At 73.8% G+C, this 46,148-nt stretch carries 40 protein-coding genes; 11 read left to right on the forward strand and 29 right to left on the reverse strand.

Going from position 1 to position 46,148, the window contains the following annotated elements; all coding sequences use genetic code 11:
• Positions 1-184: 184 nt before the first annotated feature.
• The 5 genes from AB0K25_RS30045 to AB0K25_RS30065 all read right to left on the reverse strand — a co-directional run bounded on the left by AB0K25_RS30045 (position 185) and on the right by AB0K25_RS30065 (position 6,052).
• Positions 185-496 carry a MazG-like family protein gene (locus tag AB0K25_RS30045; protein ID WP_219462314.1) on the reverse strand — a complete coding sequence of 104 codons (312 nt, stop codon included), beginning with the start codon at positions 494-496 and terminating at the stop codon, positions 185-187.
• A 210-nt stretch (positions 497-706) separates the two neighbouring features.
• Positions 707-1,339 carry a hypothetical protein gene (locus tag AB0K25_RS30050; protein ID WP_208570728.1) on the reverse strand — a complete coding sequence of 211 codons (633 nt, stop codon included), beginning with the start codon at positions 1,337-1,339 and terminating at the stop codon, positions 707-709.
• A 12-nt stretch (positions 1,340-1,351) separates the two neighbouring features.
• Positions 1,352-3,136, reverse strand: a complete 1,785-nt coding sequence (locus AB0K25_RS30055; RefSeq protein WP_357536681.1) for a DUF4012 domain-containing protein — start codon at positions 3,134-3,136, stop codon at positions 1,352-1,354.
• Between the two features lie 119 nt (positions 3,137-3,255).
• Positions 3,256-4,467, reverse strand: a complete 1,212-nt coding sequence (locus AB0K25_RS30060) for a glycosyltransferase family 4 protein (RefSeq protein WP_208570726.1) — start codon at positions 4,465-4,467, stop codon at positions 3,256-3,258.
• 127 nt (positions 4,468-4,594) lie between these two features.
• Positions 4,595-6,052: a polysaccharide biosynthesis tyrosine autokinase gene (locus tag AB0K25_RS30065; RefSeq protein ID WP_208570725.1), complete on the reverse strand. Its 1,458-nt coding sequence runs from the start codon at positions 6,050-6,052 to the stop codon at positions 4,595-4,597.
• 187 nt (positions 6,053-6,239) lie between these two features.
• Between AB0K25_RS30065 and AB0K25_RS30070 the strand changes: the two genes are divergently transcribed.
• Positions 6,240-8,117 (forward strand): nucleoside-diphosphate sugar epimerase/dehydratase, encoded by a 1,878-nt coding sequence (locus tag AB0K25_RS30070; protein WP_363823833.1) that lies wholly within the window; start codon positions 6,240-6,242, stop codon positions 8,115-8,117.
• Positions 8,118-8,177: 60 nt separating this feature from the next.
• On the opposite strand, the gene AB0K25_RS30075 is transcribed toward AB0K25_RS30070, so the two are convergent.
• From AB0K25_RS30075 to AB0K25_RS30120, 10 genes are all read right to left on the reverse strand, one after another.
• Positions 8,178-8,381: a hypothetical protein gene (locus tag AB0K25_RS30075; protein ID WP_357536685.1), complete on the reverse strand. Its 204-nt coding sequence runs from the start codon at positions 8,379-8,381 to the stop codon at positions 8,178-8,180.
• 104 nt (positions 8,382-8,485) lie between these two features.
• A complete protein-coding gene (locus AB0K25_RS30080) occupies positions 8,486-8,785 on the reverse strand; it encodes a hypothetical protein (RefSeq protein WP_363823835.1) in 300 nt (99 codons plus the stop codon).
• Positions 8,782-9,201, reverse strand: coding sequence for a DUF1622 domain-containing protein (locus tag AB0K25_RS30085; RefSeq protein WP_363823837.1), 420 nt, complete (start codon positions 9,199-9,201; stop codon positions 8,782-8,784). The genes AB0K25_RS30080 and AB0K25_RS30085 overlap by 4 nt, the downstream gene beginning before the upstream one ends.
• Before the next feature lie 57 nt (positions 9,202-9,258).
• Positions 9,259-9,846 carry a TMEM165/GDT1 family protein gene (locus AB0K25_RS30090; protein ID WP_208570720.1) on the reverse strand — a complete coding sequence of 196 codons (588 nt, stop codon included), beginning with the start codon at positions 9,844-9,846 and terminating at the stop codon, positions 9,259-9,261.
• 383 nt (positions 9,847-10,229) lie between these two features.
• Positions 10,230-11,201: an L-histidine N(alpha)-methyltransferase gene (gene egtD, locus AB0K25_RS30095; protein ID WP_363823839.1), complete on the reverse strand. Its 972-nt coding sequence runs from the start codon at positions 11,199-11,201 to the stop codon at positions 10,230-10,232.
• A 40-nt stretch (positions 11,202-11,241) separates the two neighbouring features.
• On the reverse strand, positions 11,242-12,012 hold the full coding sequence (gene egtC / locus AB0K25_RS30100) for an ergothioneine biosynthesis protein EgtC (protein WP_357536693.1): 771 nt from the start codon (positions 12,010-12,012) through the stop codon (positions 11,242-11,244).
• Positions 12,013-12,028: 16 nt separating this feature from the next.
• Positions 12,029-13,366 (reverse strand): ergothioneine biosynthesis protein EgtB, encoded by a 1,338-nt coding sequence (gene egtB / locus AB0K25_RS30105; protein ID WP_357536695.1) that lies wholly within the window; start codon positions 13,364-13,366, stop codon positions 12,029-12,031.
• On the reverse strand, positions 13,363-14,598 hold the full coding sequence (gene egtA / locus AB0K25_RS30110; protein WP_357536697.1) for an ergothioneine biosynthesis glutamate--cysteine ligase EgtA: 1,236 nt from the start codon (positions 14,596-14,598) through the stop codon (positions 13,363-13,365). The genes egtB and egtA overlap by 4 nt, the downstream gene beginning before the upstream one ends.
• Before the next feature lie 147 nt (positions 14,599-14,745).
• Positions 14,746-15,480: a hypothetical protein gene (locus AB0K25_RS30115; protein ID WP_208570715.1), complete on the reverse strand. Its 735-nt coding sequence runs from the start codon at positions 15,478-15,480 to the stop codon at positions 14,746-14,748.
• A gap of 16 nt (positions 15,481-15,496) precedes the next feature.
• Positions 15,497-16,120 (reverse strand): RNA polymerase sigma factor, encoded by a 624-nt coding sequence (locus AB0K25_RS30120; RefSeq protein WP_357536699.1) that lies wholly within the window; start codon positions 16,118-16,120, stop codon positions 15,497-15,499.
• 490 nt (positions 16,121-16,610) lie between these two features.
• On the opposite strand from AB0K25_RS30120, the gene AB0K25_RS30125 reads away from it, so the two are divergent.
• Both AB0K25_RS30125 and AB0K25_RS30130 read left to right on the forward strand, forming a co-directional pair.
• Positions 16,611-18,017 carry a protein kinase gene (locus tag AB0K25_RS30125; protein WP_357536702.1) on the forward strand — a complete coding sequence of 469 codons (1,407 nt, stop codon included), beginning with the start codon at positions 16,611-16,613 and terminating at the stop codon, positions 18,015-18,017.
• Positions 18,018-18,133: 116 nt separating this feature from the next.
• On the forward strand, positions 18,134-19,396 hold the full coding sequence (locus AB0K25_RS30130; RefSeq protein WP_219462351.1) for a nucleotide sugar dehydrogenase: 1,263 nt from the start codon (positions 18,134-18,136) through the stop codon (positions 19,394-19,396).
• A gap of 89 nt (positions 19,397-19,485) precedes the next feature.
• Here the strand turns inward: AB0K25_RS30130 and AB0K25_RS30135 are convergent, their stop codons facing one another.
• The 4 genes from AB0K25_RS30135 to AB0K25_RS30150 form a co-directional block, all read right to left on the reverse strand.
• The gene (locus tag AB0K25_RS30135; protein WP_357536817.1) at positions 19,486-21,963 is read right to left on the reverse strand and encodes an FtsX-like permease family protein; all 2,478 of its coding nucleotides are present in this window, start codon (positions 21,961-21,963) and stop codon (positions 19,486-19,488) included.
• Between the two features lie 306 nt (positions 21,964-22,269).
• On the reverse strand, positions 22,270-22,935 hold the full coding sequence (locus AB0K25_RS30140) for a response regulator transcription factor (protein ID WP_219462358.1): 666 nt from the start codon (positions 22,933-22,935) through the stop codon (positions 22,270-22,272).
• A complete protein-coding gene (locus AB0K25_RS30145) occupies positions 22,932-24,164 on the reverse strand; it encodes a sensor histidine kinase (protein WP_363823842.1) in 1,233 nt (410 codons plus the stop codon). Before AB0K25_RS30145 ends, AB0K25_RS30140 begins: the two co-directional genes overlap by 4 nt.
• Before the next feature lie 57 nt (positions 24,165-24,221).
• Positions 24,222-24,902, reverse strand: coding sequence for a DUF305 domain-containing protein (locus AB0K25_RS30150; protein ID WP_363823844.1), 681 nt, complete (start codon positions 24,900-24,902; stop codon positions 24,222-24,224).
• A 139-nt stretch (positions 24,903-25,041) separates the two neighbouring features.
• On the opposite strand from AB0K25_RS30150, the gene AB0K25_RS30155 reads away from it, so the two are divergent.
• Complete coding sequence (locus tag AB0K25_RS30155) at positions 25,042-26,496, forward strand: hypothetical protein (RefSeq protein WP_219462364.1); 1,455 nt, start codon at positions 25,042-25,044, stop codon at positions 26,494-26,496.
• Positions 26,497-26,590: 94 nt separating this feature from the next.
• On the opposite strand, the gene AB0K25_RS30160 is transcribed toward AB0K25_RS30155, so the two are convergent.
• Positions 26,591-27,625, reverse strand: a complete 1,035-nt coding sequence (locus tag AB0K25_RS30160) for a linear amide C-N hydrolase (protein WP_357536710.1) — start codon at positions 27,623-27,625, stop codon at positions 26,591-26,593.
• Between the two features lie 151 nt (positions 27,626-27,776).
• Here AB0K25_RS30160 and AB0K25_RS30165 point away from each other — a divergent pair, with 151 nt between their 5' ends.
• Positions 27,777-29,003 carry an SLC13 family permease gene (locus AB0K25_RS30165; protein WP_363823846.1) on the forward strand — a complete coding sequence of 409 codons (1,227 nt, stop codon included), beginning with the start codon at positions 27,777-27,779 and terminating at the stop codon, positions 29,001-29,003.
• Positions 29,004-29,043: 40 nt separating this feature from the next.
• Here the strand turns inward: AB0K25_RS30165 and AB0K25_RS30170 are convergent, their stop codons facing one another.
• From AB0K25_RS30170 to AB0K25_RS30180, 3 genes are all read right to left on the reverse strand, one after another.
• A complete protein-coding gene (locus AB0K25_RS30170; protein ID WP_363823848.1) occupies positions 29,044-30,000 on the reverse strand; it encodes a hypothetical protein in 957 nt (318 codons plus the stop codon).
• 211 nt (positions 30,001-30,211) lie between these two features.
• Positions 30,212-32,431 carry a glycoside hydrolase family 9 protein gene (locus tag AB0K25_RS30175; protein ID WP_363823849.1) on the reverse strand — a complete coding sequence of 740 codons (2,220 nt, stop codon included), beginning with the start codon at positions 32,429-32,431 and terminating at the stop codon, positions 30,212-30,214.
• A 115-nt stretch (positions 32,432-32,546) separates the two neighbouring features.
• Entirely contained in the window at positions 32,547-33,074 is a 528-nt protein-coding gene (locus AB0K25_RS30180; RefSeq protein ID WP_357536717.1) for a 2'-5' RNA ligase family protein, read from the reverse strand.
• 99 nt (positions 33,075-33,173) lie between these two features.
• On the opposite strand from AB0K25_RS30180, the gene AB0K25_RS30185 reads away from it, so the two are divergent.
• On the forward strand, positions 33,174-34,892 hold the full coding sequence (locus AB0K25_RS30185; RefSeq protein WP_219462374.1) for a DEAD/DEAH box helicase: 1,719 nt from the start codon (positions 33,174-33,176) through the stop codon (positions 34,890-34,892).
• A 57-nt stretch (positions 34,893-34,949) separates the two neighbouring features.
• On the opposite strand, the gene AB0K25_RS30190 is transcribed toward AB0K25_RS30185, so the two are convergent.
• Both AB0K25_RS30190 and lon read right to left on the reverse strand, forming a co-directional pair.
• Positions 34,950-35,321: a DoxX family protein gene (locus tag AB0K25_RS30190; RefSeq protein WP_208570701.1), complete on the reverse strand. Its 372-nt coding sequence runs from the start codon at positions 35,319-35,321 to the stop codon at positions 34,950-34,952.
• A gap of 129 nt (positions 35,322-35,450) precedes the next feature.
• Positions 35,451-37,787 carry an endopeptidase La gene (gene lon / locus AB0K25_RS30195; protein WP_363823851.1) on the reverse strand — a complete coding sequence of 779 codons (2,337 nt, stop codon included), beginning with the start codon at positions 37,785-37,787 and terminating at the stop codon, positions 35,451-35,453.
• Between the two features lie 243 nt (positions 37,788-38,030).
• Between lon and AB0K25_RS30200 the strand changes: the two genes are divergently transcribed.
• Positions 38,031-38,378, forward strand: a complete 348-nt coding sequence (locus tag AB0K25_RS30200) for an Lsr2 family protein (RefSeq protein WP_208570699.1) — start codon at positions 38,031-38,033, stop codon at positions 38,376-38,378.
• A 365-nt stretch (positions 38,379-38,743) separates the two neighbouring features.
• On the opposite strand, the gene AB0K25_RS30205 is transcribed toward AB0K25_RS30200, so the two are convergent.
• Both AB0K25_RS30205 and AB0K25_RS30210 read right to left on the reverse strand, forming a co-directional pair.
• On the reverse strand, positions 38,744-40,039 hold the full coding sequence (locus AB0K25_RS30205) for a hypothetical protein (RefSeq protein WP_363823853.1): 1,296 nt from the start codon (positions 40,037-40,039) through the stop codon (positions 38,744-38,746).
• A 306-nt stretch (positions 40,040-40,345) separates the two neighbouring features.
• On the reverse strand, positions 40,346-41,470 hold the full coding sequence (locus tag AB0K25_RS30210) for a hypothetical protein (protein ID WP_363823855.1): 1,125 nt from the start codon (positions 41,468-41,470) through the stop codon (positions 40,346-40,348).
• A gap of 3 nt (positions 41,471-41,473) precedes the next feature.
• On the opposite strand from AB0K25_RS30210, the gene AB0K25_RS30215 reads away from it, so the two are divergent.
• Both AB0K25_RS30215 and AB0K25_RS30220 read left to right on the forward strand, forming a co-directional pair.
• On the forward strand, positions 41,474-42,583 hold the full coding sequence (locus tag AB0K25_RS30215) for a DICT sensory domain-containing protein (RefSeq protein ID WP_357536723.1): 1,110 nt from the start codon (positions 41,474-41,476) through the stop codon (positions 42,581-42,583).
• Between the two features lie 17 nt (positions 42,584-42,600).
• Positions 42,601-43,317 carry a helical backbone metal receptor gene (locus AB0K25_RS30220; RefSeq protein ID WP_219462379.1) on the forward strand — a complete coding sequence of 239 codons (717 nt, stop codon included), beginning with the start codon at positions 42,601-42,603 and terminating at the stop codon, positions 43,315-43,317.
• Between the two features lie 32 nt (positions 43,318-43,349).
• On the opposite strand, the gene AB0K25_RS30225 is transcribed toward AB0K25_RS30220, so the two are convergent.
• Positions 43,350-44,039, reverse strand: a complete 690-nt coding sequence (locus AB0K25_RS30225) for a CBS domain-containing protein (protein WP_219462383.1) — start codon at positions 44,037-44,039, stop codon at positions 43,350-43,352.
• A 223-nt stretch (positions 44,040-44,262) separates the two neighbouring features.
• On the opposite strand from AB0K25_RS30225, the gene AB0K25_RS30230 reads away from it, so the two are divergent.
• Together AB0K25_RS30230 and AB0K25_RS30235 are read left to right on the forward strand one after the other, a co-directional pair.
• Positions 44,263-44,826 (forward strand): DoxX family membrane protein, encoded by a 564-nt coding sequence (locus AB0K25_RS30230; RefSeq protein ID WP_219462385.1) that lies wholly within the window; start codon positions 44,263-44,265, stop codon positions 44,824-44,826.
• 173 nt (positions 44,827-44,999) lie between these two features.
• Positions 45,000-45,383: an FKBP-type peptidyl-prolyl cis-trans isomerase gene (locus tag AB0K25_RS30235; protein WP_208570694.1), complete on the forward strand. Its 384-nt coding sequence runs from the start codon at positions 45,000-45,002 to the stop codon at positions 45,381-45,383.
• Positions 45,384-45,630: 247 nt separating this feature from the next.
• Here the strand turns inward: AB0K25_RS30235 and AB0K25_RS30240 are convergent, their stop codons facing one another.
• Positions 45,631-45,999: an STAS domain-containing protein gene (locus AB0K25_RS30240; RefSeq protein WP_208570693.1), complete on the reverse strand. Its 369-nt coding sequence runs from the start codon at positions 45,997-45,999 to the stop codon at positions 45,631-45,633.
• Positions 46,000-46,148 lie beyond the last annotated feature (149 nt).

The raw sequence follows: 46,148 nt of genomic DNA on the forward strand, positions 1-46,148 counted from the left end.
GGGGGGCGTCGGCCGGGCCGCCGGGGGGTGCTGCTGCGGTCGTACGCAGGGTGTAACGCCTGCGGGCCGGCCCGGATTCCGGCCCGGGGGTGCCGGCGGTCACCGTGGAGGAGAGCCGATGCAGACAAGGCGGACAATCGGCGCGTGCCCGCGACACCACACCACCCATCGGGGCCCGGAGGCGTCACGGGGTGATCCGCGACTCGACCTTCGCGGCGCAGGCGGTCACCACCGAACGGGCGTCCAGGCCCAGGCTCTCGATGGCGACCAGGGCGGTGAAGACCACGTCGGCGAGTTCGGCGGCCACCTCCGCGTGAGTGTGCGTGACTCCCTTGCGCGGGTTCTGGCCCAACGCCCCGATCCACGCCCCGGCCGCCTCACCTGCCTCCTCGGTGAGTTTGAGGATCCGGCAGGTCAGCTCCGTCTGGTCGGTGCCGTTCGCGGCGTCCAGCCAGGCGCGTGCGGACCGGGCCGCGTTCCAGATCGACTCGTCCATCCCGCCAGTGAACCGGACGGGGATGACGATCCGCGTCCGGGGGCGGTCGACACGCCCGACGTCGGTGGGCGGCGGCGGGCCACCCCGGCCGCCCGACGGCACACGCCCCGACGTCGGTGGGTGGCGGCGGGGCCACACCTGCCGCCCGACGGCAGGTGCCCGTCGGACCATGGGTCCGACGGGCACCTGTGCGTACCGGTGCGATCCGGGTCAGCGGGTCATACCGAACCGCTGGCGACGCCGCCAGCCGAACGCGGTGAGCATCAGCACCACACCGGCGCCGACCAGCCCGCCGCCGACCTTCAGGGGCGTGCTCAGGTTGTCACCGGTGACCGGCAGGTGCGGGTGCGGCTTCTTCTTCGGCAGCACGGTGATCGTCGTGCTGGCCGTACGGCCCGACGTACGCCCGGTCGCGGTGAAGGTGAGCCGACCCACGTCGCTCGGCCGGTAGCTCACGGTGAAGTTGCCATTCGCGTCGGTCTGCGCCGTGAAGTGCCGCGGCGCGGGCTGCGGCTGCGAATAGTCGACCTTCACCATCGCGACGGTGGTGCCGTCGCTGCGCCGGGCCGGCGCCTGCCCCGGAACGGCCGCGGCGAGGGGCGCCACGGTGACGTCGATGTCGACGATCTCGTTCGGCCCGAAGCCGGTGCCGGTGAGCACCACGGTCTCGCCGAGGAAGATGGTCGTCGGGTTGGCCGTCAGCGAGGGCGTGACGGGTGGGTACGGTGGCGGCTGCGGCGTGCTGTCGGCGGGTGGCTGCGGCTGAGCAGCCCCCGCGGCGGTCGGCACGGCCACGATGGCCAGACCGACCGTCAGCGCCATGAGAATGCGGGATAGCCGCATGATGGTCTCCTCCTACTGTTTGCAGCTAGGTGCGGGAACTACTTGGGTGGTCCATGGGGTGGCGGTCGGTGTGTGCCAGAGTTCGGGGGTGCCGGTGGTGTTCCTGCCGGTGAGCAGGTCCACGTCGAGGGTCCGGGTGGTGCCGGGGGCGACGTCGACGGTGGCGATGACCACCTGCCGGCGACGCTCGATCCCACTGCCCAGCGGGGTCGGTTTTCCGTCGACCCGGGCGCTGAGCACCGTGCCGCCCGCCGGGCTGTAGATGGAGATCAGGGTCCGGGCCGTGTACGGGTCGCCGGCCATGCCGAGGCCGAGCACCGACTTGGCGAGACCCGAGTCGGGGGCCGACGAGTGCAGGGTGAAGCGCAGCTTGAGCTGCCGCCGCCCCTCGTCGGCGCAGTCACCGGCGGTGAGGGTCGCCGTCGGCCGCAGGTAGTAGCCGAGCTTCGCGCCACTGCCGTCGTTGAGGAAGACCCCGACGGTCGGGGCGGCCTCCTGTTCGGGGAGGGCACCGGCGAGCCGGGTGTCGGCGAACGTCCGCTGTTCCGTGGATCGGGCACTCCAGAACAGTATCCGTCTTTCCGTGATGGAGCGGTCTAAAGCCGACAAAAGCACTCTTGGGTTGACCTTCTTCGTGAGGAAGGCGTCGAACACGGCGGACGCCGACGCGGCGAAGAAGGCATCCTGGCCGTTGTCGTCCCGCCCCTGGTAGGCGTCGCTGAGCAGGGTGCGCACCACCTGACTGCTGACCAGGGTCGCGTCGCCCGGCACCTGCACCGGCCCGGTGGCCTGGAGCAGGTAGGACAGCATCACCGGGTCGACGGTCAGGACCCCGTCGACGGTCACCCCGCTGTGCCGCCGGTACATCTCCCGGTAGAGCTTCGCCGCGGCAGGGAAGTTCGGGCTCAGGTTGACGTCCGCCGGATAGATGCCCGGCAGGTCGGTGTAGAGCCGGCGTACCTCGTCGTCCACCCGCAGCGCGGGGGTGAACCGGCCGAACTGGGCGCTGGTGCCCTGCTCGCGCATCCGGATCCGCCCGTCGTCGGCGTGGATCACCGCGTACGCGCCGAACATCCCGCCGGTGGCGCGCAGTTCGGCGAGATTCTGCGACAGCAGCAGGTAACTGCGGGGCCCGTCCGCGCCGAGCAGGGCGGGCAGCACCCGGGCGCCCCGATCGGCCGCACCGGTCAGTCCGGCCAGCCGGTCGATCTCCGTACGCAGCTCCGCCAACGCGGTGCCGAGCTGACTGACCAGATCCTCGGCGCGCACCGCGTCGAGGCCGGCCCGGGACCTGCGGACGGCGGCGTCCGCCGCGCTCAGGTCCGCCGAGGCGGCCCGCAGCCGGGCCAGGTCCAGCCGCCCCCCGGACGGCACCAACGTGGTCAGGTCGGTACGCAGCAACGCCGGGAAAGCCTGCCGGGCCAGGTCGTCGATGGCCACCGCGATGGTCCGTACGGCCGCCACGTCGTCGCCGGCGTAGGGGACGTGCCGGGCGAGCCACCACCCGGGGTCACCGGTGGCGGTCCGGGCCGCACCGGCCTGCTCCTGCAACGCCGCCAGCGTGCGCTGGGCGCGGTCGAGGTCGCCGCCGAGCACCTGGGTGCTCAGCTCGCGGGCGAGCCCGGCCGCGTTGACCAGGTGGGCGCGTGCCTGCCAGCCACGGAAGCCCACCCACCCGGCCGCGCCGAACAGCACCGACCCGACGACCAGGGCGACCAACAGGGCCCGCCGGACCCGCCGCCGGGTCCGCCGTCGCAGTCTTCGTCGGCCGCTGCGCGACCCACCGTTCTCCGCCACGCCGTGCTCCACTCTCGCCTGGGGCGATATGACCATCAGTGGGTTTTCTAGCATGATTGACGATGTTCTGAGGCTTGTACGGGCTTTTTACTAGTTGGTGGACCGGGCCCGGCCGATCGTCAGCGGCGGACCGCGATCTCCCGAAGCAACGCCTCGATCCGGTCCACTCCGGCCCGCAACGACATCTCCCGCAGATAGGTCTCCCGCCCCCGCCGGCCCATCTCGACCCGGGCCGGCGCGGGGATGGTGGTGGCCAGCCAGAACCGGTCGGCCAACGCGGCCCAGTCCTCGGGTGGGCAGGAGAGCCCGGCGCGGGCCCGCTCCACCAGGGCCGCGGTGTCCCCACCGGCCGAGGCCACCATCGGGGCGGCGCAGGCCAGCGCGGACTGCACCTTGCTCGGCACCGTCCCGCTCAGCTCGGGAAGGTCGCGCAGGGTCACCAGCTGGTAGTCGGCGGCGGCGTACAGCTCGGGCATGTCCAGCGGAGACCGCCGCTCGAGGAAGCGCACGTTGTCGGCGCCCAACTCGGTGGCGAGCCCCCGGACCCGCCGTTCCTGCGCCCCGGAGCCCACCAGCACCAGGTCCATCCGGTCGTCGAGCGCCGCCGCCGCCCGCACCGCGGTCTCCAGGCCCTGGCGTACGCCGATCGTGCCGGCGTGCATGACCACGCAGCGGGCGTCCCGGCGAACCAGCGCCTGGGCGTCGCGGCCCGGTCGCACCGGCTGGAAGATCCGTTCGTCGGTCCAGTTGAGCACCGTGCGCACCCGCGCCTCGGCCACCCCGTCGGCGACCACCAGCTCCCGCATGGACGGGGCGGTGACCGCCACCGCGTCGGCCTCCCGCAGCACCCGGCGCATGGTGGTGGCGATCCGGCCGGGCCGGGCCTGCGCGGCCTGCCCCGGGGCGACCTCCCCGGTCCACAGGTCCTGCACGTGCAGGACGGTGGGCACCCGGCCGAGCAGCCGCAGCAACCCGGCGGTGGCGAAGGTGGTCGCGGGAAACTGGAAGACGTACAGCACGTCGACGTCGGCCAGGTACCGCCGGCCCGCCAACGCGGCGCTGCCGGCGAAGGAGAGATAGCCGGCCATCCGGGCGACGGGCGAGGCGTCCCCGCCGGCATAGCGGGGCACCCGACGCACGGTCAACCGCTCGCTGCGGGTCACGTGCCGAAAGCGTTGCCGCCAGCCCGGATAGACCTGGCCGCCGGGATAGTCCGGAAAGCCGGTCAGCACCCGCACCTCGTGTCCGCGCCGGGCCAGCTCCTCGGCGAGGCTGCCGGGAATGAAGGCCGGTTCCGGCGGGAAGTGGTACGACAGGATCCCGACCTTCATCGTCGCGCTCCCCCGCCCGTACCGCCGCCGGCCGACCGGCGCACGCGGTCGGCCGGCGCCGGGGGGCGGCGGCGAACCGCCGCCCCCGACCCGGGGCATCCCCGCGCTGCCGGACCCGGAGCAGCACTCATCGCGGCAGCCGGGTGAGTTCCTGCGTCCGGTCGCCGACGGGGGGCAGCCCCTGATCGCCGCGCTGGGCGGCGGTGGCCCGATCGGCCGGGACCGACGCCCCGGTCGCGGTGGCGATCCGGTACGCCTCGTACTGGTAGGCGTCCGCCCGGGCCACCTTGGCCATGTTGAGCACGCAGCCGAGCAGCCGCACCGACACGGAGTGCAGGGAGCGGGCCGCCGCGGCGGCCTGGGCGCGCGAGGTACGCCCCTGCTGGGTGACCAGCAACGCGCCGTCGGCCTGCACGGCCACCACCACGCCGTCGGTGACGGCCAGCAGCGGTGCGGTGTCGATCACCACGATGTCCGCCGACTCGCGCAGGGCGAGCAGCAGGTCCGCCATCGCCTTCGAGCCCAGCAGTTCGCTGGGGTTCGGGGGGGTCGAGCCGCTGGGCAGCACCAGCAGCGACTTGTCGCCCCAACGCTGCACCACGTCGCCCACCTGGACGTCGCCGACGAGCACGTCGGTGAGGCCCACGCCGCCGTCGACCCCGAGATAGTCGGCGACCTTCGGGCGACGCAGGTCGGCGTCGACCAGCAGCACCCGCCAACCCGCCTCGGCCAACGCGATCGCCAGGTTGCAGGACAGGGTGGTCTTGCCCTCCCCCTGCAACGCGCTGGTCACCGCGATCACCCGGGCGGGCTCGTGCACGTCCACGAAGCGCAGGTTGGTCCGCAGTTTCCGGACCGCCTCCGCGCGGGCCGAGGTCGCCGCGTCCCCGACGATCAGCGGTGCCGCCTTGGCGCCCTGGTCGAAGGGGATGTCGCCGAGCAGGGGGCTACCGGTGGCCCGCTGCAACCCGGCGGCGTCGCGCAGCCGCACGTCGACCATGCCGCGCAGCACCGCGAGCGCCACGCCGAGCAGGAGCCCGACCAGGACACCGAGGGCGAGATTGCGGTTGGGCTGCGGGGAGACCGGGCTGGCGCTGACCCGGGGGCCACCCACCACCTCGATCCGGGTGGGACCGGCCTTGCCGTCCGAGGTGGTCTCGATCTTCTTGACCAGCTCGACGAACTTCGCCGACAGGGCCTCGGTGACCTTCATGGCCCGGGCCTGGTCGGTGTCGGTGACGGTGGCACGCAGCAGCACGGTGCCCGGCTCGGTCGAGGTGGCGACCCGCCGCTGGACGTCGTCGGCGGTCAGGCCGAGGGCGGTCTCAGCGACCATGGCCTGCGCCAGGCGGTCACTGCGCAGCAGGTCGGCGTAGGACTTCACGCGTTGCTGGAGGAACAGCTCGCCCTGGTAGGCGTTGCTGACGCCCTGGTTGGGGGCGGTGACGAAGAAGGTCACCGAGGCCACGTACCGGGGCGCCGTACGGACGGTGACCAGCGCCGCCGAGCCGACCGTGAGCATCAGGGTGACCAGGACGATCCACCAGTGTCGGCGGACCAGGCGCAGGCAGGTGCGGACGTCCATCACGCCCTCCGTTCCGGCGGAACGGTCAGCTGGTGAAAAAGCACGAAGTCTCCCTAGGTTCCCATAACAGCGTGAGAGTATCTAAACCCTGCATGTAGTCCTTAGACGGCAAAAGCAACGTATACGATGCAAACCTCTTAGCAGTGCCGAATCCTCGCAATAGCGAAACAAAACGCAGAGGACGCCAATGAACCACGTAGACCCCCTGCCCGACGACGCCCCCATCCAGCGGCGCGATTGGGTGACCCGACGCGCGAAGGCCCTGTCATTGCTAACGCTCGACACCGCTTCCTGGTGCGCGGGCTTTCTGATCGCCTCCTGGGCGCGCTACGAGTTCGGCATCACGCCCCGGCAGTGCGCGCTCGCCCTCGGGGCCGCCGGCGTGTGCGCGGTCATCCACGCCGCCCTCGAACAGGTACGGTTCACCGCCCGGGGCCGGCACCCGGTCGGCAGCGTCGGCGAGGCCCGTGACCTGGGTGGCACCGTGGTGCTGGCCGCCGCCGTGGCCCTGGCCGCGCTGCTGCCGATGACGGACCGACCGGTCCCCGCCAGCGTGCCGGTCCTCGGTGCCGCCGTGGCGCTGCTGATGATGGGGGCCGGCCGGGTCACCTACCGGTGGCGACGCGACCGGGACGCCCGACCGGCCCGCTCCGCCGACCGGACCCTCATCTACGGTGTCGACGCCGCCAGCGAACGCCTGGTCCGGGTGCTGCTCGGCGACCCCGCCAGCGGATACCTGCCGGTGGGACTGCTCGACGACGACCCCGACAAACAGGGGCTGCGGGTGGCCGGGCTGCGGGTGCTCGGTGGTCGGGACCGGCTCACCCAGGCGGTCCGGGACACCCGGGCCAGCACCGTGATCTTCTCGATCAACGGCTCGGACGCGGCGTTGATGCGCGACGTGCGCAGCCGCACCCTGCAGGCCGGTGCCGCGTTCAAGGTGCTCCCGCCGGTACGGGAACTGCTCGACCGCCCGGTCACCGCCGACGCCGTACGCGACCTGCAACTCACCGACCTGCTCGGCCGGGCCCAACGGGTCGCCGAACTGACCGTGGAACGCAACGGTCTCGCCGGACGCCGGGTCCTGGTCACCGGGGCCGGAGGGTCGATCGGCTCGGAGCTGTGCCGGCAGATCGCCCGCTGCGACCCCGGTGAGCTGATGATGCTGGACCGGGACGAGTCCGCGTTGCACGCCCTGCAGATGTCCCTGCACGGCCGGGCGCTGCTGGACGGGCCGGAGCTGATCCTCGCCGACATCCGCGACGGTGACGGCATCGCCCGGATCATCGCCGACCGGCGGCCCGACATCGTCTTCCACGCCGCCGCACTCAAGCACCTCACGCTGCTGCAACGGCACCCCGGCGAGGCGGTCAAGACCAACGTCCAGGGCACCCTCAACGTGCTGGAGGCATGCCGGGACGTCGCCGAGTTCGTGAACATCTCCACCGACAAGGCGGCCAACCCGATCAGCGTGCTGGGCTACTCCAAGCGGATCACCGAGCGGCTGATGGCGCACTACGCCGACCGGTACAGCGCGAAGTTCCTCAGCGTCCGCTTCGGCAACGTACTCAGCAGCCGGGGCTCGGTACTCACCGCCTTCCAGGCCCAGGTCCGAGCCGGGCTCCCGATCACCGTGACCCACCCGGACGTGACCCGGTACTTCATGACCATGCAGGAGGCGGTGCACCTGGTGCTCCAGGCCGCCGTCCTGGGCCGGGGCGGCGAGGCGCTGGTGCTGGACATGGGCGAGCCGGTACGCATCGCCGAGGTGGCCCAACGGCTGGCCGCCGAGGCGTCCCCGCCGCCCGAGATCGTCTACACCGGTCTGCGCCCCGGGGAGAAACTGCACGAGGACCTGTTCGGCGTCGACGAGATCGACAGCCGACCGCTGCACCCGCTCATCTCCCACGTCCGGGTGCCCGCGCTGGCCCCCGAGGAACTGGCCGGGCTCGACCCGTACGGCGACCCCGACGAGATGGTCAAACGGCTGGCGGCGTGCTGCGACGACAACCTCGCCCGGCTCGGCGACACCACCCGGCTCTCCGCGCTGCCGTCCCCCCGCTGAGCCCACCGTCCGCCCGGTGCCGTCCCCAGCCGGGGACCACCGGGCGGACGGTCGTGACGGTCAACGACCGCGGTGCGCCGTACGGTCCCGCCCGTCCGGTTCGGTCTCCTCCAACGCTTCGGCGACCGCCTCGGTCAGGTCGTCGCCCGGCACCGCGACCGCCTCCGCCCGGTCCTGCTCGTCGGGGCGACCGCCCGGCTGGGGCTGGGGGGCGGTGGCCCCGCCCGCGAAGCCGTACTCGTTGGGCTCGTCGTGCCGGCTCATAGGGGAATCCTTCCCGTCACCTTCGGTTCGTGCCGTGCCACCCCCGGTGGGGGTGGCACGGCTTACCCGTCCCGACGGGTCGGTAGTCCGCCAGCGGGTGGAAGTCAGCCAGCGGGCGGTGGTCCGCCCGGGGGACCCGGGCCGCCAGAGGGCTGGTGGTCGGCGGGGGCCGGCGTGCCCAGGCCGGCCCAGAGCACCCGGCGCAGCACGATGACCGCCACCGCCGTCGCCAACGCCGGCCAGCTCCGCCCACCCGGCAGCCGGAGCAGACCCGCAGCTACCAGCAGTTCGAGCAGCACCCCCAGGGCGGTCCGCCAGGACCGCACCGTCAGCAGCACCACACCACCGACACCCAGGGCGAGGGCGCTCACCACGGCGGCGAGCGGGGCGGCGAGACCGCTCATCCGGGCGACCCGCCACCTGCGGCCCCGGTCGGCGTCGGCTGCGGGTCGGGGTGCGGTCGACCACCCACGTCGGCGCCCACCTGCCGCTGCTCCTGGGCGATCTCCCGGCGCAGCACGACGTTCAACGCGGTCCGGATGGTGGCGATCGCGGCCAGCTGACCGAGCTGGGCGAAGGTCGGCGACACCGCGGTACGCAGGATGTCCGCCGCCAACTGGAACTCCAGGCCGAGGGTGAGGAACCGGCCGAGGGAGAGCCGGATCGGGGTGAACACGGCGGCGCTGCGGTGTCGCAGCCCCTCGACCACGAACCGCAGCGCCGCCCAGAGCGCGCCGACGACGATGACCGTCGCACCGAAGGTCTCCACCACGCCCACCACGACCGTGTCACCGTGGCGCAGCAACTCGTCCACCCTCACCGGGTGGCGTTACCCGCCCCCGGACCGGCTAGTCGGAGGACCCGGCCAGCCGCACGGTCAGGACAGCTCCCGCACCGCCTCCAGGATCAACCACAGGCCGCAGATGGCGAAGAGCACCGCCGCGCCGTACCGGATGGTCTTCTCCGGCAGGTGCCGACCGAGCAACCGGCCGACCAGGATGGCCAGGGCGTCGGCGGCCACCATGCCGAGGGTCGAGCCGAGCCAGGTGCCGAACCAGCCGTACTTGGTGGCCAGGGTGATGGTGGCCAGCATCGTCTTGTCGCCCAACTCGGCCAGGAAGAAGGCGACACCGACGGCGAAGACGGCGGACTTGCCGGTCTTCTCCGCCTTGCGTTTCTCCTCCTCGGTGAGCTTGTCCCCGCGCAGCGTCCAGACCCCGAAGCCGAGGAACGCCAGGCCGGCGACCAGCGAGATCCACCCGGTGGGCAGCGCGGCGTTCAGGCCGACCCCGATGGCCACCGAGGCCAGGTGCACGATCGCGGTGGCGACGGTGATGCCGATCAGCACCGGGACCGTCTTGAAGCGGGTGGCGAACGTGAGCGCCATGAGCTGGGACTTGTCCCCCAGCTCGGCGACGAAGATGACGCCGAAGCTGACCACCAGCGCGACGAGGAAACCGTCCATGAGAACCTTCCCGATCAGGCCGGGAGGAGGTGTGGGGCGCCCTCGACCCGGCTGTGACAGCCTGAGTCGAAGGTCTCGCCCGCCCCACCGTGAGGTGGGGCCGCGTGGCCGGGTGCGGAACGCACCAGTGTGTCGACCACGACATTGGGGGCTACTCCCCTTCGCGTACAACCAGCCTAGCCGAGCGGCCCGGCCGACGGGACGTCGGGTGCACATCGTCACCCGGACGCCCCGCCGGCCGACGGGCCGGGGCGGGTCAGGCCGGCGGGGCCGACGTCACCCCGAACGGCCGGGGCGGGTCAGGCCACCTGGGCCGGCTCACCCCGAACGGCCGGGGCGGGTCAGGCCACCTGGGCCGGCTCACCCCGAACGGCCGGGACGGGTCACGCCGCCTGGGCCAACGTCACCCCGAACAGGCTGTCCGGGTCGGTCCAGAACCGGGTGGGCAGGAAACCGGCCGCCGTCAGCTCGGCGGCGACCCCCGCCGGCCGGAACTTCGCCGACACCTCGGTGCGCATCTCCTCGTCGGCGGCGAAGTCGACCGTCAGATCGAGCGCCCCGATCCGTACCCGCATCGGGTGCCGGGCCCGCAGCCGCATCTCGATCCACTCCTGCGTGGGGTCCCAGTGGGCGACGTGGGCGAACGCGTCCGGATCGAAGTCGGCGGCCAACTCCCGGTTGATCACCCGGAGCACGTTGCGGTTGAACTCGGCGGTGACCCCAGCCGCGTCGTCGTAGGCGGGCACGACCACCGCCGGGTCCTTCACCAGGTCGGTGCCGATCAGCAGGTGGTCGCCCGGCTCCAGGGCCGCCCGCATGGCGGCCAGGAAGCCGACCCGCTCGGCCGGCAGCAGGTTGCCGATGGTGCCGCCCAGGAAGGCCACCAGCCGTCGGCCACCGGTCGGCAACCGGTCCAGCTGCCGGGTGAAGTCACCGACGATGCCGCGGACCCGCAACGCCGGATAGTCGGTGGCGATCTGCGCGGTGGACTGCCGCAGCGCGCTCACCGACACGTCCAGCGGCACGAAGGTGCCCAGCCCGCCGTGCCGGGTGAACGCGTCCAGCAGCAGCCGGGTCTTCTCCGACGAACCGGAGCCCAGCTCGATCAACGTCTTCGCCCCGGTCGACGCCGCGATGTCGGCCGCCCGCTCGGCGAGCACCGCCCGTTCCGCCCGGGTCGGGTAGTACTCCGGCAGCCGGGTGATCTCCTCGAACAACTCGCTGCCCCGGGCGTCGTAGAACCACTTCGGTGGCAGCCACTTCGGGTCGGCCGCGAGCCCGGTCCGCACATCGGACCGCAGCGCCCGGTCGAGGTCCCGCTCCTCCAGGTAGATCTCCAGCGGTTCCGCGCTCATGTCGTCCTCTCCTGCACCGAAAACGTCCTGTTCCGTCGGGTCACTCCAGCTCGCCGACGTGCACCCCGTCCGGTCCCGCCCGGACCCACCGCCGGTCGGGCACCTCCCGCCAGCCGGGCGCGTCGTCCACCGGCTCGGAGGCCAGCAGCGCCGTGCCGTCGTCGGCGCGCACCGACAACGCGTGCCCCCACACGCTCGCCACCACCGACACGCCGTCGGTGAGCAGCAGGTTCAGCCGTGATCCCGGGGCTGCGGCGGCCACCTCCCGGACGGTCGCGGTGACCCCCTCGGCCAGCGACGCGCCGGCCCGCAACCGGTGCCGGACCAGCGCCCACAGCAGCGCCGAGTCGGTCGGCGCGTCGAGGGTGAGCAGATCCCGCACCGGCAGTCCCCCGGCCAGTTCGACGACCGAGTCCGGCCAGCCGCGCACCACCCCGTTGTGGCTGAACAGCCAGCGCCCCTCGGCGAAGGGCGCGGCAGCGCTCTCCTGCACCGGCATGCCGACCGTGGCGGAGCGCACCGCCGCCAGCACCGCGCCGGAGGTGGTCACCCCGGCCAGCTCGGGCAGGGTCGGGTCGGACCAGATCGGGCCGGCCCGGCGGTACCGCACCGGATCCCCGCCGCGACCGTCGTCCCCGCCCGGCCGGCCGGTGCCGGGATACCAGCCGACACCGAAGCCGTCGACGTTGACCGTGCCGCCGCCACGCATGTCCCGGGGGGCCCAGGACTGCCGCACCAGCGAGTGCGGCGGGTCGTACAGCAGCGACCGCAGGGTCACCGGGGGACCGAGGTACGCCAGGTGCCGGCACATCAGGCGACACCGCCGGTCACCCGTGGGCCTCCTCGGGCCGGGCGTCACGGGCGCAGCGGAAGCCGCTGAAGATCTGCCGCCGGATCGGGTGGTCCCAGTTGCGGAAGGTGCCCCGGCAGGCCGCCCGGTCGGTGCCGAACGAGCCGCCACGCAGCACCCGGTAGTCGCCGCCGAAGAACACCTCCGAATACTCCCGGTAGGGGAAGACGGCGAAGCCGGGGTGACCGTGGAAGGGGCTGGCCGTCCACTCCCAGACGTCGCCGATCAGCTGGTGCACACCGAGCGGCGAGGCGCCCGCCGGGTAGGCCCCGACCGGTGCCGGCCACAGGTGCCGTTGCCCCAGGTTGGCGTGCTCGGCGGTCGGCTCGTCGTCGCCCCACGGCCAGCGCCGGGACCGGCCGGTCGACGGGTCCCACCGGGCCGCCTTCTCCCACTCCGCCTCGGTGGGCAGCCGCTTGCCGGCCCAGCGGGCGTACGCCTGCGCCTCGTGCCAGCAGACGTGCACCACCGGCTCGTCGTCACGGACCGGCGCCCACCTGCCGAACCGCTGGTAGGCCCAGCCGTCGCCGTCGCGTCGCCAGTGCATCGGCGCGGTCAGGCCGGCCTCGGTGCGGTGCCGCCAGCCGGCCGCGCTCCACCAGCGCGGGTCGTCGTACCCGCCGTCGGCGAGAAACTCCCGGTACGCCCCGTTGGTCACCGGCGTGGCGTCGATGACGTACGCGGGCAGCTCGACGGTGTGGGCGGGGCGTTCGTTGTCCAGCGCCCACGGATCGGTGGAGGTGCCCATGGTGAACGGTCCCGCCGGCACCAGCACCTCGGCGGCGACCCGTGCCCGTGGCTCGGGGGGCGGGGGCGCGTCGAGCACCGGTGGGCCGGAACGCAGCTGGTGGGTGGCGAGCATGGTCTCGTCGTGCTGCTGCTCGTGCTGCACGATCATGCCGAAGACGAACCCGTCGGCGACCAGCGCCCGGTCGGTGAACCGGATCCCGTCGAGCAGGTCGTGGACCTTGTCGCGGACGGTCGCCACGTAGGCCCGCGCCTCGGCCGGTGGCAGCAGCGGCAACGCGGGCCGGTCCTTGCGGGGCTGCTTGAAGGCGTCGTACAGGTCGTCGATGTCCTGCCGCACCGGCTCCCGCCCGCCGACGTCGCGCACGAGCCAGAGTTCCTCCTGGTTGCCCACGTGGGCGAGGTCCCAGACCAGGGGTGACATCAGCGTCGAGTGCTGACGGACCAGGTCGTCGTCGTCGACGGCGGCGGTGAGCGCGTCGGTGCGGGCCCGGGTCCGGGCGAGCTCGGCGGCGATCCGGCTGCGCAGCGACTCGGTCCCCGTGCCCGGTTCTTCGGTGGTGGTCACCGGTCCCCCTTCTGTGCGGCGACGATCCGTCGACGGATCCCGCGGTCGATCTCGTGCTGGGTCTCGGTCGGCAGGTCCAGCGCCGGCAGCGTCTGCCGGGCCAGGTCGAGCAGGGCCGCGGCGGCCGTGGCCAGGGCCGGGTCGGCAAGTCCGTGCCGTGCGGCGGGGTGCCAGCGGTCGGCCACCGGTGCGGCGATCGTCCGAGCCGCCCGGACCGTGTGGTCGTCGTGCAGCAGCGCGGTCAGCACGGCCAGCGGGAGGGTCCAGTCCCGGCCGGGCTGGGCGTCGAGGTAGCGGACCTCCAGGTAGCCACGCGGGCGGACCGGCGGGAAGAGCGTGCTGACGTGGTAGTCCAGGTCGTCGGTGGTCGGTGGGCGCGGCAGCGCCCCGGCGATCCAGTCGGCGAAGGTGATCCCCGGTGGTGGTGTCCAGTCCGGGCCGTCGTGGCGCAGGCAGAGCAGCGGCGCGGCCAGCACGTAGTCGATCCAGGCGGCCACCGGGTCCTGGTCGGGCTGCTGGGCCGACCAGACGGGACCGGTGCGGGCCGGGTCGATGTCCAGCCAGGCGGCCATCCGGGCGGACGCCCAGCCGGTGGGTCGGCCGGCGTGCCGGTCGGCGGTGGCGAAGGCCGCCACCAGTGCCGGCCCCACCGCGTGTACCGCCGCCCAGCGGTCGGCCAGTCCGGCGGGTTCACCGATGTCGAGGCAGACCTGGAGGCCGGCGGTGCTGTACATCATGGTCTGCCCGGCCGGACCACGGCGGTCGAAGACGCAGCGCATGGCGCGGTAGCGCGGGGTGTCGACCACCGGGCTCGGGGCCCGCCACGGATCGATGCCGGTCCGCCCGAGCACCAGCCCGGCACGGGCGAGCAGCGCGTCGAGTTCGTCGATGTCTGCCTGGGTGGCCGAGACCAGCGCGGCGACCGAGGATCGCGGCGCGGTGGACACCTCCACCTGCCCACCCGGCTCGACGGTCACGGTGCTGCCGTGCCGCAGAGGGTGGGCGGGGCTGGTGTCGTCCAGGGTGGGTGGGCTGTGTGGCCCGAGTGCCGCTCGTAGCCTCGCCCGGTTCAACGGTCGGGCGGGGTCGGCGGCGTCGTGGACGGTCCATTCCAGTTCGACGCCGGTGAGGGTGGGTGGCCCGGTCTTGAAGCAGATCCGGGCGAGGTGGCCGGCGGCACCGGCGATCTCGCCGAGCACGCTCGTGTGGTCCAGTTCCGGCGATGTCACCACGAGACGGCCCCTCTCCGACGCTGGGATCCGGCCGCGCCGACCGGTCGGGAACGGCCGTGGCGGCCGACCCTGTCGTGCCTCCATCCTCTTTCTCCCGGACCGATCTCGCAGACCGGACGGGAAGAAATTTTTGTGAAGCCTTTTCGACTAATTTTTACGGCCGGGGCCTCCGCCGGGACCGGCGGAAGGTGCCCCCGGTGGGCGTCCCGGGACGAGTTGGCGGCAGTACGCCTCCACCCGGTCCGCCCCGCCTGCGGCGGCCACCACCTCGGCGAAGCCGGGCTTGGTCAACGCCTTCTCCCGCTGCTCGGGCGACTTGGCCAGGTAGGCCCGGCACTGCCCGGTCACCTTGGCGGTCCCGGCCGGACCTCCGGGGCCGGGGACCGTCCCGGGGGCGGAGGGGGCACCGCCCGGGCCCGAGGGGGGACGTCGCGTCGGGTCCTGCCGGACCGGGCCGGACCGCTGCGGGGTGGGCCGTGCCGACCCGGCGGCGGTGGGGGTGGCGGTGGTGGACGACGGAGCCGGGCCGGGCACCCGCTCGGCGGGCCCGTCCCGGGTGACGGCGGCGAAGGCCACCCCGGCGGTGGCGGTGGCGGCCAGCGCGGCGATCCACGTCACCACGCCGGTGGTCAACCGGCGGCCCCGGCGGGCGACCACGGCGGGGGCGGGAACCCCGGCGGCCCGCGCGGCCCGGAAGGCCACGACCGCCGCCTGCTCGCCGGCGAGTTCACCGGGCCGGGCCGGGGCGGCGGCAGCGGCCAGCAACCGGGCGAGCGGCTCGGCGGTGGCCGGCGGGGCGTCGACACCGGCCTGGTCGAGCAGCCGCTCGGCCTCGGCCCGGTCCACCGTCCGGCCGGCTCGGGCCGACCGGCCGACGTTCATCCAGTCTCCCCTCATGTCAGCCGTCCGCCGGCTCGGCCCGGGACACCTGGGGCGTCGGGCGGGGGCGGGGCGGGGCGACCCGCTCGCCGTCGGACGGCTCGGGTTCATCGCCACGGTCCAGCAACGCGGCCAGCCGGCGCAACCCCCGGTGGGCGGCCGTACGGACCGCACCCGGTCGCCGGCCGAGCACCCGCCCGGCGGTCTCGGCGTCGAGCCCGATCACCGCCCGCAGCAGCACCGCCTCCGCCTCCCGGGGTGGCAGGGTGGCGATCAGCGCCAGCGCGGACTCCGTCCCGATCGTCTCGCCGGCCCGCTCGGCGGTGTCGGCATCCCCGGCGAGGTCGTTGAGTTCCTGCACCGGCACCGGCAGGGACGGGCGGCGACGTTGACGGCGCAGGTGGTCCATGGCCCGGTTCCGGGCGATGGTCACCGCCCAGGCACGGAACTCGCCGCCGGTGAACCGGGACAGGTCCCGGGAGATCTGCAACCAGGTCTCGGAGGCCACGTCCTCGGCGTCGGGGCCGACGAGCGCGGTGAGGTAGCGCAGCAGACCCGGCTGGAGGCTGCGGTAGAGGATGCGGAACGCCTCCTCGTCACCGGCCTGCGCTGCGACGACCGCTTCGGTCAGGTCACCGGTCACGGCCGCGTCGTTCCCAGCGGACGACCCGGGCCGGTGGCGGGCGGACGCGTGCCGTAGCCCCGGCCAGCCCAGCGGACCACCTCGCGCACCTTCAGCCCCCCGCTGACCCGATCGCACCTCACGCCGGATGACTTCTCTGCCACCGCCGCGCGGGGTACGGCGTCGGTCTGCGCGCGGTACCGGCGCCGGGACGGGCCAGAGTGGGCAACATTAGGAGCCGGAGGCGGCGGAGGCAAGCGGACATCGGGCCGGAAAGGGTGAGATAGATCAACTCCCTGGTGGCGCGTCGCCGTGCCCGCATCGCCGCCGGGACACCTGGCTCTCGACACCCCGGGTCATCCCATCGGGCGGACGACGTCGACGACCCGTCACCGGTGACCTTGGGTGGGGTGCCGGTCACCGCCGGTCAGGGGTGACCTCCATTGGGCCGCCCCCCGAAATCCCGGAAGGGATATCGCCGTCTGCCGGACGGGAGGACCCTGGGTACGGTATGGGGGTGTTGTCATCCGAGGTCGTGCTCAGCGGTCGCTACCGCCTGGACGAACGTGTCGCCACCGGCGGCATGGGCGATGTCTGGCGTGCCACCGACCTGGTTCTCGGTCGCCAGGTCGCGGTGAAGGTGCTGCTGCCGGCGCTCGTCTCGGACCCCGATTTCATCGCCCGGTTCCGCTCCGAGGCGCGGATCATGGCCGCGCTGCGCAACCCCGGCATCGTCCAGGTCTTCGACTGCGGTGAGGACCGGCTCGCCGACGGCACCCGGGCCGACTACCTCGTCATGGAGTTCGTCGAGGGCGAGCCGCTGTCGCGCCGGATCGAGTCGGCCGGTCACCTGGACGTGACCGAGACGATGTCGGTCGTGGCCCAGGTCGCCCAGGCCCTGCACGCCGCGCACGCCGGGGGGATCGTGCACCGCGACGTCAAGCCGAGCAACCTGCTGGTGCAGGAGGACGGCACGGTGGTGCTGGTCGACTTCGGCGTCGCCCGCTCCACCAATGTGACCAGTATCACCAGCACGAACGCGGTGCCGGGCACCGCCCTCTACATGGCACCCGAACAGGCGTCCGGTCGGCCGGTCTCGGCCGCCACCGACATCTACGCCCTGGGCGCGGTGGCCCACTGCTGCCTGACCGGGCAGCCGCCGTTCACCGGGGACAACCCGCTCCAGGTGGCCGTACGCCATCTGGACGACGAGCCGCCGGAGCTGCCGGCGGACATCCCGGCTCCGGTGCGGGCCCTGGTGGCCCGGGCGTTGGAGAAGGACCCCGCGGACCGCTTCGCCACCGGTGCCGAGATGGCCGCCGCCGCCCGCGCCGCGAGTGGCGACGGCACCGCGACCGCCATGACCGCCCTGGTGACACCGCCGCTGCGCGACCCGTCCGGGGCGAACACCCCCCGCCTCGTCGGGGCGCAGACGCCCAGGACGGTGGTCGGGGCGGGGTCGGGACGAACCCGTCGGGGCTCGCTGGTCGGCGCGTTGGCCGCGGTACTGGTCGCGTTGACCGCGCTCGGTGCCGCCCTGGGTGCCGCGAAGTCGCTCGACAACGGCGTGCCGAACATCCGCAGCACCGGTCCGGCGGTGGCGCCCACCGAGCAGAGCGAGCTCCCGGCGGTCGTCGAGCAGACCGGCCCCCAGGAGACGGAGCGGCCGAACCGGCCGGGCAACCAGACTGCGAAGCCGTCGCCGTCGGCCTCGGTCAGTCCGACGCCGCTGCCGAACGGCTCGTCGCAGTCGCTGCCCACCAAGTCCGCACCGGCCACGCCGGTGGAGACGACGACCCCCGCCGGGACCACCCCGGCTCCGACGACCCCCGCCGGGCCGACCCCGCCGGAGACGACGCCGCCCACGCCCGACGCGGGTGGCGGGGGCGGCGACGGCATGCCGCCGGCCGACAACTGAACGATCCTCTCGTTTGGGCAGGAACGCCCCTAGAGACCCCAGGAACGCCAAAACGGGCGTAGATCGCTATATCGCCATCTAGGCTCCGTGCAAGGACACGCTTGCAGGGAGCCCGGGTGAACGCAGAGAAACTCGTCGTCATCGGCCAGGGATACGTCGGACTGCCGCTGGCCATGCGCGCCGTCGAAGCCGGACTGGACGTGGTCGGGTTGGACGTCGACGCCGACCGGGTCAAGCGGCTCGCCTCCGGCGAATCCTTCGTCGAGGACATCGGGGCAGACCGGCTCGGCCGCGCCCTCGCCAGCGGCCGGTACCGGCCGAGCACCGAGTACCCGGACGCCGAGGGTTTCGACATCTGCGTGATCACCGTACCCACCCCGTTGCGCGACGGGGCCCCCGACCTGAGCTACGTCGAGCAGGCCGGCACCGCCGTCGGCCCGTACGTCCGGCCCGGCTGCACGGTGGTACTGGAGTCGACCACCTACCCGGGGACCACCGAGGACCTGCTCCGGCCGTTGCTGGAGGCGGCGAGCGGGCTGCGCAGCCCGGGTGACTTCCACCTCGGCTACAGCCCCGAACGGATCGACCCGGGCAACCCCACCTGGCGGCTGGAGAACACCCCGAAGGTGGTGTCCGGGGTGGACGCGGCGTCGCTGGCGCGGGTGGACGGCTTCTACCGGCGGTTGGTCGAACGGACGGTGCCGGTGGACTCCACCCGGGTCGCCGAGCTGACCAAACTGATCGAGAACACCTTCCGCCAGGTCAACATCGCGCTGATCAACGAACTGGCGATGGCCTCCCACCAACTGGGCATCGACGCCTGGCAGGCCATCGAGGCCGCGTCGTCCAAACCGTTCGGGTTCATGCCGTTCCGCCCCGGCCCAGGGGTCGGCGGGCACTGCCTGCCGATCGACCCGTGCTACCTGTCCTGGCAGGTCAAGCGCACCCTGGGCCGACCGTTCCGGTTCATCGAGCTGGCCGACGACATCAACCACCAGATGCCCGAGCACGTGGCCCAGCGGGTGATGGCCGGGTTGAACCGGATCGGCCGGCCGGTCAACGGGGCCCGGTTGCTGCTGCTCGGGCTGGCGTACAAGAAGAACACCGGGGACATGCGCGACTCGCCGGCGGTGGACGTGGCCCGGCGGTTGCAGGCGCTCGGCGCGGACGTACGCGCGGTCGAGCCGTACGCGGAGCCGCAGCACATCCCGGGCGGGGTGCTGGTCGTGGAGCTGACCGCGCGGGAGATCGCCGCAGCCGACGCGGTGGTCCTGGTGACCGACCACGACAGCTTCGACTACGACCTGGTCACCCGGCACGCCCGGTACGTCTTCGACACCCGGGACCGGTGCCGGGGTGACATGGTGGAACGCCTCTGACCGCTGCCCCGGGACGCGCGACGCCCCCGCCCGGGGCGCAGCGGCCCGCCGGCCGGCGACGACGCCGGGGCCGGCGGGCGACTACGGGGTCACTCCGCGCCGAGCGCCTCCACCACCGGACGGGCCAGGGCACGGCGGGCCGGCAGCACCGAGGCGGCCAGCGCGGCGAGCACGGCCACGGCCAGGATCAGCCCGAGCCGCCCCCAGGGCAGCACCAGCGTGAAGCCGCCACCCAGCCGGGCCACGAAGGCCACCGTCCCGGCGCTGACCGCGATGCCCAGCGCGGTGCCGAGCAACGCACCGACCAGGGCGGTCAGCACCGCCTCGACGGCCAGCAGCAGGCGCATCCGTCCCCGGGACAGCCCCACGGCACGCAGCACGGCGTTTTCCCGGCTCCGCTCCACCACCGACAGGCTGAGCGTGTTCGCCACGCCGACCAGGGCGATCACCACGGCCAGGCCGAGCAGCGCGGTGACGAAGGCGAGCAGCATGTCCACCGTGCCGGTGAGCGTCTTCTTGTAGGCGGCCTGGTCCAGCAGGTTCACCGTCGGGTACCGGGCGACCACCGCCCCGATGGCGGCGCGGGCCCGCTCGGCGGACACCCCGTCGGCCGGCTCGACCTCGGCCAGCTGGCCGCGTTCGTCGGGGTAGAGCGCGGTGAAGTCGGCGTCGGCCAGGTCGACCACGTGCCCGGCGGGCACCCCCTGCGACGTCGGGCCGTCGGCGGTGACCACGGCGGCCACCCGGAACGGACGCCCGGCGACGGTGACCGTCGACCCCACCCGCCAGCCCCGGGCGGCGGCCAACTCCCGGTGCACCAGCACCGTCCCCGGCCCCAGGTCCGCGACGTCCCCGGCGTCGACCGCGTCGAGGGTACGCCGAGCCAGCGCCGGGTGCGCCGACCGCAGCTCGACGCCGTCGACGACCCGGTTACGGTGCTCGTGCACCACCCCCACCTCGGGTCGGGCGGCCAGTTCCCCGGCGAGCGGGGCGGGCAGCCCGACACCGACGCCGGTGACCACGAAGTCGACACCGATGCGAGCGTCGACCGCCCGCTCGACGCCCACCTTGACGCTGCCGGCACCGACCACGAACGCCGAGACCAGGCCGATGCCGATCACCAGGGCGGTGGCGGTCGCCGACACCCGGCGCGGGTTGCGGGCCGCGTTGGCCACGGCGAGCGCGGCGGTGGCCCCGAACACCGGTCGCAACGGCCGGCCGAGCAACCGGACCAGCACCGGCACCAGCAGCGGACCGAACATGACTATCCCGAAGAAGGACAGCACCCCACCCACGGCGACCAGGGCGATCTGCCCGACGGCGGCGGCCCCGGCCAACGCGGCGATGCCGGCGACGCCGACCAGCGCGCCGAGGGTCAGCCGGGCCCGCCCGGCACCCCGGGCCGGCTGCCCGGCGGCGTCGGTGAGGGCGGCCATCGGCGGCACCCGGGTGCCCTGCCAGGCGGGCAGCAGTGCGGACCCGACGGTGACCAGGGTGCCGAGCAGCAGGCTGAGCCCGACCGTCCGGGCGGTCACCGTCAGACCGGCGACGGACAGCGGCAGGTCGAGCCGGGGGGTCAGGGCCGCCGCCCCGGCGGCCAGCCCGACACCGAGCGCCACCCCGAGGGCCGAGCCGGCCAGCCCGAGCACCGCCGCCTCCAGCACGGCGGCCCGGAAGACCTGCCCCCGGCGGGCCCCGACCAGCCGCAGCAGCGCGGTCCGCCGGGTCCGCTGGGCGAGCACGATGGCGAAGGTGTTGGCGATGACGAACCCGGCCACCACCACCGCCACCCCGGCGAAGACGAGCAGCACCAGGCGGAACTGGTCCAGGTCACGCACCCCGTCCTCGACGGCCTCGTCGAGGATGCTCTGCCGCGACTTCACCATGGCGTCCCCACCGACCACGGCGGCCACCCGGCCGGCCAGGGCTGCCCCCGCCGTTTCCGGCGCGGCGGCCACCATGATCCGGTCGTAGCCCGGCCGCCCGCTGACGGCCAGCGCGTCCGCGCCGACCAACCCGACGAACGGGCCGCCGACGTCGCGTGTGGTTCCGGCCACGTCGACGGTGCCGACCAGGGTGTACGGGCGGGCCGGGCCGGTCGCGCCGCCGACGCCGACCGGGCCACCGAGCGTGAACCCCTGCGCGGCGACCGTGGGCGCGTCGAGGACCACCTCGCCGGGCCGGTCGGGCAGCCGGCCGGCGATCACGTCGTAGGAGCGCAACGCGGGCCCGGTGGGGATCGCGGCGAGCAACCCGACGCCGAGCACCGGCCGGCCGTCGACGCCGACCACCCCGACGAGGGCGGTCAGCTCCCCGGCGGCCTCGGCCACCCCGTCGACCGTGCGCACCCGGTCGACCAGGGACGGCGGCAGGGTGGTCCGGTCGGCGTAGACGCCCAGGTCGGTGTGCCGGTCGAAGGCACCGGCCCGCTCGTACGCCCCGGCCTGCATGCCGTCGGTGAGCATCAGCGTGCCGGCGACGAACGCGACCCCGAGCACGATCGCCACCGAGGAGAGCAGCAGACGCAGGGCGTCGGCGCGCAGCGTACGCAGGGTCAGCCGCCACATCCCGGTCACCGCCGGTCCCGGCCGACGGCCCGGCGCGGCACGGCCCCGGACTCCACGGGCGGACGGCGGGCGGTGGACCCCACGGGCGGGCGGCAGCCGGTGGGGCGACGGCCGGCGACGGTGGGTGGGTGGGGCGCGGGGTGGGCGACGGTGGGCACGGACATGGGCACTCCCGGTCGGCGTGGTGCGGTCCCCTCCGACGCTAGGCAGCGGCCCGCCGCCCGGCGTCCACCCGCCCGCTCGGGCCGACTCCGCCACAGGTCGCCCCGAACCGGGACACCCGTACGCCCCAGGTCGTACCCGGGCTCAGCCGCCCGGGGTGACCAGGCCGCTCTCGTAGGCCAGGACCACCACCTGGACCCGGTCGCGGAGCTGGAGCTTGGCCAGGATCCGGCCGACGTGGGTCTTCACCGTCGCCTCGGCGACGTGCACCCGGGCGGCGATCTCGGCGTTGGCCAGGCCCTGCGCGACCAGCAGCAGGATCTCCCGCTCCCGGTCGGTGAGCTGGGCCAGGCGCGGGTCCTCGGTGGGGGCGGGGCCGAGCCGGTCGGCGAACCGGTCGAGCAGCCGGCGGGTGATCGACGGGGCGACCACCGAGTCGCCCTCGGCGACCACCCGGATGGCCGCCAGCAACTCCTCCGGTGGCACGTTCTTGAGCAGGAACCCGCTGGCCCCGGCGCGCAGCGCGGCGAACGCGTCCGCTTCGGTGTCGAAGGTGGTCAGCACCAGCACCCGGGGCCGGCCGTCGGCGGAGGCGGCACAGATGCGGCGGGTCGCCTCCACCCCGTCCATGGTCGGCATCCGCAGGTCCATCACCACCACGTCGGCCTGGACCCCGGCCAGCACCCGCAACGCGTCCGCCCCGTCGATCGCCTCGCCGACGACCGTCAGGTCAGGCTGGGAGTCCAGCACCATCCGGAAGCCGGCCCGCACCAGCGCCTGGTCGTCCACGATCACCACTCGTACCGTCATGCCGCGATCACCTCCGGGTCCGGGGTCGACGGTAGCGGCAGCCGTACCTCGACCTGCCACCCGCCACCGGTACGGGGTCCGGCGGTGAGTTGGCCGTCGTACACGCCGACCCGCTCGCGCATCCCGACCAGGCCGTGGCCGCCGGAGGGCGCCGGCCGGGTCGGCGGGCGTCCGCGCCCGTCGTCGCTCACCCGGACCACCAGCCCGTCGTCGACGCCCAGCGCGACCGTGGCGTGCGCGCCGACCCCGGCGTGCTTGAGGGCGTTGGTGAGGGCCTCCTGCACCACCCGGTAGACGGTGAGGTCGAGCCCGGGTGGCAGGGTGGCCGGCACCTCCCTGGCAAGGTACTCGACCCGCAGACCGGCGTCGCGGAACCGGCCCACCAGTGCGGGCAGCTCGGCGACGGTGGCGCGGCGGCGTTCCGGTTCGGTGCTCGGGGTGACCGCGCCCGGGCCGGTGGTCGGCTCCGGTGGGCTGGGCTCGCGCAGCACGTCGACCAGCCGCCGCATCTCCTCCAGTGCCTGCCGGCCGGTGTCGGCGACCACCTTCACCGCCTGCCGGGCGGTCTCCGGCTCCCGGTCGAACAGCAGGCGGGCCCCGTCGGCCTGCACGATCATCACCGCCATGCTGTGGGCCACCACGTCGTGCAGCTCGCGGGCGATCCGGGCCCGTTCGCCGACCACCGCCGCGCGGGCCTCGGCCTCCCGCTCGCGTTCCAGCGTGGCGGCCCGTTCCTCCAGGCTGAGCACGTAGAGGCGGCGGGTGCGGACGTTCAACGCGGCCAGCCACACCCCGCCGGTGATCAGCCCGAAGTAGATCGCGGGGGCCCACCAGGCGACGTTGGTCTGGGCCTGCGAGGCGGCCAGCAGCACCCCGACGGCGGCGACGGCACCGGCCAGCATGCCGTCGCGCAGCCGGTCGGCGTACTTGACCACGCTGTAGAGGGCGATCAGCACGGCGACGTCGTAGGCCAGCGGACCCCAGCCGGCGACCACCTGGGTCAACGCCAGCCCGGCGACGAGCACCGCGACCAGCGACGGGTGGCCGCGCCGGAACAGCAGGGCCACCGCCATGGCCAGGCCGACCAGCGCGGACGGCCAGCCACCGGGCTGGGCCGACAGGCCGGGTTGGGCTGCCGCCGTGACCAGGGTGAAGAGCACCACCAGCGCGCTGACGCAGACGTCGAAGGCGACGCCGCGCAGCGGGCGACCGAAGAGGGTACGGCTCACGGTGACCGAGCGTAGTGCCCCGTTCGGGGTCGATGCGGGCCCTGGCCCGGCCGGGGCTCAGAGCAGCTCGCGTAGCCGGGTCATCTCCACGGTCTGCTCGGTCGCCACCGCGGTGGCGAACTCGTTGAGTTGCTGGTCGGCGCCGGCGGAGAGCAACTGGGTGGCCATCGTCACCGCGCCCTCGTGGTGGGCGGTCATCAGGCGCACGAAGAGCCGGTCGAAGGCGACGCCCCGGGCGTCGGTGAGCTGCCGGATCGCCTCGGGGCTCTGCATGCCCGGCATCCGGCCGTGCTCGTGGCCGGGTGCCTCGGCGGCCAGGCCACGGGCGTCGAGCCAGCCGCGCAGCAGCCCGACCTCGGGTGCCTGGGCACCACGGATCCGCGCGGCGATCGCCTTGACCTGGGCGCTGGCGGCCCGGTCGGGGGCCAGCGCGGCCAACTGGAGGGCCTGCTGGTGGTGCGGGATCATCATCCGCACGAACCAGACGTCGAGGGTGTTGTACCGGGGCGTGCCGGGCTCGCGGACCTCCTGTGCGGGCCGGGTCACGGCGGGCTCGCCCGGCCGGCCGGGCACGATCACCGCCGGAGCGTCCGTCGGGAGGGTCGGCGTCGGGGTGGCCGTGCGGCCCTGGGCCGCCGGGGACGGCCGGTCGTCGGGGCGCAGGGCCACCCCGACCGACACCAGGACGGCGGCGGCGACTGTGACGGCGAGCAGGACGCGTCCACGTGGGCCGGTCATGCGACTCCCCCTCCGGTCGAGGTCGACGCGATCGTATCCATTCATCACCGCGGATTGATGTGGCGCGAATCACATCAACTGTCATCACTGGCCGGTAAGGTGTCAGGCGCGCATCGTCCCCTTTCGAAGGGTTCCGCCGATGATCAGGTTCCCCCTGCCCCGACCACGGCAGTTGAAGATCGTCAGCGTGGTCGCCGCCGGCCTGCTGGTGGCGAGCGTCGCCACCAGCCCGGCAGGCAACGCCGCACCGGCCACCGCGACGGAGAGCGGGACGCCGGCGGCCCCCGGCCTCGACGTCGACGAGATCTCCAGCAGCCCCAACCTGCGCCAGGTCGCCAACCTGCCCAAGCAGGCGCCGTTCGACACCACCAGCGCGCTCGGCACCGACATGGCCTTCCAGGGCCGGTACGCCTTCGTCGGCAACTACAACGGCTTCGTCGTCTACGACATCGGCCGCCCCAGCGCGCCGAAGATCGTGTCGCAGGTGCTCTGCCCCGGCTCGCAGAACGACATCTCGGTCTACGGCGACCTGCTCTTCCTCTCCACCGATTCGTCCCGCACCGACGACTCGTGCGCCAGCGCGAGCCAACCGGCGACGGTGAAGGAGTCCTGGGAGGGCATCAAGGTCTTCGACATCAGCGACAAGGCCAACCCGCGCTACGTCAAGTCGGTGGAGACCGCCTGCGGCTCACACACCCACACCCTCGTCCCCGGCAAGGACCGCAGGGCCGTCTACCTGTACGTGTCGTCGTACAGCCCCCGGGCCGACTTCCCCGACTGCCAGCCGCCGCACGATTCGATCTCCATCGTGAAGGTCCCGGTGCACAAGCCCACCGAGGCGTCGGTGGTGGCCACCCCGAACCTCTTCCCCGACGGCGGCTACGAGGGCATCCCCGGGCAGACCTCGGCCACCACCGGCTGCCACGACATCACCGCCTACCCGGCCAAGGACCTGGCCGCCGGGGCGTGCATGGGCGACGGCGTCCTGCTCGACATCCGCGACCGGGAGGCACCCCGGGTGATCAACCGGGTGCGGGACACGGCGAACTTCGCGTTCTGGCACTCGGCGACGTTCAACAACGCCGGGACCAAGGTGGTGTTCACCGACGAACTCGGCGGCGGCGGCGCGGCCACCTGCAACGAGATCGTCGGCCCGAACCGGGGCGCGGACGCCGTCTACGACATCACCGGTCGGGGCGACGCCCGCACGATGGTCTTCCGCAGCTACTACAAGATCCCCCGCACCAACGCCGACACCGAGAACTGCGTGGCCCACAACGGCTCGCTGATCCCCGTACTCGGCAAGGACATCATGGTGCAGGCGTGGTACCAGGGCGGGGTCTCGGTCTGGGACTTCACCGACTCGACCCGGCCGAAGGAGATCGGCTTCTGGGAGCGCGGGCCGCTGTCGGACACCCAGCTCACCACCGGCGGCGCCTGGTCGACCTACTACTACAACGGGCACATCTACTCCAGCGACATCCAGAAAGGGCTGGACGTGCTCAAGCTCAACGACTGGCGCACCTGGACGGCCGACCTGGTCCGGATGCCCGAGCTGAACGTGCAGACCCAGGCCGGCTACCTGAGCTGGTAGCCCGACCAACCGACGACGAACGGCCCGGCCCGCTGGGGCCGGGCCGTTCGTGGTGCAGGGACGCCGTGCGTGCAGGGACGCGCGGGTGGCGGGGTCAGCGGATCGGCAACTGGTAACGGCGTTCCGTGCCACCGCCGGCCACGGTGACCAGCCGGACCTCACCGTCACGCAGCCCGTACGTCACCGACCAGCGGGTGTGCCCCTGCCGGACCTGGTCCAGCAGGCGCAGCGCCGCCGTCGGGTCGACCCGGCCGTCGGCCGCGTCCAGCGCCGCCGCGAGGACGCCGTAGCGGCGGTCGCGGCGACGCTGCTGCTCGGGTACGTCGACCACCGGCACGTTGGTCAGCGCCTGCCACCGCCCCTGCCCCCGCTGCACCCGCATCGTCCCGTCGACGAACTCGACCACCGCCGACCGGCCGCCCGCGTCGGCGAGCAGGTAGTGCAGTGGGGGCCCGCCGTCGAAGTCGAGGTTGTGCCGGCCGAACAGCGCCACCGCCTCGTCCACCGTGGCCGCCCGGTCCAGCACCAACCGCAGGATGCGCACCGACCCGACGGTGGGCCGGCCCGGCACAGGCTTCGCGGTGGCGTTGTCGTCGGCGGCCAGCCCGACGGCCAGCCCCCGCTCGTTCATCCCGTCGAAGGGCAGCAACGGCGCGTCGAGCAGCCGGCGGTCCCCGGTCGGGTCCGGGCCCACCCCCAGGTAGGACAGGTCGACCAGGGAGACCGAGGCGTAGCCCTCGGGTGGGTCGGTGCGCAGCACCATCGCCGGGTTGGCGTCCCAGTCGAAGTTGCGGGCGAACAACGGCCGGGCCGGGTCACCGGAGGCGGCGAACAACGAGCAGCCGAACGGGCCGGTGTCCGGCCGGGCGTCGGTGCCCACCGTCGGGTCGTAGCCGCCGACGTAGGTCATCTCGTAGAGCGGCAGGTCGTCGACCTTGCGCAGGCTGTCCAGCGTACGCCGGGCCTGCTCCGGGTCCTGCCGGGAGGCGACCGGCGGGCTCGCGGACGCCGATGCCGAGGCGGTCCGGTCCGATTCGGTCGGAGTGGCCCGATCCGTCGGGGTGGCCTGGGCACAGCCGGTGGCGACGAGCGACAGGGCCAGTCCGGCCCCCAGCAGCATCCTGCGCATATCTCCTGAACGCTAGGGCAGCCGTGCCGGGATGTCCACCGTGGCGGGAACCGCGCACGTCGATGTCGGGCCCGCCGGTACGGGGTCGTCGGGCGGGCAGTTGCGGCCAACCGGCGTCGGAGCAGGGCCGGCTGTGCGAGGATCGTGCGCCGTGACACCTGCCGGCGGGACACCGCCCGTACCGACCCGACGGCACCACCGTCCGAGGCTGCACCCGCTGGACCGGGTGGCGATCGGGCTGGCCCTGCTGGGCCTCGGCGCGGTGGCCACCGGGCTGCTGCCCCGGGCCGACGCCGCGGCGACCCTGCACCGCATCCTGCCACTGCTGCTCTTCCTCGGCGCGGTGGTGGTGCTCGCCGAGCTGACCGCCGTCGCCGGGGTGTTCGACGTGCTGGCCACCCGGCTGGCGATCGCCGCGCGGGGCAGCTTCGCCGGCCTGTTCCTGCTCTGCGTCGGGTTCGCCTCGCTCACCACCATCGCCCTCAACCTGGACACCACCGCGGTCCTGCTCACCCCCGTGATGATCGCGCTGGCCCGCCGGCTGGGCACCGCCCCGGGGCCGCTGGCGATGACCACGGTCTGGTTGGCCAACACCGCCAGCCTGCTGTTGCCGGTGTCGAACCTGACCAACCTGCTCGCCGCCGACCGGATCGCGCTGACCCCGGCGGCGTACGCGGCCCGGATGGCGTTGCCGCAGGTCGCGGCGATCGGGGTGACCATGGCGGGGTTGTGGCTGTGGTACTGGCGGCGGGGGCGGCGCGACGCCGACCGGTTCACCCCTCCCCCACCGCACCGGCCGGCGGACCGGCTGCTGTTCGGCACGGCGGTCGCCGGCTGTCTGCTGCTCGTCGCCGGCATCCTGGCCGGGGTGGAGATCGGGGTGGCCGCCGCCGTCGCCGCCGGGCTGGTGGTGGTCGGCTTCGCGGTCCGGTCCCGGCGGACCCTGCGCCCGGCGCTGCTGCCCTGGCGGCTGCTGGTCTTCGTGACCGGCCTGTTCCTGGTGGTGCAGACCCTCGGCCGGCACGGGCTGGACGACCTGGTCTCCGTGCTGCTCGGGGACGCCGGGGGCACGGTGGGGGCGCTGCGCGCCGGGGGCACCGGGGCGTTACTGGCCAACCTGGTCAACAACCTGCCCGCCTACCTGGCCGGTGAGGCGGTGCTCCCACCCGGAGACGGGACCCGGCTGCTGGCGCTGTTGATCGGCACCAACGTCGGCCCGCTGGCGGTGCCGTGGGCGTCGCTGGCGACCCTGCTGTGGTTCGAGCGTTGCCGCGCCGCCGGGGTGACCGTGCCGCTGGGCCGGTTCGTGGCGACCAGCGCGGTGGTCGCGGTGCTCGGCACCGTCGCCGCGGTGCTCGCCCTGCTGGTCGTCGGCTGACCCGGCGGCGGTGTCCCGCCCGCGTGGGCACGGTCGGCGTTCAGATCCCCATCTCGGCCTCGTACGCCGAGCGCAGCCGGGCGCGGGCGGCGGGGGCCAGGCAGACGTGCCAGGCGGGACCCTCGTCGATGACGTTCAGCTCACCGGCGGCCTGCCGGGCCAGCAGGATCTCGGCCAGCACGTCCCGCGCGCCGAACCGGGCGTACCAGGCCAGTTCCAGGTCCACCGCCCAGCCGAGGCAGTGGCCGCTGGGCAGCATGGCCGGCTGGCCGAGCCGGCGCAGCCGGTACCGGTGTTCGGCGCTGTGGGCCAGGTTGGTCACCCACAGCGGCGGGGTGCCGGGCGGGGCGGACCGGGCGAACTCCCGGGCCAGGTCGTTGAGGAGCGCGACGACCTCGCGGCGGGTCCGGCGCAACGGCACACCGGCGGTGGGCGGGGCGGTATCCGGCAGCAGCCGGCCCCGGACGGCGCGCACCCCCCGGCCCAGGACGCTTCCCGGTTGTTCCCGGTAGCGGAAGCCGAGCAGACCACGACGGCGCAGCCATTCCAGGTCGATCAGGTCGGGGTGCGTGTCGACCTGCTCGTCGGTCGCCAGGGCCGTCGTGTCCCGCCACCACATCAGGTCGATGCGGGACAGCAGGTAGATCCGGACCAGGGCGGTCAGGTCGGGGCCCGGGGCGGGCCGGTCGGGCTGGTGGCGGGCCAACTCCAGCAGCAGGGTCTCCCGGGCGCCCAGCACCCCCTGCCCGGTGGCGTCGAGCACGTCGGCGATCGCCGGCTCGCGCAGCCGCTGGTCGAGCAGCACCTGACGGGCGGCGGTGCCGGCGGTCCCCGCGAGCGCGCCGACCTCGACCAGCAGCTCGGCGACCGCCTGCCGGTAGGCGTCGAGGTCGGGGGCGGCCGGCCGCACGGGACGGGTCGGGGCGGGCGTCCGCCGGGCCGGGGCGGACGGGGTGACGCCGGGTTGGGGGCCGGGGCTTCGGCTGGGCACGCGCATGGTCGGTCCTCTCCCGGTGCGACACGGTGCGGATGAACCTGAGGGCACCGTAACCGTGGTGAACCGGTGGAGACCGAGCATTCCTCCCACAGCCCCCGAAGGGCGACACACGGCCGGCGGCGTCGCCCGGTCCCGCACCGGCCGGGGCCCGTACGGGACCGTGACCGGACCGCCCGTCGACGTGCGACGGGCGGCCCGGTGCGGGCGCGGGTCAGCGCAGGGTGCAGGCCGTCCCGTTCACCGCGAACCCGGTCGGGGTCGCGTTGGTGCCGCTGTAGGTGGCGTTGAAGCCGAGGTTGACCGAGCCGTTCGGCGCGACCGCGCCGTTGTAGCTCTCGTTGGTCACCGTGACCTCGCTGCCGCTCTGGCTGAACCGGCCCGACCAGCCCTGGCTGATCTGCTGGTTACCGGTGAACCGGAACGTCAACCGCCACGACGACCAGGCCGCCGCGCTGGTGTTGGCCAACGTGACGCTGCCGGTGAAGCCGGTGCTCCAGCTGTTCGCCGAGTAGGTCACCGCGCACCCGCCGGCCGGCGGCGGCGTGGTGGTCGGCGGGGGCGGCGTGGTGGTCGGCGGCGGCGTCACCGTGGGGGTCGGCGTCGGGTCCGGGCCGGTGCCGCTGCCGGCCTGCTCGGCCGCCCAGTGCACCAGCCAGGCCAGCGCCGCGTTCCAGTTGATCGCCACCTCGTTGACCGAGTACGCGCCGATGTCGTCGATGAAGCACTTCTGCGGCTTGCAGCCACCGAGCTGGGCCTGCACGACCGGGTCCTGCAACTCGCTGTTCGGGCCGCCGGAGAGCGAGCCGGGCGGCGCGGTGGGCAGCGAGCCGTCGTTCTGGTTGGCCCAGAACCGGTGGTGCAGGTTGCGCACCGGCTTGTCCCCGTACCCGGCCACGTAGGACTGGTTGAGCGGGTTGCGGCCGAGCAGGTAGTCGTAGGCGGCGAAGGCGCCGTTGCGGTACCGCGTCGTGCGGGTCAGGTCGTAGGCCAGGGCGAGCACATTGGCGTTGTTGGCGACCGCGCCGTTGGAACCCCAGTAGTACGTGCCGTTGCCGCTGCCCGGGGCCGGGTAGCCCTGGTTGGCGATCTGGGCGAGCATCCGGTCGGCGAAACCGACGATCGCCGACCGGATCGCGCTCACGTCGCCGCTGGCCAGGCCGGTCGGCACCAGCACGAGGGTGGTGTCACCCAGCCCGGCCGTCCAGCTCCAGTCGTACGCGCCCCGGGTGAAGCCCGCTCCCCGGGCGTGTGGGGAGCTGCTCAGGTCGTTGCGGTAGCCCGTCGAGCCGGTGGTGGCGTACAGCTCGGCAGCCGCCCAGTAGAACTCGTCGGTGACGGTGTTGTCCTCGTACGCGCCGCCGCCGGTGTTGTCGGTGGCGGGGGCGAGCCGGTTCGGGTTGGCCTTCGCCGCGGCGTACGCCTTCTCGGCGGCGGCCAGGGCCCGGGAGGCGAAGGAGGCGTCGAACGGCTTCCACAGCCGGGACGCCTGGGCCGCCACCGCCGCCATGTTGAGGGTGGCGGCGGTGCTCACCGGGGAGAGCAGCCGGGGCTCGCTGTCCAGCTCCGGACGGGTGGGCAGCGCGGTCCAGTTCTGGTCGTGGATCTTGTGGTGCACCATGCCGGCGTTGGTCCGGCCGTCCGGCACCTGCATCTTGAGCAGGAACTCCAACTCCCAGCGGGACTCGTCGAGCACGTCCGGCACCCCGTTGGACCGCTCGGGGATGGCCAGCGTGCCGTCGGCGACGGCGGACTTGTCGGCCCCGTTCACGTACAGCGTGCGCTCGTAGATGTTCTGCAGCTGCCAGGTGGACAGGCCGCCGTTGACCACGTACTTGCCCTGGTCACCGGCGTCGTACCAGCCACCGCGCACGTCCAGGGTGTAACCGCAGGAGGTGCGGCACGGCACGTTGTTGTCCCCCCGGTTGGGGGCGACGTTGACGTGCCCGGCCGGGCGGGCGTAGCGGGAACCGACGTACTGGGCGTCGATCGGGGTGCCGCTGCGCTGGTGGTAGAAGAACGCCAGCGAGTCACCGCGCAGCCGGCGCACCGGGTCGGCCGAGATGTCGAAGGGGTAGCTGTTGCTCCCGCCCACCGACAGCACGTAGCCGGTGCCCGGGGTGTCGTAGGCCGAGAAGTCCGCGATGTGCACCGGGTCGCCGGAGAGCGCGTCGGTGCCCCGTACCGTGGTCTGCCCGGAGGCGACCGTGGCGCCGCCGGCGTTGCGCAGCGTCCAGCCGAGCGGGGAGTTCGCGGAGTTCACGACGGTGGCCTGCTTGGGCAGCCCCGGCACGTAGGCGACCTGGTTGACCTTGACCGGTGAGCCGGGGTCGGGGGCGGCGGAGGCGAGCTGCGGCACGGCCGCGAGCCCGCCGAGGGCGAGCAGGGCGGCAGCCGCGAGCGCGACCGGACGCCGTCGGACATGGTGGGGCATGGGGCCTCTTCCGGTGGGGATGGCAGTGACCACCCGGCCGGACCGGCGCAGCAGTGACCCGCCGGGCGGTCGGATGGACCGTCGACGGGAGCGCTCCGCCCACCATAGACCACCGTCAGTCCGCCGGGAAGTCACCGCCCACCGGCCGGACGGTCCGGGTGTCGCCGTCGTAGCTGCGTGCCGCCACGAACCGGCCCTCCGGCCGGTCACCGCCGACCACCGCGCGGGCCCGCCGCCGGTCGTGGTCGCGGAAGCGCAGCGCGAGGCTCAGGTGCGGCACCCAGTTCCCCGGGGCGTGCCAGGGCCGCTGCCCGTCCGCGCCGTCCAGTGCCGCCCAGACGGCCCCGTGCAGGGCGGTCAGCTCCGCCGTGGGCCGGACCAACCAGACCAGCGGCGCGCTGCCGTCGAGCACCGCCACCCGTTCCAGCCGGACCGGCAGGGGCAGCGCGGCATCGAAGAGACCGGCGAGCCGGTCGACCGCGCCGGGCGGGAACGCCTCGACGGCGGCCAGCGTCAGGTGCGGCCGGTTCGTCGGGTGGCCGTGCCGGGCCAGGCTGGGCAGCCCCGCCCCGGCCAGCCTGTCCCACGCGGTGCGGACCGTCTCCTCCAGCACTGGGCAGCAGAGCAGTTCCACCGTACGCACGCCCGTCAGGCTAGCCGGCGGGCGGGCGCGGCTGTGCCGGTCGGCACGGTGGGGCCGGTCGGCGCGACGGCCCGACGGGGATGATGGAAAACTTTGCCCATGAGTTCCGCACCTACACCGACCGACCTCTCCGCGCCCGACGACTCCGACGGCGTACCCGCCTTCGTCGATCTCGGGCTGCGCGCCGAGCTGTTGGGCGCGCTCGCCGCGCTCGGCTACGAGGAGCCCACCCCCATCCAGCGCGAGGCGATCCCGCTGCTGCTGGCGGGACGGGACCTGCTCGGGCAGGCGGCGACCGGTACGGGCAAGACCGCCGCGTTCGCCCTGCCCCTGTTGCAGCGGATGCCGGACGACCGCTCCGGCGGGGACCCGGTGTCGCTGGTGCTGGTGCCCACCCGGGAACTGGCCGTGCAGGTCTCCGAGGCGTTCCACCGGTACGGCAAGGACCTCGGGGCCCGGGTGCTGCCGATCTACGGCGGCCAGCCGATCGGCCGTCAACTGCGCGCCCTGGACCTGGGCGTGGACGTGGTGGTGGCGACCCCCGGCCGGGCGCTGGACCACATCGCCCGGGGCACCCTGCGGTTGGGCGCGCTGGCCACGGTGGTGCTGGACGAGGCCGACGAGATGCTCGACATGGGCTTCGCCGAGGACATCGAGGCGATCCTGGAGCACGCGCCCGCGCAGCGCCAGACGGTGCTCTTCTCGGCCACCATGCCGGCCCGGATCGACGGCCTGGCCCGCAAGCACCTGACCGACCCGGAGCGGATCCAGATCGGGCGGGAGCAGCCGGTCGCCGGGGAGGCGCCCCGGGTCCGGCAGAGCGCGTACATCGTCACCCGGGCTCACAAGCCCGCGGTGCTGGGCCGGGTGCTGGACGTGGAGTCGCCGACGGCGGCGATCGTGTTCTGCCGCAGCCGGGAGGAGGTGGACCGGCTCACCGAGACGATGAACGGGCGCGGCTACCGGGCCGAGGCGCTGCACGGCGGGATGAGCCAGGAGCAGCGGGACCGGGTGATGGGGCGGCTGCGCGCCGGCACCGCCGACCTGCTGGTGGCCACCGACGTGGCGGCCCGTGGGCTGGACGTCGAGCAGCTCACCCACGTGGTCAACTACGACGTGCCGTCGGCCCCGGAGTCGTACGTGCACCGGATCGGCCGGGTGGGCCGGGCCGGTCGGGAGGGGGTGGCGATCACCCTCGCCGAGCCCCGGGAACACCGGATGCTCAAGACCATCGAGCGGGTCACCGGCCAGCGGATCACCATCGACAAGATCCCGACGGTGGCCGACCTGCGGACCCGCCGGCTGGCGTTGACCCAGGCGGCGCTGCGGGAGAGCCTGCTGGAGGACGACCTGGACCCGTTCCGGGTGATCGTCGAGTCACTGTCCGACGAGTTCGACCTGATGGAGGTGGCGCTGGCAGCCGTCAAGCTGGCCCACGAGGCGGCCCTGCCCGGCTCCGACGACGACGAGGAGATCCCGCAGGTGGCGGTCCGTCCGCCCCGGGAGTCCCGGCCCGGGTTCGACAGCCGGGGCGGGGACCGGCGCGGTGGCGGCCGGCCCCGCACGGGCGGCACCGCGCAGGTCTTCATCGGCCTGGGCCGCCGCGCCGGGGTCCGCCCGCAGGACCTGGTCGGTGCGATCACCGGCGAGACTCGGGTGAGTGGCCGCGACATCGGCTCGATCGAGATCGCCGACCGGTTCTCCCTGGTGGAGGTGCCGCAGGGCGTCGCCGACGAGGTGATCGCGGGGCTGCGCAACAGCACCATCAAGGGCCGTAAGGCGACCGTACGGCGCGACCGTGGCGGCGAGGGGCACTGACCCGACACGCGACACCGGCCCGCACCCCAGGACGGGGGCGCGGGCCGGTCGCGTTCGTCAGAGCGGGTACGGCCCGAAGCGGCCCCAGGCGACGATCGCCGCCAGGATCAGCAGCACCACGGTCATCGCGGTGCCGGGGTGCTCCTTGGCGCGGGCGTGCACCACGATCGCGCCGATCATCACGATCACCAGCCCGACGGCGGCCAGCGGGGTGAGCACGGTGGCGATGCCGGTGAGGCCGGGCAGGACCAGTCCCAGCGCGGCCAGCACCTCGACCGCGCCGAGCGCCTTGACCTGGGTGGGCGGGACGTTCTCCACCCAGCCCATCCGGTCGCGCAACTTCTCCTTGGGCTGGGTCAGCTTGGTCAGCCCCGCGCCGGCGAAGAGCGCGGCGAGCAGGATCTGCAGGATCCACAGGAACAGGTTCATCGGCGGTCGCCTCCGGGGGGTGCCACCGTGGTGGCGGATGCGGTAACGGGGATGGTCAGGCTACGGCCCTGACGGCCCCCGACGCCCGGTGGGACGCCGAGGGCCGTGGAAGCGGTCGGGCGAGGCCGGTCAGGCGGCCCCGACCGGCCGGCCGCCGAGCGTCTCCGCGTCGATCTCGGCCGGGCGCAACGCCAGGGCGAGCACGTCGGCCACGTCGGCCAGGGTGTGCACGGTCAACGCCTCGCGTACCTCGGTGGGCAGGTCGTCGAGGTCCGGCTCGTTGCGGGCCGGGATGATCACCTCGGTCAGGCCGGCCCGGTGCGCGGCGAGCAGCTTCTGCTTCACCCCGCCGATGGGCAGCACCCGCCCGGACAGCGTCACCTCGCCGGTCATCCCGAACTCGGGCCGTACCGGCCGGCCGGTCACCAGGGACGCCAGCGCGGTGACCATGGTGATGCCGGCGCTCGGGCCGTCCTTGGGCACCGCGCCCGCCGGCACGTGCAGGTGGATCCGGCGTCCGGCCAGGACGTTCGGGTCGAGGCCGTAGCGCCGCCCGTTGGCGCGCAGGTAGGACAGCGCGATGTGGGCGGACTCCTTCATCACGTCGCCGAGTTGCCCGGTGAGGGTCAACCCGGGCTCACCGTCCATGCTGGTGGCCTCGATGAAGAGCACGTCACCGCCGGCGCCGGTGACGGCCAGGCCGGTGGCCACGCCGGGTACCGCCGTGCGCTCCGCCGACTCCGGGGTGAACTTCGGCCGGCCCAGGTAGCTGGCCAGGGTGTCGGTGTCCACCCGGACCGGGGTCGGGTCGGTCGTCAGGGTCACGGCGACCTTGCGCAGGATCTTCGCCAGGGCCCGTTCGAGCTGCCGGACGCCGGCCTCCCGGGTGTACTCGCCGGCGATCAGCGCCAGCACCTCGTCGGTGACGGTCACCTCGTCGGCGGTCAGGCCGGCCCGCTGGAGCTGCCGGGGCAGCAGGTGGTCGCGGGCGATGGCGACCTTCTCGTCCTCGGTGTAGCCGTCCAGGGTGACCAGTTCCATCCGGTCCAGCAGCGGGCCGGGGATGGCCTCCACCACGTTGGCGGTGGCCAGGAAGAGCACGTCGGACAGGTCGAGGTCGACTTCGAGGTAGTGGTCGCGGAAGGTGTGGTTCTGGGCCGGGTCGAGCACCTCCAGCAGGGCGGCGGCCGGGTCACCGGCGTACCCGGCGGCGAGCTTGTCGACCTCGTCGAGGAGCACCACCGGGTTCATCGAGCCGGCCTCGCGCAGCGCGCGGACGATCCGGCCGGGCAGCGCGCCGACGTAGGTGCGCCGGTGCCCACGGATCTCGGCCTCGTCGCGGACGCCGCCGAGGGAGACCCGGACGAAGTTGCGGCCCAGCGCGCGGGCCACCGACTCGCCGAGGCTGGTCTTGCCGACTCCGGGCGGGCCGGCGAGGGCGAGCACCGCGCCGGAGCCGCGCCCGCCTACCACGCCGAGGTTGCGCTCGGCACGGCGGTTGCGCACCGCCAGGTATTCCAGGATGCGGTCCTTGACGTCGGCCAGGCCGGCGTGGTCGGCGTCGAGCACCGCCCGCGCCGTCGCCAGGTCGGTGTTGTCCTCGGTACGGGTGCTCCACGGCATCTCCAGCACCGTGTCCAGCCAGGTGCGGATCCACCCCGCCTCGGGTGAGGCGTCGCTGGCCCGTTCCAACTTGCCGACCTCACGCAGCGCCGCCTCGCGGACCTTGTCCGGCAGGTCGGCGGTCTCCACCCGGGAGCGGTAGTCGGCGGAGCCGTCCGGCTCGTCCTCGCCCAGTTCCTTGCGGATCGCGGCGAGCTGCTGGCGGAGCAGGAACTCCCGCTGGGACTTCTCCAGCCCCTCCCGGACGTCACTGGTGATCTGTTCGGTGACCTCCTGTTCGGCCAGGTGGTCCTTCACCCAGCCGACGAGCAGCTCCAGCCGGGCGGTGACGTCCTGAGCGGCGAGCAGTTCGGTCTTCTGCGCCAGGCTGAGCCACGGCGCGTAGCCGGCCGCGTCGGCCAGCTCGGACAGGTCGGTCATCCTTTCCATCGCGTCGATGACCTGCCAGGCGCCCCGCTGCTGGAGGACCGAGGTCATCAGGGCGCGGTACTCGCGGGCCAGGTCGCGGGCGCGGCCGGCGGGGGCGGGTTCGTCGAGTCGGGTGGCCTCCACCCAGAGGGCGGCGCCGGGTCCGGGGACGCCGGAGCCGATCCGGGCACGGGCCAGGCCACGCACCACGGCGGCGGGTTCGCCGTCGGGGAGGCGGCCCACCTTCTCGATGGTGGCGATCGTGCCGACGGGGCCGTACTCGCCGTCGATACGGGGTACGGCGAGCAGGGTGTTGTCGCCCCCGGCCCGGGCGGCGTCGACGGCGGCCTGGGTGGTCGGGTCGAGGGTCACCGGGATGACCATGCCGGGGAGCAGGACGACGTCGGTCAGGGGAAGTACCGCGAGGGTTGCCATCGGACACCTGCCATCACTTGAGGTTGAGCGTGTCTCACTCAAGTCACAAACCGTGCCCCGTGTTCCGGGATGTGACCCAGGACACATCCCGCCCGCACCTCCACCCTCGGCCAGCATTGGCCAGACCCGGATTTCCCAGGATTGACCCGACCCGTCAAATGAAAGAGAGGCGTATTGTTGCGGATTTGCCGTCAGATACGTCAAACTCTTAGCACACCCCGCTCAACACAGGGAGTAATGGCGATGGCAAGGAAAGTAATCACCGTTCTGACCGACGACCTCGACGGCGGAAAGGCCGATCGGACCGTCGAGTTCAGCCTGGACGGGGCGGCGTACACCATCGATCTCTCCGACGAGAACGCGGGGGTGCTGCGCAAGACGCTCGACGCGTACATCACCGCTGGCCGCCGAATGGGGCGGGGCGCGGTCGAGACCGGTCGGCCGGCTCGCCGCCCCGCTCGCGCCGGAGTCTCGGGAATGGACCGCGAGCAGAACCGCGCCATCCGGGAATGGGCGACCAAGAACGGCCACGAGATTTCCGAGCGTGGCCGCATCCCGGTCTCGGTCGTGGAGGCGTGGAAGAGCCGCTGAGGGCGGTCAGGTCACGAACGGACGCGCCGGGGTCACGCTGAGATAACAGCGGCGACCCCGGCGCTTTTCGCCGTGTCCACAATTTCCACCCGCTGCGCCGTCACCGAAAACCCTTGCCGGCCCGCCCGGCCCTGGCCGCCCGGAACGCCCCGCACCGCGGGCCGCCCGGAACACACCGCACCGCGGGCCGTGGAATGCGTCGCTTCGCTGGCCGCCCGGAACGCGGGGCCTCCGGAACAGGATCGCCACCCGCCGGCCGCACCGGGCCTCAGCGTCGGCCTCCGGAGAAGTGGACCCACCCGAAAGGCCACGGGCCGCCCCGGGGAGTTCCCCGGGGCGGCCCGTGGCCTTTGTCGTCTGTCCGGTCAGTTGACCCGGATGCGCACCACGTCGAAGGCGGGGGTCTGGTTGGCCCGCTCCATCATCGGAACCCGGTGCGAACCGTCACCGGCCCAGACCGCGCACTGCGCCGTACCCGACTGCGGCAGGCCCGGGATCTGGATGGTCACGTCGTCGGACTGGTTGCCGCCCTTGCCGTCCTCGGTGGCCACGAAGAACGCCGGGACGTCCTGCGGGTTCGACGGGGCCTGGTTGGTGTTCTGCAGCATCCGGCAGGCGGTGTGGAAGTGACCACGGGTGAGGCCCTGACCGTTGAGCACCGAGCTCTCCAGGTAGTAGCCACCCTGCCCGGCCGCCAGGAACCGGTCACGGACCAGGTTGCGGGTGGAGACCTTCAGGCTGAAGGCCTGGTTGCGCTGCACCTGGTTGGGGAACTGCGTGATCAGCAGCGACGGGTTGTTGGCCGCCGCGCCGACCTCGCCGAACGCGGTGCTGACGCAGCGGTTGCCGTTCTGGAAGCCGTCGTGCGGCTGCAACCGGCTGTTGGCGCAGTCCTTGGCGAGCACGCCCAGGGCGTTGCCGTTGTTGTTGCCGCCGTTCTGGCCGCCGTTGTTGCCGTTGTTGCCGCCGTTGTTGTTCTGGCCGCCGTTGTTGCCGTTCTGGCCGCCGTTGTTGTTGCCACCGTTCTGGCCGCCGTTGTTGGCGGCGGCGGCGACCTGGCAGCCGGCGAGCTGCTCCAGGCCCTGCGGGCGCTGGGCGAACCGGCCGATCGCGGTGGCGATCCGGTTGAGGGCGGACCGCCGCTTGTCGGCCAGCGGGCCGAGGATCGCGTTGTCGATGAACGCCTTGCCGTTGCGCCCCTCGGCCGCCAGCCGCTTGTTGGCGTCGTCGATCTGGGTCTTCAGCAGGGCGAGTTCCTTGTCCACCTCGGCCTTGGCCTGGGCCGGGATCTGCGGCAACCGGGGGGTGACCTCCGGGCAGGCCACCGTCGAGGCCAGCGTGGTCACCGGCGCGTTGCCGGCCTTGACGGCCTGGCACTCGGCGACGGACATCTGGCCGTCACCCCAGTGGTTGCGGACCCACCGGCCGTTCTGCCAGGTCTGGGTGGTGCTGCCCCGCCCGCTCGGCGAGGTGGCGCCGGGGCTCGGTGCGACACAGGCCGACGAGACGTTGCGGGCCTGCTGCCTCGGCTTGTCCCCGGCCGATGAGATCTGGGTGACGGCGGCGATGCCGCCGAAGACGACGAGCGCACCGACCGCCGCCAGCAGCCGCTTGCTCCGCGCGTTACCGGACGACCGGCGTGCCCCTGTGGACCTGCGCATCGAATTGCTCTCCTTCTCGATCCGGTACCTGACTCGTGTCCCCGACGAGGAGACGACCTTCGGGTCGGTCTCCCCCACCGGGGTCACTGCGACGTTCCGGTCGCACGTCGATGGCCGACGATGCCTTTCCGCACCGTCCGCCGCGTCGGGTGGCGCGGCTGGGAAGATCCTGTCCATTCCCGCTTAGGTACGGGCCGGCCCGGACGAAGGTTCAAAGCGGATCGAGGAATCCGGGACCATTTTTCGGCCGGGCCGGATTGTCACCACACGTCGCCGGAAAATGACGGCGGGTCGTTCCCGGAGGGGTCAGTCCCCGCAGAGGTGATCGAAGGCGAACGGCGTGGCCAACTCGTCGCGCCGGTCCCGCAGCACGCAGATCTGCCGGCGCAGCTCGTCCCGGTCGAGCAGGGCCGATTCGTCGGTCACAGCCACCGCCGGCCGGTCACCCACCGGCAACCGGTCGCCCACCGCCACCGCCGCGAGGTCCTCGGCCAGTCGGGCGGGGTCCACCCCGCAGTGCCACCGCGCCTCGGACACGGTGACCCGCTCCACCAGGCAGCGGCCGGTCCGCACCTCGACCCAGCTCCACCCCTCGGCCGTCCCGTCGCGCCACCGCACGTGCAGCCCGCGCACGATCGGATCACTGAGCCGCCGCGACACGTACGCCTCGACGGCCGCCGCCCGGGACAGCGCGCCGAGGTCGTTCACCGCTCCGGTGCGCCCGTCGGGCAACCGGCCGACGATGTCCCGGTAACCGACCGGGTTGTCGTCCGGGTCGTCGCCACCGGCACCGGCAGCGTAGGCGCGGGCGTCGATGACGTACGTGATGATCCGTCGGCCGTGGTCGGCGGCCCGCAGCGTCGGCGAGCCGATCCGCAGCACCGGCAGGCCCACGGCGGCGCAGACCGCCGAGACCATCCGCTCGGTCCGCTGCCCCGCCGAGCCGGCCGGCGCGGTCGGGCCGACGGTCAGGGCGAACAGCGGCACGCCGGTGTCGGCCGCGCAGACGACGTGGTCGAACTCCGCGCGCAACGCCGAACTCCACTGGTGCCCGGTGACCCCGGCCGGCCGCCGCGACACCAGGTCGCCGAGCCGACGGGCGGGGTACACCGCCTGGCCGGCCCGGACGAACAGCGGCGCGGCCCCGGCCGGAACCGGCCGCAGCCGGGCCCCGTCGTCGGTGGCGGTACGCGTCATCGTCGGGTCGGTCCGTCCGTGGCAGGAGAGGTGACCGGCCGAGTCTAGGACGTCGACCCCCGTGCCCGCCTCGTCGGTGCGGTCGGTGGACCCGGCACCGAGCGGTCGATCCGGGCGGTGGGTCGGCACTGGGCCGTCGAAGCGGACGATGAGCCCGGCATCCGGGCCGTCGATGCGGGCGGCGGGTCCCGCACCAGGCGGTTGGTGTGCCCCGACCGGGATCTCTACGCTCACGGGGTGCTGCACGACGGACCGGCCCCGGAACTGTTGACCAAGCGGAGTCTCGTCACGGTCTCCCACGCCATCGAGCGGTCGGCGCTGGCCACCGCCGAGGACGGCCCGCTGGTGGTGATCGCCCTGTTCCAGCGGATGCCGTACTTCCAGCGGGAACGGGCCCGCTACACACGCATCGCCGCGGGTGCGGCGGTCACCGTGGTCGGACTGGTCGGGCAGACACCGCCGGAGCTGCCCGACGGGGCGTACCCGGTGGCGCTGGAGGAGACCGAGGAGCTGGCCCGGGAGTGGAGCGTGGTGGCCCTGACCCCCCGCTTCGGGGCCAGCCTGGTGGCCCGGGACCGGCGGGAGGTGGTGGCCGCCGACACGCTGGAGGAGGGCCGGCTCTTCGCCGGCCGCTGGGGGTTCCGCCGGGACGAGGCGCTGCACGAGGTGATCCGGCTGCGGGCGCACCTCGGCGACCGGCTCCCCCCGGCCGCGCTGACCGCTATCGATCAGGTGCTGCGCCGGGTCAGGGACCTGCCGGCGACCCCCGGTGAGAGCCGGGCGGAGGCGGCGTTGCGGCTGATGGCCGAGCGCGTCGACCGGGCCCCCCGTGGCGGGCCGGGACGATCCGCCGAACCGGTCGCGGGACCACCGGGCCTGGTGGACGAGCCGACCCTGCGCCGCTGGACCGGAATGGACGGGGTGACCGCCGCCGGCACCCTGCCGGTGGCCCTGATCGGGGTCCGGATCGGTGACCCGGCCCGCGCCGCCGAACGCTTCGGACGCCGCAGCACCGCCCGCGAGGCGCAGGCCGTGATCGCCGCGCTGACCGCCCCACTGCGCCCGCTCGACCGGGCGATCCGCCTCGCCCCCGACGAGTACCTGCTGGTCCTGCCCGCGTTGAGCCGGGAGGAGGCGCTGGCGGTGGCCGGTCAGGTGCACACCTCGGTCGCCGGGCTGGCCCGGTCGTACCCGTTCGTGTCCTTCGCGGTGCACACGGCGGTCACCGTGACCGACCGGCGGCCGATGCCGGTGGCCGAGGTCCGGCACGCCGTCGAGTGGGCGGCCCGGGAGGGCGTACCGATGGCTACGGTGTCCCGGGAGACCGTCGCGAGCGCCGCCCACTGAGCACGGTAGGGGACACGATGCGGGTCGTCTCGCTGGTGCCGTCGCTGACCGAGGCGGTGGCGGTGACAGTGCCGGAACTGCTGGTAGGGGCGACCGACTGGTGTGTGCACCCGTCGGGTCTGGACGTGGCCCGGGTCGGCGGCAGCAAGTACCCCGACCTGGATCGGGTCCGGGCGCTGCGGCCGGACCTGGTGCTGCTCAACGTGGAGGAGAACCGGCGGGCCGACGCCGACGCGCTCAGCGCGGCCGGGGTGCCGGTGCTGGTCACCTACCCGCGTACCGTGCCGCAGGCCCTGGACGAGTTGGCCGGGGTGCTCGCCGCGCTGGGGGTGACCGGGGAGCCGGGCTGGCTGACCGACGCCCGCCGGGCCTGGGCCGCACCCGCCGTCGGGGCCGGGGCACGCCGGGCCGTGGTGCCGGTGTGGCGACGGCCGTGGGTGGTGCTCGGCGGGGACACCTTCGCCGGGGACGTACTGCGCCGGCTCGGCGTGGTCAACCTCTACGACGACGACCCCGAGCGCTATCCGCGCCCCGACCTCGACGCGCTGCGGGCCCGCCGGCCCGACCTGGTGGTCCTGCCCGACGAGCCCTACGCGTTCACCGCCGACGACGGGCCGGACGCCTTCCCCGGCATCGACTGCGCGCTGGTGTCCGGCCGGCACCTCACCTGGTACGGCCCGTCGCTGGCCGAGGCGCCCGCCCTGCTCACCGCCCAACTCGCCACCCCGGTCTGACCATCCGTCCCGGGCGGGTGCTCGGGTGGCGGTCAGGCCACCGGGGTGATCCCCCGCTCCACCAGGCCGGCGTCGTCGACGTCGTACCCGATGGTGCTGGTGACCTGGACCACGCCGCTGACCTGGCCGGCGAGTTTCTCCGCCAGCTCGGCGTCGGTCCGCCGGTCCAGCCGGCCGTCCAACCGCACCGCGCCGTCGCGGACCTGCACGGTGACCAGCCCGTCCCGCACGGCCAGCACCCGCCGCAGCACCTCCTGCACCACGTCCTCGCGGATCTCGGCGTCGGTGCGCAGGTGCACCCGCAGCAGGTCGCCGCGGGTGACGATGCCGACCAGCCGGCCCAGGTCGTCGAGGACCGGTAGCCGCTTGACCGCCTCCCGGTCCATCAGCCGGGCCGCCGCCGGCAGCGACGCCCCGGGGTGGGTGGTGACGGCCGGCGCGGTCATCAGCTCCTTCGCCAGCAGCGCCTCGGCCTTCTCCCGGGACACCCGACGACGTCGCCCGGCGAAGACCCGCCGTTCCTCCTGCACCCCGGAGTGCTCCACCTTGTGCAGCAGGTCCGCCTCGGACACCACCCCCAGCACCCGCCGGAAGCCGTCCACCACCGGCACCGCGCTGATGCCGCGCCGGATCAGCACGTCGACGATCGCCCGGTAGGGGGTCTCCTCCCCCACCGTGGCGACCTCCCGGGTCATCACGTCGTCCACCTGCCATGTCCTCATCACGACCTCCTCGGGCTCTCCCGGCCGACGTTAGGGCCGGCCCGACCGGTCGGGGCAGAGGCGGACGGACCGGTGCCGCGGAGGCCGAAGGTCCCGTCGGGAGGCCCGTGGCAGGGGACTTAGGTCCCGCCCCGGCACGTACCGGTCGGCCCTGCCGGGACGGCCGCGAACGGCGTGGAATGTAACTGCCACCGGGAAGTGCGGTGCCAGGCAGAGAAGGGACGTGGGAACCATGACCGCGACGATCGAGCGGAACACCACCGCAGGGACCGCACCGGTGGCCGGAACCGAGACCACCCGGCAGCGCGCCGCCCGCTACGTCTGGGCCGGGACCCGGATCGCCCTCGGCTGGATCTTCCTCTGGGCCTTCCTGGACAAGCTGTTCGGCCTCGGCCACGAGACCGCGACGAAGAACGCCTGGATCAACGGCGGCAGCCCGACCAAGGGTTTCCTGGCCTTCGGTGCGAAGGGTCCGTTCCAGGGGCTCTACCAGGACATCGCCGGTGCGGCCTGGGCCGACTGGCTGTTCATGATCGGCCTGGCCGGCATCGGGGTGGCCCTGCTGCTGGGCATCGGGATGCGGGTCGCCGCGATCGCCGGTGGCCTGCTCATGGTGCTGATGTGGACCGCCGTCCTGCCCCCCGAGAACAACCCCTTCATGGACGACCACCTGATCTACGCCGCGGTGCTGGCCGGTCTCGCCCTGGTCGGCGCGGGGAACACCCTCGGCTTCGGCCGGGTCTGGGCCACCCTCCCGCTGGTACGCCGGTTCGGCTGGCTCCGGTAACCGACCGCGAGCACCCGACCGGCCGGCAGGGGCGCCACCTCGACGGTGGCGCCCCTGCCGCGCGTCCACCCCCGCCCGTGGGGTCCGGCGTCGGGCCCTACGGGAATAGGTCCGTCACGATCGGGCAGGATCGACACCGACCGGACGATCGTGCGACGACGAGGAGATCAGCAATGAACACGCCCCAGGCAGGTAAGCCGGAGATCGGCCCGATCGAGGGCGCACCCCCGGCCGACCTCGTCATCGAGGACATCACCGTCGGCGACGGCCCCGAGGCCCAGCCGGGCCAGCTGGCCAACGTGCACTACGTCGGGGTGTCCCACTCCACCGGGCGCGAGTTCGACGCCTCCTGGAACCGGGGTGAGGCGTTCGAGTTCCCGCTCGGCGGCGGCCAGGTCATCGCCGGCTGGGACCAGGGCGTGGTGGGCATGAAGGTCGGCGGTCGTCGCCGGCTCACCATCCCGCCGCACCTGGGCTACGGCAGCCGGGGCGCGGGCGGGGTCATCAAGCCGAACGAGACCCTGGTCTTCGTCGTCGACCTGCTCGGCGTCCGCTGACCACCGGCGGGGTCGCCGGCACCGGCCGGCGGCCCCGCCGGCACACCTACCGAGATCCTGCGCCGTGCCCGGGGTCCTGTGCCGTGCCCGGGGGTCCTGCGCCGTGCCCGGGGGTCCGGTGCCGGACTGCCCGCCCCGGGGCCGGCGGCGTCGGCCGTCGAGGTGCCGGGCGGCCCGGGTCCACGTCACACCCGGCTCGACGAGCCGGCCGGACACGACGCGGGCAGGCGGGCGGGCGCGTGGCCGGTCAGGCGCAGGCGGCCAGGGGGCGGTGCGTGACCCCGACCGGGGCGTCGCCGTGCCGGACCGCGATGATCCGGTGCAGGCCGGTGGCGCGCAGCACCCGGGCGACCACCGGATCGGGGTCGACCACGACCAGCTCGCCGCCCCGGGCCCGGACCCGCAGGTGCGCGGCGACCAACGCCCGCACCCCGGCGGCGGAGAGCACCCGGACACCGGAGAGGTCGAGCCGCAGCAGCGGACGGACCGGTGCGGCCCAGAGGGCGACCCGGAACTCGCCGACGGTGGCGATGTCGATCTCGCCCACCACGCGCACCTCGACCACGTCGTCGGCCACCCGGAGCCGCACGTGGAACCGGTCCTCTCCCTGCGTCATGCCCCGAATCTAGCCCCCACCTCCGACGTTTCCGCCCTGCCAGAGGCGGGTTTCCGGGTAGTCCCAGGGTCGCCCCGGAGCTGACCCTGACTCCTCCTCAGGGTGGACCCACGCGGTACGCCGTGGTCGGCCCGTCGCGACGGGCCGAC

This window comes from Micromonospora sp. NPDC049257 (assembly GCF_040678915.1).
Taxonomy (GTDB): Bacteria; Actinomycetota; Actinomycetes; order Mycobacteriales; family Micromonosporaceae; genus Micromonospora; species Micromonospora antibiotica.

Bases quoted from the DNA above. Each gene is read 5' to 3' on its own strand.
- AB0K25_RS30045 (WP_219462314.1), bottom strand. From the start codon at position 496: ATGGACGAGTCGATCTGGAACGCGGCCCGGTCCGCACGCGCCTGGCTG.
- AB0K25_RS30050 (WP_208570728.1), bottom strand. From the start codon at position 1,339: ATGCGGCTATCCCGCATTCTCATGGCGCTGACGGTCGGTCTGGCCATC.
- AB0K25_RS30060 (WP_208570726.1), bottom strand. From the start codon at position 4,467: ATGAAGGTCGGGATCCTGTCGTACCACTTCCCGCCGGAACCGGCCTTC.
- AB0K25_RS30065 (WP_208570725.1), bottom strand. From the start codon at position 6,052: ATGGACGTCCGCACCTGCCTGCGCCTGGTCCGCCGACACTGGTGGATC.
- AB0K25_RS30070 (WP_363823833.1), top strand. From the start codon at position 6,240: ATGAACCACGTAGACCCCCTGCCCGACGACGCCCCCATCCAGCGGCGC.
- AB0K25_RS30075 (WP_357536685.1), bottom strand. From the start codon at position 8,381: ATGAGCCGGCACGACGAGCCCAACGAGTACGGCTTCGCGGGCGGGGCC.
- AB0K25_RS30080 (WP_363823835.1), bottom strand. From the start codon at position 8,785: ATGAGCGGTCTCGCCGCCCCGCTCGCCGCCGTGGTGAGCGCCCTCGCC.
- AB0K25_RS30090 (WP_208570720.1), bottom strand. From the start codon at position 9,846: ATGGACGGTTTCCTCGTCGCGCTGGTGGTCAGCTTCGGCGTCATCTTC.
- egtD (WP_363823839.1), bottom strand. From the start codon at position 11,201: ATGAGCGCGGAACCGCTGGAGATCTACCTGGAGGAGCGGGACCTCGAC.
- egtC (WP_357536693.1), bottom strand. From the start codon at position 12,012: ATGTGCCGGCACCTGGCGTACCTCGGTCCCCCGGTGACCCTGCGGTCG.
- AB0K25_RS30115 (WP_208570715.1), bottom strand. From the start codon at position 15,480: ATGAACGTCGGCCGGTCGGCCCGAGCCGGCCGGACGGTGGACCGGGCC.
- AB0K25_RS30125 (WP_357536702.1), top strand. From the start codon at position 16,611: ATGGGGGTGTTGTCATCCGAGGTCGTGCTCAGCGGTCGCTACCGCCTG.
- AB0K25_RS30135 (WP_357536817.1), bottom strand. From the start codon at position 21,963: ATGTGGCGGCTGACCCTGCGTACGCTGCGCGCCGACGCCCTGCGTCTG.
- AB0K25_RS30140 (WP_219462358.1), bottom strand. From the start codon at position 22,935: ATGACGGTACGAGTGGTGATCGTGGACGACCAGGCGCTGGTGCGGGCC.
- AB0K25_RS30150 (WP_363823844.1), bottom strand. From the start codon at position 24,902: ATGACCGGCCCACGTGGACGCGTCCTGCTCGCCGTCACAGTCGCCGCC.
- AB0K25_RS30155 (WP_219462364.1), top strand. From the start codon at position 25,042: ATGATCAGGTTCCCCCTGCCCCGACCACGGCAGTTGAAGATCGTCAGC.
- AB0K25_RS30160 (WP_357536710.1), bottom strand. From the start codon at position 27,625: ATGCGCAGGATGCTGCTGGGGGCCGGACTGGCCCTGTCGCTCGTCGCC.
- AB0K25_RS30170 (WP_363823848.1), bottom strand. From the start codon at position 30,000: ATGCGCGTGCCCAGCCGAAGCCCCGGCCCCCAACCCGGCGTCACCCCG.
- AB0K25_RS30175 (WP_363823849.1), bottom strand. From the start codon at position 32,431: ATGCCCCACCATGTCCGACGGCGTCCGGTCGCGCTCGCGGCTGCCGCC.
- AB0K25_RS30185 (WP_219462374.1), top strand. From the start codon at position 33,174: ATGAGTTCCGCACCTACACCGACCGACCTCTCCGCGCCCGACGACTCC.
- AB0K25_RS30190 (WP_208570701.1), bottom strand. From the start codon at position 35,321: ATGAACCTGTTCCTGTGGATCCTGCAGATCCTGCTCGCCGCGCTCTTC.
- lon (WP_363823851.1), bottom strand. From the start codon at position 37,787: ATGGCAACCCTCGCGGTACTTCCCCTGACCGACGTCGTCCTGCTCCCC.
- AB0K25_RS30200 (WP_208570699.1), top strand. From the start codon at position 38,031: ATGGCAAGGAAAGTAATCACCGTTCTGACCGACGACCTCGACGGCGGA.
- AB0K25_RS30205 (WP_363823853.1), bottom strand. From the start codon at position 40,039: ATGCGCAGGTCCACAGGGGCACGCCGGTCGTCCGGTAACGCGCGGAGC.
- AB0K25_RS30220 (WP_219462379.1), top strand. From the start codon at position 42,601: ATGCGGGTCGTCTCGCTGGTGCCGTCGCTGACCGAGGCGGTGGCGGTG.
- AB0K25_RS30225 (WP_219462383.1), bottom strand. From the start codon at position 44,039: ATGAGGACATGGCAGGTGGACGACGTGATGACCCGGGAGGTCGCCACG.
- AB0K25_RS30235 (WP_208570694.1), top strand. From the start codon at position 45,000: ATGAACACGCCCCAGGCAGGTAAGCCGGAGATCGGCCCGATCGAGGGC.
- AB0K25_RS30240 (WP_208570693.1), bottom strand. From the start codon at position 45,999: ATGACGCAGGGAGAGGACCGGTTCCACGTGCGGCTCCGGGTGGCCGAC.